The following is a 57,671-nucleotide window of genomic DNA, read 5'->3' as shown; positions in this document are numbered from 1 at the left end:
GGATTTAGAACATTGGAAAAAATCCCCACTAAATAACTGAATGGAAATGAGAATAATAAATTAGAAATAAAAATATGACCGTCAAATTTTCTCAATAGGATTTGATTAGCTATCGTGACAATAATGGCATAGACAAACAAAGTCGTTCCATATGGTGAATGCAAAAATGCTGAAATATTGACCGCTGACGACATCCAAACAGCACTGCCCATATTGCTATCAATCATTACTGCATTCGAAAAAGCATCCAAAACAATCGCAAATATCAAATATCCTAAACGAACTTTAAATTTACCCACTTAGCTATCCTTCTTCTTAAAAGAGGCAATACCAACAGATGTTAGTATTGCCTCTTTTTATTGACAAACTTTACTAGTCGAGTTTAGAACTAGTCAAAAAGATTGTCAATTTTACTTATTTTTTGGATGATTCATTTCATCCATACTAATTAAGTGATATTTATGTTCATGATTTGGATCATATGCTTCAATCTGAGCCATCATACCAGTATCTTCGTGTTCTAGGATGTGGCAGTGATACATGTAAACACCAAATTTAGTGAATTGAACAGCAATTCTAACTGTTTCACCAGCATTGACACCAACAGTATCCTTCCAACCGTGTTCGTTAGGATAAGGTTCTTTGCCATTACGGCTGAGAACTAAGAATTGGCAACCATGCATATGGAATGGGTGAATCATACCGCCGTCCATATCATTAGTATTAACAACATCCCAAAGGACAGTGTCGCCAACTTTTTGCTTGCGGTCAATTCTTTGCATATCAAAGAGTTTGCCATCCAAACGTACTTGGTCGTCCATTCCTGACATAACAGTTCTCGTTACAGGAAGTCCTGGAGTTACCTTTGGTGCATCGATAGTTGTTAAGTGTTCTGGCAATTTCGTATCATCTTTGGCAAATTCACCAATCTTAAATTTCATAATTGGCATATCATCTGTCATCAAAGTAACGACATCGCCGGGCTTCTTGTCACCAAAATCAACGATAACTTCAGCACGTTCAGCACAAGTCAACATCAATTTAGTGAACTTAACTGGTTCAGGCAAAGTCCCACCATCAGAAGCGATTTGCGTAAATTCATGATTATCGTCAAAGTGCAATCTCCATTCACGACGGTCAGAACCATTCAACATTCTTAAACGAACTCTTTGGGTCGTAACATTGAAGACACCATTGATCGTACCATTAACTAAGGCATACTTACCTAAAGTACCATCGACATCGTAATCAGCTTTGTAATCTAATTGATTGTCGTGATAACTTCTATCTTGCAAAATAACTGGTATATCGTCGACACCATAATTTCTTGGGAATGGAAGTTTAGCTTCTTCATCATCTGTTACAACTACTGCAGCAGCTAATCCATTCCAAACTTGACGAGCTGTATTTGGACATGGATGTGGATGGAGCCAATCAGTTTGAGCTGGTTGATCCAAAGTAAAGTCAATATCACGACTGCCATCTGGATAAACTGGAGCGTGTGGTCCACCATCAACAACTGGTCCAGTAACATTTAAACCGTGCCAATGGAAAGTAGTAACTTCTGATAATTTATTAACGAGGTGAATGTGATAGTGTACACCTTGCTTAAAAACAATTGTTTGACCAAGCAATGAAGCGTTATAGCCCCAAGTCTTAGTTTTCTTGCCAGGAAGGATCTGTGTCTCCCCTTCTTGAGCTGTAATTGTGTAGTAGACGTCATTTCCATCTACTTTATCCGGCTTGATGACTGCAGGAATATTCAATGGTTGATCTTTTACATCAGCCTTCTCTAGTGGAATATAACCACCGTCGTGCAAGTCAAAAATTGGTTCATCGAAAAAGTAATCATTGTAAACTTTTGAATCTGACATTTATAATCGCCACCCTATTTAGTCTTTGATCGAAACGTGCAAATACAATTTACTAAAGCCTCTACAAACATGCCGATTGCCATCATATACATCGCAATCATATTTTTATCAGCGAAAACAAAGTACAATAATATCGCATAAAAAATCAGCATGAAAACAGAGAATGCCTTAGAACCACTTGCCATGTTATCACCACCAAAATTTATTACATTTCTATTCTAATACAGTTATACGCTTAATAAAAATCGTTTCGGAGTACTTAACTTAATATTTATAGACTACTAATTGACCATCAATATAATTAGCCATGTAAATATCTGAAGCTTCCAGACCACGTTTTTGCAATTCATTTTCGATCCAGTCGTTATCTTTACCGATAGCTTCTAGTTCATCATGATCAATCTGACCATCCAAAATCACTGGATATTTGAGGTTATCTTCATTTTTCATAATTATCGTCAATTGACCATTACGCTCAAAAACGGCTCGTTTCACGTTTCTAATATCCATGATTCCAGCCTGACGCAATTTAAATGACAAATCATTAGCTGATAAACCATTTTTCAAAGCTAAATTAACGTCAATCTTACCGTTCTTCACAATAACCTTGGGATCACCTTGAATGACCTTTCTGAATAAATTATTGTGGTTAGTTAAGAATTTGGCCACGAAAACTACCAAAGTCCAAATCAATAAAACCAATGTAAATTGCAAAATCGTAATACTGGAATTGTAAATCATCCCACCAACGATTCCACCTAAAACATAGTTTTGAAGTTGGTCAATCGCACTAGTTGGTGCAATGTTGCCACGACCAAATAAATTAATCTGCAAAACCATGAATAGAAATCCAATAATAAATTTAAGAGTTAAATCACCATATTGTAAGACCATTGTTTCACCTATTTCTTAATCAGATTTATTTTTTGCGAGCTGATGATGCTGGCTTTCGTTAATGTATAACTACTCAAATTATTGTCAAAACTGACTCGATAAATATTTTTACCTGCTTTGATCAGCATACCTTCAGTCAAACTAGAATTATTTGAATAAAGTTTCTTTTTAGAGACTTTCTTTTCTTTGGCGACTGATGTCATCAAATCTAACGTCTGACTAGTCTTGTTGCTAATATCTAGCTGTTGCTCATAATTGTTGTAGTTGATACCAATGAATAAGAAAATACCAAATGCAAAAATAATTAATAAATCACGATATTTATTATCAGAGCGGTTTCTAAAGTACAAAAAAGCAGTTACAAAAATCGCTACGGCTAAGATAATAATTCCTATAATAAATAGGAAATTTGGCTCGTTATTGTGATCAACCAAATATTGATACGAATAAAAATTCATCTTTATCCCCTCGTCTACTTTTTATACGATTAGTATAGCAAATTGCTAAATCATGGCGAATAATCTTTGCTTGCACGAGTAATAAAATTATTGCATAATACTAATTCGTTAATATTTTTTATTGGAGGTGATTATTATCAATCAACCATCAAACGTTTGCACTTGGTTGAGCATGAAGCATTTCGAAAATGACATTCAAACTAAGCTGGAAAAAATCTTGATTAAATATGATTTATCACCTGCAGAATTTAGCTTTTTACACTATCTTTACGACCAATACGATTCTAAAGCTAGCTTGTTGGAAATTAAAGACTCCTTACATCTCAGTTCAGCTGCTGTTTCTAGAATGGCCGTTAGACTGGAAAATAAACCTTGTAAGCCTATCATCCGTTATCACAGCAATGACAACCATAAAGAAGTCTGCTTACAAATTACCCAATCGGGGATCAATCATTTTAAAGAAACGGCTAAAATCGTCGACGAAGCGCTAAAAGAATCTTTTGCCAGTAAAGATTTTGAAGCGTTACGCGATATGATTTTAGCTACTAATTTACATTAAACAGGCATAATAAGCCTGTTTTTTTTAATAAATTTTCCTCAATGTAGCAAAACGACAATAGATGTCGTCTTGATTTGATATATTTTTCTTGTAAACAACTACATGGAGGGATTAGATATGAAGAAACATTATGGACCAATTGTTTTAGGGATTATTGCACTAACACTCGCTGCACCAGTAAGTAACGCTACTACGGTTTTGGCTGAAGAAGTGATTGGATCAGAAGGTACTACTGAAGGAAATCAAAGCCAAGATTCACAAGAAGAAACTGACCAACCAACTGATGAAGAGATCATTAGCACTCTAAAAAGTAACCTAGAAGAAAATCTAGAAAAACTTAAGGAAAAGAGTTCTTCAAATTCACTAGTTGCAGCTCAAAAAACTACACTATCCGATGCTTATAAAGACATATCTGCTAAAGCAGAAAAAGATTCAACTATTGACGGATTAGGGTCATTAATTGATCAAACAAATAAATATATTGCTGAAGATGCTAAAATTCCATACACTTACGCAACCCCAAAAGACGTTACAATAAATGGAAAAGCCGATACTTTGGCTTCAAGAAAAATACTTTTTGCCGATCCTAAGACTGCTAAATTAACAATAAGTGATGACGATGCAGAATACTTATCATTTTCAAACAAGGAAGGTAAAACGACTGATACAATTCCATTAAGTCTGGATGAGAACGGTGAACTTTCAATTGATTCAGATTACTTAGATGCTAATGGAAAATTAAACTTAGCTTCGAGTTTAACCACGGAAGATTTAAATAATACCATACAAAATCTCAAAGATCGTTTTGCCACATTTAATGACGACGATAAAGCTGCTTTGGATAATTTCTATGATACTCTCACAAAAAATCTAGATGGTCTAACTGAAGATTCTACTTATACTGATCTTTTGACCGCAAAAAACAATTTAAGTAATGAAATTTCTAAGAGTACTACTGTAATTCACTACGGTGCCGACAGAATGATTTTGAATGTTCCCTTATTAAAAAATCATTCAATTGCAATCAGAACCACTGGAAGCTCTTTCTTGAATGTAACATTTAATAAAGATGCTACTAAAGTGGCTGCAGCACAAGTTGTTGATGAAAAAGGAAATCCTGTAAAAGTAGACAGTAAATATCAAGTTGGTTTAGGAACATTAGATAATCAAACCCAAACAGATCCTGTTACATTGAACAATGAAGTAAAAACCAAAACTAATCACAACTCATCCTCAAGTAAAACAGAAAAACCAGCAACAAAACCAACTCATATCAAATCAATTTCTAACCACCAAACTACTTTCTACGCACTACCTAACACAATCGCAACTTTATTCGATGAAAATGGTAATGAACTAAAGAACCGTGCTTTAGGCGGAGACTCATCATGGTACGCTGACAAGTTAATGAACCTTGATGGTGTAAATTACTTACGTGTAGCTACTAACGAATGGACTAAGTTAGCTGATGGACTAGAAGTTACACCACTTGATCAAAACGTCTTTACAAAGAATGACGCTAGATTATACCAAGCTAATGGCCAAAAAGTTACTAATCGCGCTTTAGCTAAGAATACAGCTTGGAGAACTGATAAATCAGCTACTATCAACGGTCAAACAATGTACCGTGTAGCTACTAACGAATGGGTCAGCGCTAATGATTTAATCTAATCTCTGATATCAAAAAGACCGGAAATCATATGACTTCTGGTCTTTTTTTGCGTTTTAAAGTTTAGCGTCCTTTTCAACTTGTTTTAATGATGAAGCTCGACGAATCAATTTTTCAATCAAAAACATTGCTGGTGTTTGGGTGGTAACATTATCACTTTCAATCATTTGTTGGGTTGCAAAATAAGTCAGCGTATATTGACTCATCTTGGCAATGGTCGACGTAACATTATTAGTGATAGCCACGACTGGAACCTTATGTTTAATAAAATTGTCGATGTATTTAATGATGATATGATTTTCTCCAGAAACTGAACAGACGATTAAACACAACTCGTCAGCGGCAGTTTCATCGAAATCAACGATTGGATTGTCGATGGGATTTTGAATCAAAAGCGATAAATTAACGAAACTAGAATAGTTGACCGCCCCAAACTCAGCTAATATCTTAGAAGTTCCCTGACCAATCCAAAGTACATGCTTGCGCGTTAAAAGCATTTTTGCAACTTCATCAATTTTTTTACGTCCATCTGGCGTATCGGTTTCCATGATTGAACGAACAATTTCCCCACTGTCCAAGTCAGTCGGATATTCTTGATTCAAATTTTTGTTGGCGACGTACAATTTCAAACGTGTCTTAAATTCTGACCAACCAGCACAATCAAATTTTTGACAAAAGCGCTGAATACTAGCTGTACTACAATATGTTATTTTAGCCAAATCACGAATCCGCATGTAAACAACTGTGTTCATGTTTTTGACTATTATGCGATAAATTATCATGTCTGTTTCCGTCAATTCTGGCGTATGATCTAAAAAGAGCATTCCCTTACCCACTTTGTAAACGTTTTATTTAATTCTACATTACATGAAATTAGCTTATCAAGAGCATTTTAACTCATCCGTGATAAATATGACATTATTGTCACTACCTGTATCAATTTAGGAAAAAGAAAAAGGATGAACAATGTCATCCTTCTATAGAACACTAATTAATCATCAAGCAACTTGTTTGCTTTGTTAATTTCCATAGCTGTACTCATATAAACAAATGGTGCATAAATGAGGGCGGCGACCGCAATATTAAGTGCTGCAATAACCCCTCCTTGCCAACTTGCGGTAGCGATGATTCCTCCAATAATTGGTGGCGTTACCCAAGGCGGCATACTTGTTGCAGCTGGCATAAAGCCACTAGCCGTAGCAAAATAAGCAATACTTACACAAACCATTGGTGCGAGAATATATGGTACGAATAGAATTGGATTCAATACTAATGGAAGTCCGAATGCCAATGGTTCGTTAATATTGAATAAACCTGGAGCTGTTGCCAAAGATGCAACTGACATATAAGGTTTATTTCTTCTACCAACGATAAAAATAGCGATAATCAAACCGATTGTTACACCAGTACCACCGATATTAACAAATGAATCCATAAATGGTTTATTAACGATATAAGGGATTTCCTTACCCGCCTTCAATGCAGCAACATTAGCTTGAATAGCTGGAGCATTGATAGTTTGCATGAAAGGTTCGATCATGTTAGCACCGTGAAGACCAAAGAACCATAAGAATGGTGTAATAAAGGAAATCAATAGTGCTGTTGGATATGAATTTGCCATACCCATAAATGGTTCTTGAACAGCCTTGTAGAAAGCTGTAACAACGTTTTCGATACCCATAGCATTTAGAAGCATTGTAATAAAAGCAAAAACAGTGATTGTGATGATAGCTGGAAGTAAGGCAGCGAATGACTTAGCAACTGCTGGTGGAACGCCGTCAGGCATTTTAATTGTAAATTTATCTACATCAGATAAACGTCTAAATAATTCCGTAGAAAGCAATCCAACCAACAAAGCTATGAACAATCCGGCTGAATCCATTCCTTGTGCACCACCAACAGCAAAGAAAGAACCTAATGATACGATACCAGCGGAAATTCCATCAACACCGTAAGATTTAGCCAAGTTGTGAGCAACCAAGAACGAAATAAAGATAGATAGAATAGCGAACGAACCGTTCCAAATGTTTCCACCTAATAGGGTCCAAACGTATGAATCCCCCATCTTTTGGCTGAAGACCCCATTCATAAACTCTTGGAACCCGGGAATAGGTAAATTGTTGATAAGTACGGCAAAGGCACCAACGATCATTAACGGCATTGTATACGCGAATGCATCACGAATCGCAACTAAATGACGTTGATTACCGACTTTTGAAGCAACTGGTAAAAAGTGTTTCTCCATAAAAGCAATAAAACTTTTCATCTCTTAACCCCCTCGTTTTTGTATATATAATTTATATCATTATTATGAAAGGGCTTTCAATGATACCTGTGACACTTTATTGCCAAGGAAATTGCAGACTAATATTTTGGTTAAATTTCTCTTGTTCCATCAATTTTTCCAACCGCTCTGATTGACGTTTATGATATCCACTGCAGACATACTCTGCTTCATCGCTATCAGGTACAATGCTTGGCAAAACAATATTCTTATCCGTTACTACAAAAGTCGAAAAACAAGTCAAACCGAGAAATCTCTTTCCTGTTTTCAAGTGTTCGCCGATTATTTTAGTAAAGACTTCAATTGAACGACTGCCCACACCAGATACGTAGGATTCAGTACACATCGAATCTTGCAAACCGAATGGCAAAATAAAATTAACTTGATCAATTGATGCTGTAACGGTCTCGATTCTAGCAATCCGTGACGCTGCAATCGATGAGTTATCGTCAATCGTCATCAAAGTCTTGCCACCAAAAACAGTATTGTGTTCGTTTAAATCAGATGAAAAAACACGATGATTACTAATTGATAAAGTATCGCTACATTTTAGGTTTTGCATGGTTTCCTCCTTATAAAAATAGAGCCACAATGTTTTTCCAACATTTATGACTCTATTTTTGTTCACTTATCACTTGATAATGATCCCTCCCGGGATCGAACCGGGGACCTACTGCTTAGGAGGCAGTTGCTCTATCCAACTGGGCCAAGGGACCATAAACACACTTTTTATTTTAACGCAAAAAGTGTGTAGATTCTAACTTAGTTTGATTCTTCCTTTTTATGGAACTTACGCTTACCTTTATTCTTTTGATCACGTAAGCGTTTCTTAGGCTTTGAAACAGCTTTTGATTTATTTTTGTCGTTATAACGTTTCTTTTTATCGAAAGTTGGTTTCTTAGTAAGCTTACCATCATGGTCAATGTAGACTTTTTTAAGCGTTACATCAACAATGTCTTGGAGATTTCTCATATCGTGACTGTTACCAAAAGTAATCACATTACCGCTCTTACCCATTCTTCCAGTACGACCAGCACGGTGAACGTACTCACTGTTATCACGAGGAACCATGTAATTGACGATCGTATTAACGTCAGCGATATCCATTCCACGAGCGGCCACATCGGTTGTCAATAACAAGTTCACTCGTTTGTTAGAGAACAATTGAATGGCTGTCTTTCTTTGTTGTGAAGACATCTTACTATCTAGCGTCACAAAATTAGTTTTGTCATGATTCATATCACTGATAGCTTTGTGCAATGATCGAGAATTGTTGAAGAAAACAATTCCTAAAAACTTCTTGTCATGAGCCAGTTCACGTAACATCGCATTCTTGATGAATTCACTATTAGCATCAACGAAATAATGTTTGATACCAGCCGTATAACTAGTGTCGTTTCTTTGATCGATGACTAAGAAATCTTGTCCAAACCACTTGTGCATGTCTTGGAAAATATCGTTACCAGTGGCTGAGAAGAAAGTCATTTGTACGTCAGCTGGCATTTGTGAAATAGTCTTTCTAACGCTCTCCAATTTGCTTTCATTCAACATTTCGTCAGCTTCATCGACGATGACCGTATTTAAATTACCAAGTTTAACCTTTCTGGCTTCAGTTAATTCATTCAAACGACCCAAAGTAGCGACGATGATTTCTGGTTTTTCTTTCAATTTCTTCAATTGACGAGTTAGATTAGCCCCACCAGTCAATGCTTGAACCTTGCAATCAACTAGTTTAGCCAGTGGTTGGATTACATCTCTAACTTGCATAGCTAGTTCTTGTGAAGGCTCCAAAATCAACACTTGTAATCCATCTTTAGGCACAAGTGTCTCAATCATTGGCATAACAAACCCTAATGTTTTACCAGATCCGGTTGGTGCCATGGCGACTAAATCCTTACCTTCTTTAAAAGGCATGTAAACTGCATCTTGAATCTTAGTCAAAGTTTCAAAATGATTTTGCTTAAAATAAGCTTGATATAATTTTGGTATTTCCAATTTAGTTTTCCTCATCTGCTTCAAAAACAAGCCCTGCGCTCGTTCTTGCTTGTTCTAGAACTCTGTTTACTATTCTAGCGTATCCTAACAGTTTATCATAAGTAGCCGTATCTTTTTCCAACATAATTCTGGCAAATTCTCTGGCTTCAGAATCCATTGGGTTTTGACTCTTAACAGTTGGTATGTCAGTAACGTTCTTATTGTCATCAGCCCAATCAAGATGATGGATATCTCCACCGTTATCCAAAACTAAAGTATCGCGTCCAAAATAAATTTCGGATGACATATAAGAATTCTTCGTCTTGCCGATAATGATATTGACGTCAAAATTTGGATATTTCAAAGTCAAACTCCCACTGCCATCGATACCGGAACTGAGAAATTCAGCGCTATATTCGACCTTTTCTGGTTGGCCAAATAAGACAACTGCATCATAAATTGTGTAAACGCCTAAATCATACAAGGCACCACCGGAGAATTTAGTTGTAAAGATATTGGGATTCTTGCCTGCCAAATAGGCGTCATAACGGCTCGAATACTTCATATATGAAAATGTAGCCCCACTGAGCTCATCACGATGTTTATTGACGATCTCCTCAATCTTCTTAAAGATTGGTTCGTGAATGTGTCTAGCAGCTTCAAATATAAATACGCCTTTTTCTTGAGCAAGTTTTTCTAGGACACTGAACTCTTGAATGTTGGAAGTACTTGGCTTTTCCACAATCACGTTCTTATTATTTTCGATAGCCAACTTCGCCTGACTGAAGTGCAAAGCATTTGGAGATGCAATGTAAACTGTATCAAAATCCTTCTTAAAAAAGTCATTCAGGTCAGTACTCATATCGATATTTTGTTTTTTTAAATCAGCAATGAAACTCTGAGCCTTTTCAATTGTTCTTGAGTATACATGCGTTAACTCGAAAGTCTTCGTTTCATCCACTGCCTTAATAAATTGTTCTGTGATCCAATTTGTTCCTATTATTCCTAAACTAATCATAAAATCACCTCTAGATTCAATTTTACTTATATGTAAGCGTAATTACCATAAAAAAAGTTTCGTAGTATTAACAATATGGTATATAATTTTACTTTAACCATTTGAGGGGAGTACATTTTTCACTTATGAACGACGAAACAGATAAATTTAGCCTCAAGAGGGATCTAGGTTTCTTTCCAGCATTATCTACCGTTATGGGTTTGGTTATCGGTGGTGGAGTTTTCTTCAAAATTTCTAGCGTTACAACGGCTACTGGCTCTTCAAGTTTGACGATTTTAGTCTGGCTATTAGCTGGTTTCATTACGATCAACGCTGGTTTGACGGTTGCGGAACTTGCCTCTGCTTTACCCGTTGCTGGTGGTATTTATAAATATATTGAATATATCTATGGTAAAGTTCCAGCATTTCTTTTAGCTTGGGCTCAATCAGTTATTTACTATCCTGCAGGGATTTCTGCATTATCAATCATCTTTGCTACACAAGTTATGAATCTTTTGAACCTTCCTAGTAATTGGCAAATTCCAATCGCTATTACCTTGGCAGTTTTCTTATATTTAGTTAATTTACTCGGTGCCAAAGTCGGTGGGAGCATTCAATCAATTTCTTTAATTGCCAAATTAGTTCCGATTGCTTTAATCATCATTGTTGGTCTATTTACACCATCAACGCATGCCGTGTCACTCTTTCCAATCAATTCAGGAACACATGCTAACTTCTGGTCATCATTAGGTGGTGGACTGTTAGCAACGATGTTTGCCTTTGACGGTTGGATGAACGTTGGTAATTTGGCCGGTGAAATGAAGCGACCAGAAAAAGACTTATCCAGATCAATTATCGTTGGTCTATTCTTAATTACTTTGATCTACGTTTCAATTAGTTTTGTTTTTATCAAATTCTTGCCTTTCCACCTCATCCCTGGAAATCAAAATGCCGCTTCTGAAGCTGCTATTAGAATTTTCGGTGATATTGGTGGAAAAATCGTTACGATTGGAATTTTAATTTCCGTTTTCGGTTCTGTTAATGGCTACACTATGACCGGTCCTCGTGTTAGTTACGTTTTGGGAGCTGACGATGAAATTATCTTTCCAAAGTTCTTTGGTAAATTGACTAAAAACTCTCGTGTACCGGCAAATGCAGGTTTGATTCAGACTATCATTGCTATTGCGATGATTTTCATGGGTAGTTTTGATTATTTGACCGATATGTTAGTTTTTGTCATGTGGATTTTCTCTATGATGATGTTCGTCGGGGTATTCATTTTACGTCGCAACGAACCAGAATTGGAACGTCCTTATAAAATTAACTTCTATCCAATCCCGCCATTGATTGCCTTAGCTGGTGGAGCTTACATCATTATCTCTACCTTGCTTAGACAACCAGGATTAGCTTTCATGGGAATTGGAATTACCTTGTTAGGTTTACCGGTTTATTACATTCACTATTTCAACAAGAAGCGAGCTTAATCCAAAAATACGCCAGTATTGTCAAATCGACAATGCTAGCGTATTTTTTAGTTACCAATATTTATATCATCTTTTCTAACAAATTCATTAGTCGAAACACGATAATAAGGAGTACTATCACGTTCTAAATAAGCAATACGATCAACCTTCCAACTACTATTAGCAGCTAAAGCTCGATTAGTTATATTATTAAATTCATCATTTTTCATATAAACCAAATTCTGTTTTGTTTTTACAACCGTATCTAAGGGTTGGTAAACATATACATTTTGGTCTTTAACCCACTTGTTTGTAGCTACTCGATAGTATTTTTCTCCATTTATCGTAACCATTTCATCACTTTGCCAATCAGAAAAAGCACTTAATGCTTGATCAGTTACCTTAGAAATATTGGTACCACTAATCTTATACAGTGATACATAGCCTTTACAAATTGCAGTTGATACTAGTTGATTCTTCTTAGTAATAGTTGGTTCAACTTTATGCACTGAAGAACTTGAATGAGATGGAATACTTGGTTCTGGTTTAGTTGGAGTTGATGATGAACCAGAATCATCAGTTCCCTTTACATAATCATATAAACTTTTTTCATCATTGACATTTCCATCAGGATCTTTCAAAGTTATCTTTCCAGATTCATCAATAGATGCTGTGACAGAACCCTTTTTATAACCATCAACAACTGGAACATCAACTTTAATATCTTTAGATGGAATATCTCCTTCAACACGAACTATTTTATCACCTAAGTTTGTATGTAATAGCACATCTTGTGAACTGGTTTTAGGATTATCTTTCCTTTGGTAATAATAATCTAATGTGACGTAACCATTAGAATACATTCCAAAGAGATGATTTTGACTATATATCTTTGTCAGAAACGTATCACTGTCAATATTCCCATAATCATAAATCTTATTATCTTTTAAAGAAAGACGAGCAGCAACATCCTTTTCGGAAATAACACCGCCCAATGTGAAGTCCTTAATATAGTATCCCGCATATGTATCATAGAGTTCAGCATCTTTAGGAATTTCATTTGAACTTTCATTGTATCCAGTAAAAGTCGTAGCATTTGATGGCACCGTATATTTTCTAGATGAATAAACAATATCATTCAAATAAATTGTCCGGTAAAAACCTACATTAGGTATTGAAAGATGGATATTCCGATAAAAAATATAATTATGTGGATTATTCTTATCATCACTCGTCGAAAGACTAAGATTACTCCCGTCTAAATTAATTGGACTGCCCTTATACAGGTTATAATCCCCACTATATGCATCATAATTTAAATTTGAAAATTTTTCTGGCTTCTCTGGAACATCAATCGTAAATTTATTATTTTCCAACGTTCCAGTTGCCGTCGCTGTTCCAATTAAATCATCATTATTACTGGCATAATAGTAAAAGCCCATAGATATTTTGGAAAATTGAACGGGCATTATGGATTCAGAGTTTCCCGTTTTACTAAACGAAAAAATTTCATTATCTTTATCAGTTAAATATAATTGCTTCTTTTCACTATTCCATTTTAAATAATATGAATTTGTAGGAAAAACTTCAGATCCATCTGAAAGTTTATAATGTCCATCGACAGGCTCATAAGATCCATTTGAATACAACTTATCCATTGACACTTCTTGACCATCAGCAAGATTATCTTTTTGATATGATCTTAGTTCACATTCTATTCGTTCATTTTGTATAACCTTGCCCTTATAAGATATATTTAAATATAACTTAGCTGGAATTTGTCCACTATCATCATTAGATTCTGACCCAGCTTCAGGTTCATCTGCGCTATTAATATCAGCATATACAGTTCTTGTAGAACCTAAAGTAAAAAATAAAGTAACTGACAGCAAAACCATCAACCACATATAAAAAGATCTATGAAAAACTTTTTCTCTCATTTTCATCCCTCCAATATGAAAGCCTTTTATTCATGTCAATAGTAATCTTATTTTTTTATTTTTTCTATATTTAAATAATTTAAATTATATATTTTCATTAAAAAGATATTAAAATTATTATTTAATATTCCAATTATTTAAATGCTCTTTATAATGGCAGCTTTTTTTGTTTGAGGTTATACTTTTCTTGGAAACATATATGAAAAAAATGAGGCATTTTCATGCAAGTTCAATTTAATAATAAATTCGAAGAAAAGCTAATACATTTAACTTTAAAGATTCAAAAATTACTATTGTATCGAATAATTCAACGGACTTTATTATTGATTTTTCCGTTTGCCTTATTCGGTAGTTTCATTAAAATAATTCAAACCATCGTCTTGGGAAGAGAAGGTTTTTTAACTGATGTCTTCCCTACGATTGGCAACGATTTTATCTACCGACAATTGGAAAATATCGCATCCGGTTTATACAACATGTCACTCGGTTGGGTGTCTGTGATTGCAGTCTTTGGAGCAGCTAAATACAGCGCCAAATATTTCAATCGTGACGATCAACTAGCGGGCATTACTGGCGTCAGTTCTTTTCTGATTGTCGATTACTCATACTCTAAAATCCAGCCGATCTCTTTTCATCCCCAAATCTTAGGAATGAAAGGGCTACTCTTCGCAATCCTCTGGGGTATTTTCATCGGGTGGTTATTCAAGAAATGTAGTAAACGAATTCCTGACACTCAACCAAATAACAATGTCTTGGAAAGAACTTTTATTTCTTTGAAACCAATCATTTTTTCATTATTGATTGCAATGCTGTTCAGTACTTTCATCAATATTACTTATTATTCAGAAGCCCCTGGCAACTTTATCAATTCACTTGCTTCTGAATATACTTCTAACAATGATTGGGCTCAACTGTTCAAAACATTGATCTTTTCAATTTACACTTTGATTATGTCTTTCTTCGGTTGGTCTGGAACTTATTCGGCTCTTGGTGTTGAAAAAATGGATGTCCTTTCAACTGTCAATTTGAATTATGCCTTAGAAAAACACACTGCTTGGAACGCTCCTAATCCTTTTACAAGTTCAACTCTTTATCATGCTTTTGCCACCTTTGGTGGAACGGGTTCAATTCTGGGCTTGATCATCGCTATCTTGATTGTTTCTAAAGATAAAGATTTTCAAACAGTTGCTCGTTGGGCTATGATTCCTAGTATCTTTAATATTGGCAGTGGCGTTATGGCAGGGATTCCTGTCCTATTCAATATCATCTTCTTGATTCCATTCATCTTGGCACCAATTGCTAACATGTTGATGGCAGCTGTTGCCATAGCTTTACATTTAATGCCACCTAGCGTCTATCCTGTGCCCATTGGAACTCCGGGACCACTAATTGCCTTCATTGGCACAAACGGCAGCTGGAGGGCTTTAATGTTCTCTATTCTAGCTGTAGTTATTTCAACATGGATCTATATCCCCTTCGTCAAAATGGCCGCTAAGGTCAAAATATTGGATAATCTCGGTCTTGAAGAAGGTGTTAAGTAATGCGCCGTGAATTCAAAAGAAATAAAAATGTTAAATATCTTATCTTTTTAATCTTAATTTTTATTATATTAGGTGTTCCCTCTTATATTTGGACGAGAAAAAATGTCACTACTTTGGCTGGACGATACAATTCACCAATGTCACCAATTATTATGATTCCCGGTTCTAGTGCCACAGCCAATCGTTTCGATGACTTAGTCAAGACAATCAACAATCAATATGGTGAACATCATTCTCTATTGAAGATGACGGTTCACACAAATGGCAAGATTACTTATACTGGTAAAATTCGGGCAAATGATAATCAACCATTCATCGTCGTCGGTTTTGAAAATAATAATGATGGCTATTCCAATATCAAGAAACAAGCTGCTTGGTTCAATATTGCTTTTAACAAACTGAAGCAAAGATATCGTTTCAATACCTTTAACGCCTTTGGACATTCTAATGGTGGTCTAATTTGGACCTACTTCTTTGAAGATTATTTCGATGATTCCTCAATTAGTGTCAACCATATGCTGACAGTCGGAACCCCTTATAACTTTGAAGAAAAGAATACTGCTAACCGGACTCAAATGCTCCACGAATTAATCAAGAATCGTGACAAAATCCCAACTGATTTGACTTATTATTCAATCGCCGGAACCCAGTTGTATACCGATGACGGCATCGTTCCACTAGGTAGTGTCGATGCTGGTAAATACATCTACGAAGGTCATATCAAGCGTTATACCTTAATTACCTTAACCGGTTCAAAAGCTCAACACTCCGATATGATCGATAGCGAACAATTCATCAATATCTTCCATCAATACATCGTGGGTAACGGCATCAATCAAGCACCAAATAAAAAAGTGCCCAAACCCTGATTAGAAACCAATCAAAGTTTTGACACCCCAAATCAACAATACAGTTGCAAAAATCAAACTAAATATCAAAGCAATCAAGGACAAAATAACTGGACTTGATTGTTTTTTTATACTGTCAAAATACTGTTTGGAAACAAAGATTTGCCATATTGCTATTAAAATTGCCCCAACCGCAAAAATTATTTTCATCGATGTCTACCCTATTTCTACATACTGTCTTTTGTCTTTATTTTATCTAATTCTTGTTGCAATTTCTTGTTTTTTAATTCACTAAAGTAAAAGCATACAAAAAATTCCTTCAAAAAAATAAATCTTTGAAGGAATTTTTTATAACTATTTCAATTTAAGTTGAGTAACACTTTCAATATGGTTCGTCATTGGGAACATATCAACTGGTGTCACATCGCCAATCTCATAAGTATCGCTTAACAATGACAAATCACGAGCCAAAGTAGCTGGGTTACAACTGATATAAACGATTTTTTCTGGTTTGATATTCTTCAATGAATCAATCAAAGAACTAGCCAACCCTTTACGTGGAGGATCGACCATCAAAACATCAACTGAGATGTCATTCTTAGCCCACTCATCCAACACATCTTCAGTCTTACCAACTACGAAGTCAGCGTTTGTGATGTTGTTGAGTTTAGCATTTTGGTCAGCATCTTTAACAGCATCTTCGATAACTTCAATACCAGTAACGTGTTTAGCCTTGTCTGCAAGCGACAAACCGATTGTACCGATACCAGAATAAGCATCGACAACATTTTCTTTACCAGTTAATTCAGCCTTATCGATAGCCATTTGATACAAGTTTTGGGTTTGAACAGGGTTAACTTGGTAGAAAGAACGTGGTGAGATTCGATAAGTATGTCCTAGAATCTTGTCATCAATGTACTTCTTACCGCCGAGCAAAGTCATCTTTTGACCAAAAATCACGTTAGTGTTCTTTGAATTAATGTTTAGGAACAATGACTTAACTTCAGGATTGTCCAAAATTTCTTTCGTGATGTCTTTGTAATGAGAAATGTCCGGCGTACGCGAAACCAAGACAACCATCATTTCACCAGTAAAGTAAGCACGACGTACCATGATAGTTCTGATTTGTCCCTTTTGGTTCTTTTCATCGTAGCCGCGAACGTTGTATTTACGCAAAATATCACGCACACGTAAGATTTCAGCATCAATTTTAGGATCTTGGATCAAGAAGTTTTCCATTGGTACTAAATCATGTGAGCGACGACGATAAAAACCAGTTGTCAATTTACCATTAATTTGACGTACAGGCACTTGAGCCTTGTTACGATAGTTGAATGGTGATTCCATTCCAACAGTTTTGTTAACGACAACGTCCTTCAAACCAATCTTGTCAAAATCAGTTACGACTTGGTTACGTTTGAATTCAAGCTGCTTGTCATATTTCAAATGACTCAAAGGAGCAATCCCAGTTTGAGCATAAACGGCGTCGATATCGTGAACACGATCTGGAGATTCCTTTAAGACTTCCAAAGTTCTTGCAAAACCGAAGTTCTTATTCACACGAGTAATAACAGCCTTAACAGTTTCATTTGGCAAAGCATTATCAACAAAGAGTGTAAAATCGTCAACCTTGGCAACACCTTTCCCTTCGTATGACAAGTCCTCGATATTCAGTTTTATTTCTTGATTCTTTTTTAAATTTGGTTTTTCCATTTTTCACCTATACATAGAAAAAAGAAGTGTCCAAAAATGAGATTTTTTCTTAATCTTGGTTAGTTGAAGTATTCCGGACTAGATAGTTGTTCTATTCTTTATTTCCTAATTATTTGATATAAAAGAAACGAAACATTATCTAGTCGGTAGTGACAACAATTTAAATACTAACCTAACTAAGAAAGAATCAATATGATCCACTTCTAAATTCTTTTTTTATTTATCTTCTTTTTCATCATCATCAAGATTTTTTTCTTCTTCGATGATCTTTTCACCAGCATCTTTTTCACTAAGAGTTGATGTATCAATTGCTTTGAGCGGAATAGAATCCACATCCGCATAAATATTCAAATGATTATGCAAATTAGTGAACACCATTGGCGCATCCCCACCATATTCACCATCAAGGTTAACCATCAGACGATTGCCATCGTTGGCATGAACCGAGATTTTCTTCGTCTTAGTATAAATAACCTTTGGATTGTAAACATGGCGACCACCATTAAGAACTAAGGCAATCAAATGAACTAGATCACGCAAATTAGTTTCCTTAACAATGATTAATGAGAATGTTCCATCGCCAATTACTGAGTCTGGGGCGATTTGTTCCATCCCACCGATTGAATTAGTCAATCCAATTAAAAACATCGTCGCTTTTCCATCAAATACGCCATCATCGTATTCAATGTGCATATCAACTGGACTAACTCGTGGTAGTAATTCGGCACCTTTAACTAGATAAGCCAAGTATCCCAAAATTGATTTATAAGCTGAAGGAACCTCATAAGTCAATTCGGTCATCGACCCACCACCGGCAATATTGATAAAGTACTTTTCACCAGCTTGACCAATGTCGACTGGTAATTTTTGTCCTTTAAGAATAATTTTAGCTGCTTCAACTACATCATCACGGGGAATTTTCAAAGCTCGGGCGTAATCATTAGTTGTTCCGGCCGGAATAATTGCTAATTCTGGACGTTTGTCTAAATCGGCAATTCCGTTAACAACTTCATTGATCGTACCATCCCCACCAGCAGCAACTATTAACTCAAAACCCTCTTTAGCTACTCGTCTGGCTTCATTTTGAGCTGAGTTTTTTTTCGGTGTCGTTCGATAGGCACTAGCCTCATAACCAGCTTTTTCAATAATATTCAAAATGTCTCCAACATTACTGTTCATGGTCTCATGACCTGAAGTTGGATTATAAATCAGTCTAGCACGCATATCTTTCCCTCACTAACGACTATTTAACTCTGCCATCAAAATCTTGTTAACGACTTTAGGGTTAGCTTGTCCGTGTGTTTGTTTCATGATTTGACCAACCAAGTAACCGACAGCACGATCTTTACCGTTCTTAAAGTCATCGATTGATTGTTGATTGTTGTCCAAGATTTCCAAAATCATTGGTTTCAAGACAGCAGGATCAGATTCTTGAACAAGACCTTTAGATTTAACCCATTCTTCTGGTTCTGTTCCATTACTGATTGTTTCCTTGAAGACTTTCTTAGCAATCTTAGAAGAAATAGTTCCATCAGAAATCAAATTGATCATCTTAGCTAAGTGTTCTGGTGTCAACTTAGTATCTAACAAACCAACCTTCTTTTCATTCAAGTAACCATTAACTTCACCCATCAACCAGTTAGAAACTAATTTTGGATTAGCTTTGTAAGAAACGGCTTCATCAAAAAAGTCAGACATTTCCTTAGTATCTGTCAAAACGCCGGCATCATATTCAGGAATTCCTAATTCATTAATATAACGAGCACGTCTTTTGGCAGCTGATTCTGGCAATTCAGCTTTGATTTCAGCAACCCATTCTGGTGAAATTTCGTAATCTGGCAAGTCAGGTTCTGGGAAATAACGATAATCATCAGCACCAGACTTAACACGCATTAAGAATGTTTCGCCAGTCTTTTCATCAAAACGTCTAGTTTCTTGACCGATGTGTCCACCTTGTTTCAAGATGTTAGCTTGACGTTTTTCTTCATAAGCTAGACCTAACTTAACGTGGTTGAATGAGTTCAAGTTCTTCAATTCGACTTTTGTACCATAAGTATCTGAGCCGACTGGGCGAATTGAGATGTTAGTATCAACACGCATTGAACCTTCTTCCATCTTAACATCAGATGCACCAGTAAATTGGATGATCTTACGAAGGTTTTCTAGATATTGATAAGCTTCTTCAGGAGAATGCATATCAGGTTTTGAAACAATTTCAATCAAAGGAGTACCTTGACGGTTCAAATCAACGTATGAATAGCCGTTGTTACCGTGGGTATTCTTACCGGCATCTTCTTCGACGTGAAGTTCTTCAACACCGATTTTTTTCTTTTGTCCATCAACTTCAATTTCAACATACCCATCATGACCCAATGGCTTGTCTTGTTGAGTAATTTGATAAGCTTTTGGATTATCTGGATAGAAGTAGTTCTTACGGTCAAAGTGTGTATGGTGCTCAATTTCGGCGTTCAATGCCAAAGCTACCATGACACCTAGACGATAACCGTTTTTATTTACAGTTGGTAATGTTCCTGGAAAACCAAAGTCAATCACATTGGTATTAACGTTAGATTCAGCACCATAAGCAACTGGTGAAGGACTGTACATCTTGGACTTAGTCTTTAATTCAACGTGAACTTCTAGTCCGATAGTTGTTTCAAAATTCATTAGTCTTCCCCCTTAAGTGCAGTTGGTATTTGTTCATAGAATTTATTTTCTTCTTGTAATGCATAAGCTGCATTGAAGACGTCTTGTTCAGCAAATGGCTTACCGATAATTTGTAGACCAACTGGCATACCGTCGGCTAAACCTGCAGGTACTGAAGCAGCTGGCAATCCGGCTAGGTTAGCTGGAATAGTCAAAATATCGTTCATGTACATTGCCAATGGATCGTCAACTTTTTCACCAATCTTGAAAGCAGGTGTAGTTGTTGAAGGTCCCATAATTAAATCATAGTCTTTTAAGACATTTGACATTTCATTGATGAAGATAGTTCTTACTTGAGCGGCTTTCTTGAAGTAAGCATCGTAAGCACCGGCAGACAATGCAAATGTACCAAGCATGATACGACGTTTTACTTCATCACCGAATCCTTCAGATCTTGAGTTTACAAACAAGTCTTTGATGTTCTTAACATCCTTAGCACGGTAACCATATCTAACACCATCATATCTTTGAAGGTTAGATGAAGCTTCACTGGAAGCTAGAATGTAATAAACTTCAACGGCATGCTTCAATGATGGCAAGCTAACTTCTTCAACAGTAGCACCCATCTTCTTGTAAGCTTCGAGGGCTTTATTCACATTGTCCAAAATATCTTTGTGTGTTCCTTCGTGATAGAACTCTTTAGGAACGGCAATTTTAACGCCTGTCATATCCTTGTTCAAGTTAGCACGATAGTCAGGAACTTCTTTTTCTGAACTAGTTGAATCATGATCATCATGACCAGCAATTACAGAAAGAACTTCAGCTGAATCTTCGACACGTTTTGACATTACACCAACTTGGTCAAGACTTGAAGCAAAGGCAATAACGCCCCAACGAGAAACACGACCGTATGTTGGTTTGATACCAAAAATTCCGTTAAAGGCAGCAGGTTGTCTGATTGAACCACCAGTATCTGTACCTAAAGCAGCTACTACATCACCACTTGCAACAGCAGCAGCAGAACCACCTGAAGAACCACCAGGAACACGACTGTAGTCCCAAGGATTCTTAGTTGTTCCAAAATGTGATGTTTCAGTAGATGAACCCATAGCAAATTCATCAAGGTTAGTTTTACCAATATCAATTGCACCAGCATTTTCTAGTTTTTCTAGAACTGTAGCGCTGTAAACTGGCATAAAGTTGTACAAGATTTTACTTGCAGCAGTAGTTTTGATGCCATTTGTAACGATATTATCCTTGATTGCGATTGGAATACCACTTAAACGTCCGTTGATACCCTTTTCGTCAATTTTCTTAGCATCATCAACAGCCTTATCGTTAACAGTGATAAAGGCGTTTAGTTTGTCTTCTTTAGCATTGATATTATCTAAAGTTTGTTGTGTTAAATCTTGAGCAGTCAACTCTTTGTCAGCAAGTTTTTGGTGCAATGAATTGATTGTTTCCTTCATGTAATCCACTATTCGTCGTCCTCCTTGTCAACAATTGTTGGTACCTTGATAAGGTTATTATCAGTTTCAGGAACATTTTCAAGCATTTGTTCTCTAGTTTGAGTATGAATTCCCTTATCTTCACGGAAGACTGTACTTGTGTCACCCATATTGTATGTAGGTTCAATTCCAGTTGTATCAACGCTTGATAGTTTGCTTTCCATGTTGACGATCTTATCTAATTGATCGACAAAACTATCAACTTCGTCAGGTTGGAATTTCAAATTAGCCAATGTGGCAACGTGTAAAATTTCATCTTTTGAAATCATAAGTTTCTCCTTTTTTAATCTGCATCATAAACATGTGAATAGAATTTACCATTAGTTCTAGTTACAACGGCTTGTTGCTCGTCAACGGTTTGAATATTAATATCCAAATCAGCACCAGATGGTAAGTATTTAGTTGCACTCTGTTGAACGAATTGAGTAAAGCTAGTGATTTGAGCTAAACCGTCAAATTGGGTATTAATCGTAACATCCAATGATTTGAGGTCAGTACCATCGTAATGAGCCTGAGCTGTAACACCAGAAAGATTAGGGAAGTAATCTTGGATGTGTGTCTTAAAGTTAGAAAAGGCATCGGAATCACTACTGCTAATTGCTGTATCACCATTAACAACTGGCAACATTTGACTCTTATAGTCTAAATCACTCCAGTTACCTAATTCGCCACTCTTACTGAAGGAATATTGGAAATAATTTCCTCCAACTAAAGTATCCTCAGGGGCCACTGAATATAATCCCACAACAATAGGAATATTACCCACTTTATCTTCTTTACGCAAGCGTTGAACGATTTCTTTAGCAATTCGTTGACCTTGTTCTTTTTGTTCAGCTTCTGTAATAGTGGTCTTGTAAGTAGCACCATATTGCTTCTTTTGGTAATAATCGATCTTGTTCATCGCAACTCCGATTGAAATACCAGCCAATTTATATTTACCATCTTGTTTTTGAAGATAATCTTCTTCAAGCAATTGTTGTAAATACATTGGTGTTCGCTTAGTAGGAGCAGTTGAACCATTAGAAGCTGGATTCAATCCAGTTGGATTCTTCTTACTTTTACGAGCTAACCACTTATTAACGGTGCTGGCAGAAAGCACTTGGCCTTCTTGGAAAACATATGAATTAGTTGAAAATTGTTTTTTAGACAATTTCATCAAACCACTTTCAAAGCTTCTACTGTTGAACTGATTACTATTATCAGCTGCAGTCAAACCTGAAATTGGACTAGTTTTGTACTTTCCATTACTTAATAAAACATCGTAACTACTTGAATCAGACGAAGATGTTGTCTGAACTGTACTCTTTGAAGAATCACCGCCACCTGATGAAAGGGTGGAATCTTGTAGATTTCCACAGGCAGCTAAAAAGATTGAACACATCAGTAGTAACGCTGTAGTTTTTAAGAATTTTTTCAAATCTGTTCTCCTACTCTCCATCATCCAAATATTCAGATAATGTTGTTTCATCAATAATTTGCGTTCCCAATTGTTGAGCCTTAGTCAATTTACTACCGGCCTTTTCACCAGCAATCAAAATATCAGTTTTCTTAGTAACTGAACTCGTGACTTTAGCACCCAAATTTTCAAGCTTTTCAGACAATTGTGAACGTTTATAATTTTGTAAAGTTCCGGTTATAACAATTATTTTATCAGTAAAATGGCTATTTGTTTCATTAGAATTTGAACTACCGATAAAATTCATGTTAATACTTACCGATTTTAGTTCATTTATCAACTTTTTAACATCATCATTGGCAAAATAAGTCACAATACTGTCAGCAATAATTTCACCCATCGTATTTACTTCTAAAATTTCTTCTTTAGAAGCTGACATTAAGTTGTCCAAACTACCGAAATTCTCAGCCAAAATTCGACCAGCTTTGGCACCAACGTGTCTGATTCCGAGACCAAAGATCAATCGTTCGACAGAATTACTCTTGGAATTATCAATCGCCGTCAACAAGTTGTTAATTGATTTCTCTTTGAAACCATCCAATGTAGCTAAATCATCGGCAGTCAACTTGTAAATATCAGCAACATCTTTGACTAACTCTTTCGTGTAGAGTTGCTCGATAATTTTAGGTCCTAGACCGTCAATATTCATCGCATTTCGAGAAGCAAAGTGCGTCAACTGTTCTTTGACTTGAGCTGGACATTTAGGATTAATACAACGTAATGCCACCTCATCTTCTAAGTGAATCAATTCTGAACCACAATAAGGACAATTAGTTGGAATGACTGCTGGAGTCGAATCAGCTGGACGTTTCTTCAAAACTACTTGTGAAACCTCAGGTATGATATCACCGGCTTTGTGCAAAAGTACAGTATCTCCGATTCGAACATCCTTTTGGCGAATCATATCTTCATTATGCAAGGTTGCTCTAGAAACAGTCGTTCCTGCTAATTGTACCGGATCCATTACTGCTGTAGGTGTCAAAACTCCCGTCCGACCAATCGTCCAAGTAATATCACGAACGATTGTTTCTGATTGTTCTGGTGGGAATTTATAAGCAATCTCCCAGCGTGGTACTTTGACGGTATTTCCAAGCTGTTGTTGCAAAGCTAAATCGTCGACTTTTAAAACAACCCCATCAATACCGTAATCCAAGTCATCACGTACTTCGCCGTAATGTTCGATAAAGTCTTGCACACCTTTTAAACCAGTCGTTACTTGAGCAGTTGGATTAACATTAAATCCTAGTTCTTTCAATGTTTCCAAAGCTTGATGTTGTGTTGTAACGTTCATTCCATCAAAAGTTACGATCGTATACATGAACGTATCGAGTTTTCTTGAAGCAGTGATTTTAGGATCCAATTGGCGCAAACTACCGGCAGCCGCATTTCTAGGATTGGCAAAAACTTGTTGACCTTCATTCTCACGTTCTTGATTTAAACGTAAAAATTCTTTTTTCGACATAAAACATTCGCCACGAACTTCAATTGAAAGTGGTCGACTGAGCTTTTGCGGGATATCTTCGATAGTTTTGACATTTTCAGTCACATTTTCACCGATTGTTCCATTACCACGAGTTGAACCTTGAACTAAGATACCATTTTCATAAATTAATGACAGTGATAAACCATCAATTTTTAATTCAACATTATAATCAACCTCATGTCCAACGTTTTTTTCAATTCGGTCATTAAATTCTGCCAATTCTTCCTCAGAAAAGACATCCCCCATTGAAAGCATTGGAATATCGTGGGTTACTTTATTGAAATCAGGTAAAGTCACATCACCAACTTGTTGCGAAGGTGAATCTGGAGTTACTAATTCCGGATACATTTGTTCTATTTCTAATAAACGATTGTATAACTTATCGTAGACATTATCTTCTACGACCGGCGCATCTTTAGTGTAATAAGCATCACGCCAACTATTTAGTTGGGGACGGATTTTGTCTAATTCTTGACTAGCTTGTTCTTTAGTTAAATCAGCCATGCTTTCACCTCTTAGTCAGTAACTTTTTTAATTGGAGCATATTCTGCTAATAGACGTTTAACGCCTTCGCTCTTGAATGCCACATCTAATTCAGCATTGTTGCCAGAACCGTTAACTTTGACAACTGTTCCTTGACCCCACTTCTTATGTTCAACTTTATCGCCAACGTTCCAAGTGAGTTTTTCAGCACCTGAAGCTCCCTTAGATTTCAAAGTTGGTGATTGATAAGTTGGAGTTGTGGCCATCCGACGACGGTTTTTGCTGAATGGATATTTCTCTTTCTTAGCTCCAGCAAGATTGCCCGCAACTGGATTGACAGGTTCAATAGCATCTTCTTGAATTTCATTGACGAATCTTGAAGTTGGATTGCTTTGCATGCGACCATACAGCATTCTACTAATAGCGTTAGTGATGTATAAGCGTTTTTCAGCACGAGTAATTCCCACATAAGCTAAACGACGTTCTTCTTCTAGATCGTCTTCTTTCAATAATGAACGTCCTAATGGGAAAATTCCTTCTTCCATACCGACTAAGAAGACTACTGGAAATTCCAATCCCTTAGCAGCATGCAAAGTCATCAAAGTTACCTCTTGTTGGTCTTCTTCAACTTCATCTTGATCACTAACTAATGACAATTCAGTCAAGAAAGTTGTTAAACGAGTTTCATCAACATCAACATCTGGTTCATAACTTTGGTCAAATTGAGTCGTAACAGTCAAAAGTTCCTCGATATTTTCTACTCGAGCTTGAGATTCAAGATTATTTTGTTTCTTCAATTCTTCAACATAACCAGAATCTTCTAATAAATGATCCATCAAAACTGTCATTGATTGGTCTTCAGATAACTTAGTTAAATCATCAATTACTTTAGCAAATTCACCGATAGTCTTACGTGGTTTAGCCGCTAATGGTGATAATTCAATGTTTTCAGCTGCTTCTAATAATGACCAATTGTGTTCGTCAGCAAAAGTTTGTAATTTTTCGATAGTACCTGGTCCAATCCCACGTTTAGGACTGTTGATAACACGTTGAAAACTCATCGAATCATCGTGGTTAGCAATCAAACGCAAGTAAGCTAGGATATCTTTGATTTCTTTACGATCGTAGAACTTATGTCCACCAATAATCTTGTAAGGAATATTAGCCTTCATAAGCTTATCTTCAAAATTACGTGATTGAGCATTAGTTCTGTACAAAACAGCGAAATCACCGTAATTATAGCCTTGCAACAATAAATCTTTAATCTGGTCAATTACGTACAAAGCTTCGTCAGTATCGCTTTGACCACGATAAAACTTAATCTTGTCACCTTCAGAGTTATCAGTCCACAATTCCTTAGGCTTACGATTGGAATTATTATTGATAACTTCATTGGCAGCTTTCAAAATCACCTTAGTTGAACGATAGTTTTGTTCCAATTTAATTGTTGTAGCTTCAGGGTAATCTTTTTCAAAGTTCATGATGTTTTGGATGTTAGCACCACGCCAACCGTAAATACTCTGGTCAGCATCACCAACTACACAAACATTACGATATTTTGCACCTAATTGTTTTACTAATTTGTATTGAGCTTCATTAGTATCCTGATATTCATCAACGTGGATGTATTGGAATTTCTCTTGATATTTCTCTAATACATCGGGATTTTGGTCAAATAGTTCACTCGTTTGCATAATCAAATCATCAAAATCAAGTGAGTTATTGCGATCCATTTCCTTGGCATAAGCATCGTAAACTGTCGCAACCGTTTGTTCATAAGGAGTAGCAGCAACTTTGGCATATTCAGCTGGAGTCTGCAATTCATTCTTAGCATTGCTGATAGTTCCCAAAAGAGCTCTAGGATCATAACGCTTAGGGTCAAGATTCATCTTTACCAAAATTTGTTTCATCAAAGTTCTTTGTTCACTAGGGTCAGCAATCGTAAATGTTTTGGGCTTACCCATTTTGTCGATATCTCTTCTTAAAATTCTTACACAAAGAGAGTGGAAAGTTGAAACCCAAACATCGCTTGCTGATTCATCAAGTAGTTTGCCAATTCTTTCCTTCATTTCCTTAGCGGCTTTATTAGTAAAAGTAATCGCCAAGACGTGCCAAGGCATGACATTTTTTTCTTCAATCAAATAGGCCACACGATGAGTCAAAACACGTGTCTTACCTGAACCAGCACCTGCCATGATCAAAAGTGGTCCTTCTGTTGCCTTAACTGCTTTTTGTTGTTCTGGGTTAAGACCTTTTAGCATTGTATTGTCCAATTTATAACTCCCTCAAATCTTTGTGTAAAAAAATTAGTTGTACTTAAAAATAGCTGTTTATATTGTAGCAAATTTTTATCAATAGAGCGAAAATCTATGGTTCAATTTAGAACGTATGTTTTAGTTTTTGAAGCGATTTCTTACTAGGTATTTCTGAATTTGTTTGGTTTTTATTTTGTGTGGAAAAATTTATTATTTAGTTTTTGGTGTAGGATGCCGTCGTCCGCAAAAGCCCTGTGATTGGCTGGAACGCTGGCGACGCAACTTGAAGCCTTTGCTAAGACCAAGTGCGGGCAAAGGCTTCAAGATTGGTCTTATTCTAAGCGATAAATCGCTAAGAATAATTTGCCGGCTGAGCCATCACAGGGCTTTTGCTCCCGACTAGATTTAAATTTCTATTTAAATTGAATTAGACACATACTTTTTAATAACAACTCTATTTCCTTTTCCGACAAAAAAGAAGACATTACTAGAAATGCAGCAATATACTACAATTCCAATAACATCCTCTATTAATTTTCTAAAGTAATTTATATAAAGATAGAAACCACTATTTAGTCCGGAATAGCAAAGGCTCCAAGTCGTGCCCACTACGTTCCAGCCAAATTTTCTTTGCTATGGAGGACGGAACCTTAACTCAAATTCCTATTCCAATCCAACACGCTTAAAGATTTCATCAACATTTCTCAAATGCCAGTGATAATCAAAAGCATCATCAAGATCAGCATCAGACAATTTGTCAGTTACACGTGTATCATTTTCAAGCATCGTTCTGAAGTCCTTCTTTTCATCCCAAGCTTTAGCAGTCATTGGTTGAACAATGTCATAAGCTTGTTCACGAGAATAGCCAGCTTCAACTAACTTCAACAAGACACGTTGTGAGTAAATCAAACCGTGTGTGATGTTCATATCTTCAAGCATCTTATCTGGGAAGACTGTTAAATCTTTTGTGATCTTAGTAAATCTTCTCAGAATGTAATCTAGCAATTCAGTTGTATCAGGAATAATGACACGTTCAGCTGAAGAATGTGAAATATCACGTTCATGCCACAATGGCACATCTTCTAGAGCTGTAAAGGCATGTCCTCTAATTACTCGAGCCAACCCTGTAACATTTTCTGAACCAATTGGATTACGTTTGTGCGGCATAGCACTTGAACCCTTTTGTCCAGCAGCAAAGAATTCTTCAGCTTCCCTAACTTCAGTTCTTTGCAAGTGACGAACTTCTAGAGCAAAACGTTCAATTGATGTGGCAATCAAGGCCATTGTTTGGATGTATTCAGCGTGAAGATCTCTTGGAAGAACTTGAGTTGAAATTTCTTGAGCACGAATACCCAATTTATCACAAACAAATTTTTCAACACTAGTTGGTACATTAGCGTAACTACCAACTGCACCACTGATCTTACCAGCTTCAACACCCTTAGCAGCATGGTCGAATCTTTCGATATCACGCTTAATTTCTGAGTACCAGTTAGCTAATACCAAACCAAAAGTAGTAGGTTCAGCGTGAACACCATGAGTTCTACCAATCATTGGTGTATCTTTGTACTTCAAAGCTTTTTGTTTAACTACTTCGAGAAATTCATTCAAATCTTCACGAATAATATCATTAGCTTGTTTCATCAAGTAACCATAGGCTGTATCAACAACATCAGTTGAAGTTAAGCCGAAGTGGACCCATTTTCTTTCTGGTCCTAAGTAACGTGAAACATCTCTAGTAAAAGCAACTACGTCGTGCTTAGTTTGTTTTTCGATTTCAGCAATTTCTGAAACATCAAACTTAGCATTTTGAGCAATCAATTTTGCATCTTCTGCAGGGATTTCTCCAAGCTTGCTCCAACCTTCTACGGCTGCAATTTCTACTTCGAGCCAAGCTTGAAATCTATTTTGATCCGTCCAAATTGGTTTCATTTGTTCAGTTACATATCTATCAATCATGAATTATTCTACTCTCCAAATATTAGTTGTTAAGATATCATTCTTTAATTCTTCGACATCGTCAGAAAAAATTGAAATATAACCGACATCCCTATCGGCTTGATTCTTAGCTTTAAAACCTGTGTAATAGTTAAATTTCCATTGTGCTTTCTCCTGAAGTAGATCCAAACTCTGTGGCAAGTTACCTTCAATAATCTTCAAGGTAGCTGCATTGACCATTGGAAAAATTTCAGGAATGGGCCAATCACAAATCGCTCTGATATGTAATTCAAATTGAGAAATGCCTGTTGCTTCTTGATAAACATTAGCTGAATAATTGATTCCTGGGAAAATTCGTTTGACGTACAAAACCCCGGATTGAGATAGGATGAAACCTATGCCAAAGACTCCCACATAATCAACATTTTCCGCTACCATCAAAGCAACTCGCTGCATTTCTGCTTCCACATCGGGATTATTCTTCTTATAAATGAAAGAACTCATCAAATGCGTACCATCATATATTTCTCGAATCATCGGAAAAGTATGGATTTTTTTATCTTTACTCTTGCTGACCATAATAGAATACTCAGCTTTAGTATCGATCCAAGCTTCCAAAATATAAGTTCCATCTTGGAGTAATTTTTGCACTTGCTCGACATCTTCAGCGTTGTACAAAATATGGCGTTTTAAGATAGTTTGATTCTTTTGAATCGGTTTTAGTGCACATGGAAAACCAATCTCTTCGACGGCTTTTTTTATATCATTGACCGTAACGATTGAAAAGAACGGTGGAACGTTAATATTCAAGTCGTTCAAAAAGGTTCTCTCGATATACCGATCTTGGGCAATGCCTAACAAATCAGCTCCTTGAACCACATTGAAGTCTTCTGACAATTTTTTCAAAAGCGTACTATCGAAATTTTCATCCATGTACAATAGAAGGTCACTTCTACGGCCCAATTCACTTAGATTTTCAAGGTTCTCTAAAGTTCCAACCAAAAAACTGTCCGCAGCTTGTGTCGCAATATCTTTTTCCTCAGCTGTTAAAAGCATGGTTCTAAAGCCCATTCTTTTAGCTTCCAATTCAAATATATAAGTTTCACTGCCGCCGCCGATTATTCCTAAAGTCTTACCGGGCGCAATAAAAGTCATAATTCCACCTTCCTATTACTAATCCTCTTCGTCTTGGAAGACTACTTGGCCATTTTCAAAAGCCTTGATACGTGCTAATGAATAAATCGGAATTCCAGATTTATCAATCAATTGTCTTCCCTTTTGGAAAGATTTTTCAATTACAATACCGATTCCAGCTAAAGTAGCACCAGCATCCTCAATAATGGTATCCAATCCATTGACAGCTTGTCCGTTAGCCAAAAAGTCATCAATAATCAAAACAGTATCATCTTTTGATAAATAACGTTTGTCGATACTGATGTGATTAGAAGTCTTTTTCGTAAATGAATAAACTTCTGATGTATACAAGTCATCAGTTAAAGTAACTGATTTGTGCTTTCTAGCAAAAACAACTGGCACCTCAAATTTCAATCCAGTCATAACTGCGGGTGCGATACCTGAAGATTCCACTGTCAAAATCTTATTGATACCAGCATCCTTAAAATGGTTGTAAAATTCTTCGCCCATTTTTTCCATTAACATTGGGTCAACTTGATGGTTTAAAAAACTATCAACTTTAAGCACATCTTTGCCTAAAACTCGACCATCTTTTCTGATTCTTTCTTCTAGTTCCTTCATTACGTTCTCCCCTATTTAATAGAATAATTAGAGTCTATCATACTTTGATTTTCACTTGATACCTTGATCGTATTTTTTTAGATTATATTTCTGTATAATCCGAATAATTTTACTTGTGTAACCAGGATCAGTCGCATATCCATCAGTTTGTAACGCAACTGCCGCATCGATATAATTCTTCGATTGAAGAACTTGCCTATATTGTTGCGGATTCCACGAGGTACCATTTACTAACAATTTTGTATGATCCTTCATTGACTCACGAAAATCCGAATAAACCCGAAAACGCCCGTTGATGGTTGTCCATTGACCATTAGTATATTCCTTCGTCTGTAAAACCTTAGTATTATCAGGATTTTCACCCTTAATACCAAAATAATTATTATACTGACTAGCTAATGTACTAGTACCCCAATCACTCTCTAATATTGCTTGAGCAATCGTTATACTAGGCAAAACACCATATTCTTCACCTAATTCGACTGCATATGGAGCCACCTTTTTAACGAAAGAATTGTGCTCTTGCTGGACCATTTCAACCTTTGTTTCGTTTTGATACTGGACATATCTTCTGTATCCAAAAAAGCTGATTACAAAAACAGCGACGATGGCTAACAAAATAAAAGTTGTATTATTATTTTTTTTGCTTCGTTTGCGCCGATAACTCTTGTGCGCTGTATATCTTCTCTTTTGTGGCAATTGATCTATCCCTTTTAAGTTTATTAACTCTAATTATAGCCGATAACTTTGAACTTTTTATGATTTGAAAAAGAATTTTAAAAATGTCTTAGACTATCAAGTTTTAAGCCTTGCCGTTTTGTATACAAAACCCATAGTATCAAGGCTACAACTTCTAAAATAGCGCAGAATAAGAAAATGCTTTTATAACCTAGACCTGTAGCAATCACAGCCGCAAGCATTGGACCAAGAACATTCCCAAACGACTGTGCGGATTGATTATAACTGAAAACTCGTCCAAAGATTTGTTTTGGTACATTTCGTACAGTTAAAACTTGAATTGCTGGAATCAAGGCTGCATCAGAAATCCCCAAAATAAATCGAAAAATGATCAATTCCCAAACATTTTGTACCAAACTGGTCATTATCAAACTGAATATTGCCAAGAGTAAAAATAAAATCATACTTTTTAACGCTCCCAGTCTGTCAATTAATCGACCAACTAGTCCTGCCATAAGAATTGTTGCTAATCCAGGAGCAGCTGAGACGATACCAGTGATAAGAACTAAATTAGAACCATGAGAATCAAGCTCTCGGACTAATAAACTTATCATTGGTGTAATTGCATTGGTCGTAGCTTGAATGGCTAAGAGCGAATAAAATAAGGCTAAAAAGAATGACCAACCAATTTTCTTCATTAATGGTAAAGCTGGCTGCAATTTTTCTTTCGTGATGGGCACAAAATTTTCTTTAACACCGAATAATGTTGTTACAAAAACCAATCCCATTAAAAAACTCGTTAGAAAAAAAGCCCCTCGATAACCAACCGCTGTTGCCAAAAAACTACCAATCAAAGGTCCTATCAAGGTCCCTGTGATACTACCAGTCACCAATTTACTCATTACTCGACCTTGAATACCCTTTGGTGCAGAAACCGACATTAAAGCATTCGCATTGTTGATATATCCCGAAAAAGCTCCTTGTAACGCTCGAAAGAATAATAAAAACCAAACATTAGGCGACAGTCCTACCATAAAAATTGTTATCGTCATCACCCCGGAAGCTCTCAAACACATCAATTTCCGACCCTTTAAATCAGCTAGACGACCCCAAAGTGGCGAAACGAATGCCTTCATTAAATAAGTCAGAGAAAAAGCTGCTGCTCCTAAAAAATTCAGCTGTGTTTGGGTAAAATCACCTAATGTATCAATGAATAAGACAACAAAAGGCAATGTCATCGCATTGCCCATATCAGTAATAAAGCTACCAAACCATAAAATTTTAAAATTTCTTTGCCAAGCTTTTTGCATATTGACCCCCACAATGTTGAGTCTTAAGCATAAACTCTTAATGTTTAGTTACTGTAAAGTTTATGTAAATTATCGTGAGAGTAAAAAAAGGCATTAAAAAAAGCCAACTCTTACGAGTTGACTTTTTGCTCAAAGTTTATTAATTAGTCCTTAACAACGTTTGAAGCTTGTGGGCCACGATCTGAATCTTCGATATCGAATGTTACAGATTGACCTTCTTCAAGTGTCTTGTAACCGTCACCTTGGATTGCTGAGAAGTGAACAAATACGTCACTACCATCTTCGCGTGTAATAAAACCATAGCCTTTTTCTGCGTTAAACCATTTAACTGTTCCGTGTTCCATCAGACTATTCCTCCTGATAACTAAAATATTTTTTGTGCATTATTTCGTGGTACATCATGGAAGAAAGTCTAAAATACGAAACATTCAAACCATTCGAACCATTCACCATTCAAAAATACAACTATTATATTAACATGTTTGACCAATTATTACAATGAACTTAGAGTAAAGTTTCGTTTACAAATACTTAAATTTCAACATCTTTGACATAAGGAATTGAATTCTGAGCACCTTGAGTTTGAACTGTAATAGAAGATGCTTTACTAGCAAATTTCATCGCTTCCTCGATATTACTTAAATCTGAATCCAACTTAGAAGCTAGATATCCGATAAATGTATCACCGGCAGCTGTTGTATCAACAGTGTTAACTTTATAGGCATTAACGAAACCACTCTTTTCAGATTGTGAATAAAATGATCCATTAGCACCGACGGTTATTATAACATTCTTTACACCCATTGCGTGCATTTTTTTTGCAGCTTGAACCATTGAAGGCTCATCAACAACCTCAATTCCTGTAATTGCTTGAGCTTCTGTTTCGTTAGGAACGATGATATCAGTAAGCTTCAACAACTCTTCTGGAATATTTTGCTTAGCTGGAGCAGGATTTAAAATAGTTAAAACATTATTTTCTTTAGCAATCTTAAAAGCTTCAGTTGATGCTTCTAGGGGTGTTTCAAATTCAGTGATCAAGCAGTCAGCTGATTTGATTGTTTCAGAAGCATTTCTAATATCTTCGACCGTAATTGTCTGGTTAGCTCCACCATAAATTAAAATACTATTCTGACCATTGTCATCTAATAAAATATAAGCTTTACCAGTACCTGCTACATCGTCTTCAGTAACATTTTGAATATTTAAGCCATCTGACTTAAAAGTATCGATCATAAAGTCAGCCGCATGATCTTTTCCAATTTTTGAAATAAATGACGTTTCTGCTCCGGCACGAACAGCCGCAATTGCTTGATTAGCACCTTTTCCGCCACCAGCAATGGAACGACCGTGCATTGCCATTGTTTCACCAGGTAAAGGTAAACGAGCAATATTTAAAATAGTATCGATATTAATTGAACCTAATACAACAATTTTCTTCATATTTTAAAACCTCTCTAAAAAACAACGCCACTTTCAAGTAAGATATTTGAATATGGTGTTTCCTCTCCTGTTCGAATGAACGCTTTAGTATTACTCAAGTCCTTCTTCATTTCTTCATGAGGAATAAACTCAATTGGTGTATCACCGATAACTTTTTTCACAGCAGCCAGTTGTTCTGGATTTTGAACTTTGATTTCTTCAGCCAAATAGACTTTTTGCACTTCTAATTCACTCAAGACATTTTCGAGCACTTGCATGAAACTAGGCAGGCCTGCTTCAACTGCTAAATCAATTTTTTCAGTATCTGCTGGAACTGGCATTCCGGCATCACCAATTCCCAGCGTGTCAAAATGGCCCATTTGAGCGATGACACGTGAAATATTAGAGTTGATAACTCTTGTTTTTTTCATGAAATTTTCACCTTTTCTGTAATCGTTTGCAAAATCAATCTTAACATGCACAATTATCTACGTAAATATTTTATCAATATGACATATCTAGTAGCAAGTATAGATTTTTTGTTGCTAGAAAACCGAAATGAATATATCCTAGTAAAAGATACTTCGAGAGGACACAATATGACAAGAACAGCTAAACTAAGTTTTTATTTCATCATTTTCATTATCTTCGGCCTGATTGGTCTGTGGATGCCACTACTTGGCGATGACTTGCATTGGGGTACTTACTTCGGTAGCAACTATTTTCCTCAAGGCATCTTCCTGAAATACGATGGACGTTATTTAGGAGATTTACTAGTTATTTCCATTACTAAAATCAAACCACTGTCATTTATTGCTTATGGAACTTTCATGACTTTGATCGTCTTTTTGGTTCAAAAAATCAGAGATCAAATAAAAACTCCTAAATCTTTAGGATTAGTTTCTTCATCTTTAATGACAATTGCCATCTTAATAACTCCAAAAGTTATTTTTAAACAAATTCTAGGTTGGCATGCAGGATTCGCTAACTACGTTCCATCAGTTGTCTTTCCATTATTCATGCTTTACTTAGTCTTAAAAAATTACGACAAAGAAATTCATTATTATCGAACTATAGTCATTTTGATTTTTCTAGCTTCAATTTTTGCTCAATTTTTTGCCGAACACGTAACGCTTTTAAACTGTTTTAATAGTGTGCTAGTTTGGATTTTCTTAAGAAAACATTTCGGAACTGAATTCAAAAAAATTCTCAATTGGATTCTTTTAGGAAATATTATTGGTGCCTTTTTCATGTTTATCAATGGTGCCTATTTAAAAATTTTATTTGGAAAAGATTCTTATCGTTCAGTTTCTGGTTCAGCCAAATCCGACACGATGTTTAATTACTTAAAAACACAATTTACACCTAAAACTCTGATTACTGTCGGAGTTCTACTATTATTATTCAGTATCATCGTTATCTTATACTCTTACAAAATAAGAAATATCAAATTAAGAATTGCCAACCTTTTTCTACTATTATCCGGTTTCGTTGTTATCGCACCATTTTTGGTCGTTTCACCCTTTGGTTCCAGATGTATGTTTGCAACCTATGCACTCTTTTCTACTATAATAGTAATCAATATTGATTTACTGACTGATGCTTATGAAAAATACATTTTCCCAGTCTTTGCCTTGATTGCTTTAGTATTGGGCGCACGAATGGATTTAATTGCCAGAAACTACGGTAAAACTTTTGATATGCAAATTGAATATTCAGAATATCAAAATACTATTGATAGTAAGAACCAGTACTATTTACAATACCAAGATACTCACTATATTTGGCTAACAACTTTGATTCAAGATGATCCTAATTTTGCCGAGTTGTACGTCAAAAACAATAATAGAAATAAAATTCCTATCAATTATTACGATTGGGTCGATGTTCAAGATCAACTCCAAAATAAACATTTTGCCAATCGCGATGAGTATATGAAAGCTTTCAACAAGGGTATTTTAGAAAAAGTTAAATTAATTCAACAAAAACAACAAAAGAAATAACAAAAAAGCCTCTACAAATTAATGTAGGGGCTATTTCTTTAAGCTAAAACATATTCATTTGTAGCAACACGATAATATTCTCGACCATTGATAGTAGCAAGTTGATCAGTCTTCCAAGATGTTCCAGAAGCTAGAGTTTTACCAATCAATTTACCTGTATGATCATAAAGTGGAATTTCTCCCTTAGCTGTATAAGTAGAAGTAATTGGTTGATAAGTTGTTAATGAACTAGCTGGAATCCATTCATCAGTGGCGACACGATACATCTTTTCACCGTTGATTGTGGCATAGCTATCGGTTCTCCAACTAGTATTTGCTGACAAAGTCGTTCCAATACTTTCACCTTTAGAATTATAAATTGGTGTTGAAGTCGTGAGAGCAACTGAAGTAGTTGTTGGTACTGCAGTATAAGGAATACCACTCTTTACAGGTACGAATTCATTTGTAGCTACTTGATAGTAATCATTGCCGTCAATTGTCACTATCTTACTGTATTTCCAACCTGAACTTGGAGATACAACTCTACCAATTTCTTTACCAGAGCCATCAACCAAATCAACGATACTGTTATAGGTTCTGACCGTTCCGGGTTTAGAAAACTCAGTATCAGTAAACGAACTGGCTTCAACCCATTGTCCGTAACCTACTTGGTAAAATTTCTGACCGTTAATAGTTGTTGTTGCTTTAACTCCTAAGCTAGCTAAGAGTTCATTTTCTCCAGTTTGAGGACCAGACAAAGAATCAACAGTTACTGGAATTCTTGATTGTACCTCATCATCAGAAGTTGGTGGAGTAGTTGGTGTTGATGGAGTCGTTGTTGAACCAGAACTAGTTGTTCCAGTATAAGTTGACTTAGGAATAGCTTTGTATGTCAAAGTTATTGTTTGTGGATCTTGTGTATATTTACCTTGCAATGCTGGTGTTGGAGTTTCCAAAGTATAGCCATCAATTGCAGTATCACCACTCAAATCAAAGCTGTCACCAATCGTTGTTCCAGTAACAGTTTTAGTTAATGGTTGACCATTAGCATTCAAAATTGGTGTGCCATCACTATTAGTATATTTGATTTCAACACTAGGACCAGTTTGCCATACGACTGGTTGAGCATGGATCATATTGTTGATCCACTGAGTAGTACCATATTGTTTGACTAGTACCCCGCCAAGATTGTAAGTAGGATTATATTTAGGATCAAATCCAGAATCACCGTAAACTAATTCATCATATGAACCAGTAGGATTTTGAATTACATAAGTGTCGTTTCCTTTGGCAGTCAAGTCACCGTAAGCTGGACTAGCAGTATTCATAGTGAAACCGTAATTTGAAGAAACATCTTCACCATCAAGTCCTTTGACCGGAGTTGAAGTAAATTGCATTGGTTGACCGACGACACCATAAACGGTAGTTGGATCATAAACACCGCCAGTTGTATTGATGCTAAAACTAGTATTTCTATTGATACCGCCTAGTGGTGAAAAGTCACTGATAGTATTGCCATTCATAACTAAACTACCGCCAGTTGAATCATTAGAAAATTGAATGACCCAAGGTGCCAAAGTCTTCAATTCATCATTAGTAATACCATTGAAACCATCGTCTCCGGCAAAATAAGCACTGCCAATTGGTGTTTCCAATTTAGCGATTTGACTGACATTAATTTCCTTCTTGGAATTGTCACTATAATTACCAATCAATTCTAGTTGATTGAGTTTGATACCATACATAGGTTCCAAACTTGGATTAGCATTGGCATCTGAACCTAATCTACCAGTAAAACTAATCGTATCGTGTGGTAATAGTTGTAAGTATTGCATCCCATCCAAACTTTCAATTGGCGTATATTCAGATTGTGTCAAATTGGCTGTAGCAGGATTTTGAGCCAAATATTGTGATTCATCCAATGTCAAAGTAACTGTCAACGGTTGATAATTCTTGATATCTCCGACTGTGATTGGATCAGTAGCCTTCAATCCTAGAGCCTGTCTGACCATCCCAGCCAAAGTAGCATCTGAAAAATCAACTACAGTACTATCGGTCAAATTAGCTGGTAACTTATAGCCTCCAGTATCAGCTGTAATATTAGTTTGACCGCCGGGTAATGCCGTTGGAACACTTACTGGCAAACTTGAAGCTGGTAAAGTTGCTCCTGCAGTACTACCAGAAGTAGTTTGGCTTGTCGTACCTGTCCCGGTAGTAGCTGCTGAAGAATTTCCAGTTGTTGAACCCGTTGTCGAGGTTGTTGGCGTGCTTGTACCACTTGTAGTTGTATCAGTTGGTGCAGTTGTACCAGTAGTATTTGCTGTTGAAGTATTCGTTGTTGAAGTCGTTGGCGTTGTTGCTGGTGCTGATGTAGTAGTAGACGTTGTTTCTGGTGCAGTGGTTGAACTGGATGTTGTCGAAGTCCCACTTGCCGTATTTGAAGTTGTTGAGCTTGGGACTGTTGAACTTGAAGTTGTTGAACCTGTCGTTGAAGTCGTTGGTGCGGTTGTCACACTGGTCGTTATTGTTGGCGATACTGTCTCCGTCGTAGCAGTTGTTGGCGTAGCCGTTGAACTAGCAGAAGTATTCGTTGTTGCAGCTTCCACAGTTTGTCCTGATAAAGACGTTAATACTAACGCTGAAATAATAGTCGTTCCTAGTTTCATGCATTTCTTATTAGTTAACATATCAATCACTCTTTTCTTAATCCTCAAAACCGATGTTAGAACGTTATTTTTATATATACCAATATAAAGTTGCTACAAAAAATTAAATAATTAATAGTTATTTTTAAAAGGCCTACAGCCATCTGAATCTCCCAGCAAAAGATGTATACCATTTGTAAAAAAAAAGAACCCATGATCAATACTATTTTCTAGTACTGACCACGAGTTCTTCTTTTCTTATTTAAATAACGTCACTAGCTGGAATCCATTCATCAGTAGCAACACGATACATCTTTTCACCATTGATCGTGGCATATCCGTCTGTATACCAATTTGATCCGCTTGATAATGTTTGGCCTAAACTCTTACCTTGAGAGTCATAAAGTGTTGCTCTAGTTTGGGTCTTTACCGTTCCTTTAGTTGAAAAGAACTTAACCCCATTTTGAACGGGTAAGAATTCATCGGTAGCTACTTGATAATATTGAGCACCATTGATAGTTACAATCTTGCTATATTTCCATTCTGTATTAGGCATTAACTTTTCTGAAACTGGCTGACCATAAGAATTTACCAAATCAGTTGAACTATCAAAGGTTCTGATCACGCCACTAGTTGGTGAAGCAACATTATTGTAGTCACTAGCTAAGACCCATTGACCATATCCAACTAAGTAGAATAATTGTCCGTTAATATGAGTAGTTGCACGAACCCCCATATCAATTAATTGATCATCTGTTGGAGAATCGGCTGATAAATCTTTGACTTGAATAGAAACTCGATCAGGTGATGTTGTAGTTGATGTAGTTGGTTGTGTTGATGTTGAAGGAGTAGTTGATGAACCTTGATCAGTTTGTGAATTGCCAGATGCATAAGGTTGTGAACTGGCAGCTTGATAGCTCAAATCGATTGTTTGAGGATTCTGAGTATAATTTCCCTTCAACAAGCTTGCTGGACTAGTCAAAGTATATCCAGTTACTTGGCTATCGCTAGTCAAATCATATGGATCACCGATTAAATTACCCTCAATAGTTTTGGTCATTGGAGTACCATCGGCGTTTAAAATTGGTTGTCCAGCGGGATCCATGTAATCAATTGTAACAGTAGGATGTGCTTGCCAAATTAGTGGCTGGTCTTCCATTGTTACAGTTTCAAAAAGTGTCGTTCCTTTAGTCTCATAAGTTAAAGAATCAGGCGTATAATCAGCAAAACCAATTTGACCATAATCCAATTCCTTTGCGTTTGGATCGGCATCAGTCAAAGTATAACTGTCGTTTCCGTTATTAGTGAGGTTGTCATCTTTCAAATCAGTTGTTGGTACTGAACTAGAATAATGATAACTATTTGCTATATCTTTTCCATCCAAGTCTAAAACCTTAGGTGCAGTAAATGTAATTGGTTGTCCCGTTACTGCATAAATTGGTGTTGAATCATTAATTGTATTCGATACTGCAATGACAGATACACTTTGACCAGATTCGACGCCTTGCAATGGTGTAAAGTCTGAAATACTTGAATAACCTAATTCGATTGTGTGATAACTTTGACCATTATTAGCAAATTTAACAATCGTTGGAGCAACTTGTGCCAATTCTTGATTATTTAAACCATCAGTTGGCGATGTAGTTGAACCACCGCTCAATTCAAATAACGTTGCATTGGCAAGATCAAGTCCAGCAACTTGGCTGACATCAATCTCTTTAGCATCTGGGTCACTAAAATTACCATCAAGTGTTAGCTCGCTAAAATTAATGCCGTCCAATGGTCTCAAGTCAGTATTAGCATTAGCATCTGAAGCTAATTTAGCTTGAAAAATAACACTTGTTTTAGTTGGTAATAATTGCAAATATTGCATTCCATCAAGGCTTTCAACCGGTGTATCTTGTTGGTCAGTCATTGAAGCTCCCGGTGTTGGTCCTGAACCATCGGCTGGATGATCCATTTCGTAGCTAGTCATCATAATTCCAAGTGTTGGGTTGACATAGCCCTTAATATCGCCAACTGTAATTGGATCATTAGTAGGAATATTCAAAGCTGACTTAACTGCTGCACCTAATAATGGATCGGCAAAGTTTACCACCGTACTATCAGTAACATTGCTAGATATTGCATATGGATTAGTACCAGTTGTTGATGTTGTCGGTGTTGTCGGTGTTGTCGAAGTACCTGTTGTGCCCGTCCCTGTGGTTGTCGTGGTACTTATTGGTGTTGTAGTTCCAGTTACAGTTGAACCACTAGCTGAACTAGTACTTAAACCAGTACTTGAACCAGTACTTGGAATAGTTATTGTGCTAGTCGTAGTAGTGGATGTCGTTGGAGCTGTGGTACTTGTAGAACTTGTAGTACTTGCTGATGTTGTTGGTGCTGTACTGCTGCCAGTCGTCGTTGGAGTTGGACTTGTCGTTGAAGTACCACTAGTCGTTGTAGATGGTGCTGTTGTAGCCGGACTTGTTGTCGATGTTGATGTCGTTGGAGTAGTAGCTGTGCCTGTAGTTGAACTACTGCTTGTCATAGTACTTGTAGAAGTAGCCGGGCTAGTTGTTGAAGTGCTACCAGTTGTCGAACTAGTTGGTGTCGTTACCGGACTAGTGACACTTGGACTTGACGAACTAGTCGCTGTAGTTGAACTAGTTGTCGTATCGCCTGTAGTAGCAGCTTTAGCCGTTTGCGATGTCGTGACTCCTCCCAAAATCAACGCTGAAAATAACGTAACTCCTAAATATACACATTTCTTATTCAATAACACATCAATCACGCTTCTTTCTTCAGCGCTCATAATAAATAATTCGAACTAATTTGCCAGAATAATAATTTTGCTTATTTTTTTATAATTTAAAGAACCCTACTATCTCAAGCATTTTGAGCTTTTAGCTGTATACTATTCGTAAAAAGTGAAAATTTACAAAAAAAGCCATGATATTTACATTATCTTGTTCATTTGTCGGGAAAAATTCATTAAATGAATTGATAATATTATCTTAATAAAGTTTTATTCCACTTTTGGAAAAAACCTCTTACAAAAATTGAATCAAAATTACGAGTAAGTGATAGTACTATATTACTTGTAATAAGGAAAGACCTCATATATATCGTTAAGACAATTCAAGTACATTTGGCAATGTACACGAAATTGATATGTATACAAAAAAGGATGTCCATGGTCGGCATACCACGAACATCCAAGTTAATAATTCACACACAGTTATAAAAATAAAATTAAATAGTAGCCTTGAAAGTTTGTTCAACTACATCGTACATGGCAACGTACTGATCAGGAGCAACACGTAAGAAAGGCATACCGTTAGACGTATTGATAACAGTATCTGTAGCCCATTTGGTTCCAGATGCTAAAGATACGTCGCTTTTTTGTACCAAATTATGATCGTAAACATTAACAGCTTTATCTTTGCCGTCGAGTGATTGAACTTTGATAACCATTCGACGGTTTTTGTATGCAAAACTATCCTTTGAGCTTAAAAATTGGTTAGGTGCAACTTGGAAATAACTAGTTCCATTAATATCTTGAGTCTTAGCAACTTGCCAAGTACTGTCCTTTTGAAGAGCAACATTAGTAGCATTTCCATTTTGATCATAAACAGGTGCTTCTTCGCTACTTACTTGAGCAAAACTTCCCTTACTTACTGATTCGGCATTAACATCAGTAGTTGTTGCTAAAGAACCCCCAACACCTAAAAGTGCACACACTAAAAATAATAAAGATTTTTTCATTTTCCTTGACCTCACTATAATTCAAATAATTTAACCCTCTGTGCACTTATTTTTTGGCAGAAAAAAAGCGCACACAAAATTGGTTTTATGTAATACAATAAAAAAATTAATATTTCACACAGTCAGCTATATAACATTGGCATAATTATAAGCAACTTTATAGTACAAGGTTTGGACAACTATTACAAGAAATATCGTTCAAAAATCCTTATTTTTTTTATCAAATTTTCAATATATCGTATATCATAAAAATAAGAAAACGTTATAAACGTTGATAATATTGACTTCTGTAGACCTATATGTCATGAAAATAAAAAAAGACTATCTTAATCAAGATAATCTTTTTTTGGTTATTTATAGTTTTGCTGAAAATTCTTGTTGCATGACATACCACATACCCACATATTCGTCTGTTGCTACTCGTACAAATGGCATTCCGTCAGGTGTGAAAATCACTCTATCCGAATACCAAGAAGTACCTGGTGCTAATGCTACATCCGATAATTGAACAAAATTGTGATCATACAAAGGTACATCTCCATCAGTTGACGAAACCTTGATAACCTCCGGTCTATTACTGTAAGTATAGCTATCTTTGGAACTTAAATACTCATTAGTAGCTATTTGGTAATAGTCCGTATTTTTAATACTAATTGTTTTCCCAAGATACCATGTACTATTCTTTGGAACTTTTCTCCCAAGATTATCTCCATTGGAATTATATAGATCCGCTGAAGATGAATCCACATCTACAAAATTTCCGCTATCAACGGATTCAGCCTTGACACTAGTCGGTGAAAATGAAAAACCTAAGCCAAGTAAAATTGTTAAAAACATTACAGCGAGTTTTTTCATTTTTTATACTTCCTTAGTCTCCTTAGACTAACTAAACTGTAATATGTTTAAACAAATATTACAATAATTGAGCTTACACATTTATTTATAAAAAAAATCATCAGACTAAATAATCTGATGATTTTTAAATTTATTTATGATCTATCTTCCTTAACAAATCAGTATTTTTATTAACCTTCGCTAAGTAATAAGCCAAGTTATTGAAAGTTTCGTAATCAGCTTTTTTGCTTTTATCATTTTTAATCGACAAAGCAGCAAAGTAATTTAATTCATCCAAGAAATATGAAACATGTTTTTCATTTGCAAATTTTAAACCACGTTGACTGAAGTCAAATGATGTTTGATAGGATTTCATTTTTGCAAAAGAACCCGCTAATGTCTTGCAAATAAAGAGAATTTCTAATTCATTGGCATTTTTGAATTCGACATCTTCCTCACAAGCATTAGAAATCATTTGGAAATAGTATTGTGCGCGGTCATCATGTTCTTGGCCTAAATAATCTAGTCCTTTGAACAAATAAGCTAACAAAGTATAAATATCATCATTAGCCGATTTAGTATACTGTAAAACTTTATCAAGAGTAAACAATGAAGAATCAAAGTTTCCCTTCCAATAATCCAACACACCAGTGATCAATTCGTATTGCTTCATGTCATTATCGCTCAATTTTCCCTCAAGTGATGACAACTTTTCTTCTACATCTGAAGTATCCTTCAACAATGTATCTTTCTCTAATGCATCCAAGGCGCTATCCTCTTTGGCAGAAGATTTACTTGAAAAATCACTAAAAACATCGTTTAATGTTAAATCTAATTTCAAGCAAATCTTAATAAGGATATTGACCGTGGGCGCAATATTATGTTTCTCGATTTTGCTAATTGTATTTTGAGTACAAATATCATCAGCTAACTCAATTTGAGTTAAATTCATTTCTCGTCTTTTATTGTAAATAATTGATCCAAGAAACAATGGCAACACACTCCCATCTATCGTTATGACATTTATCAATAATACTATACCACCGGATAAAAAAATATATATAGTTATCGTTAATAAATAATCTAATATTAATATATATTTTTATGAAAATTTGCATATGCACAAAAATATTTGTGCTCGATTTCTTGTATTATCAACTATTGCAAAAAAAAAGCAGTCGAACAAATTAATGTCCAACTACTCTAGTGATGCGGGTAAGAAGATTCGAACTTCCACGGAGATAATTCTCCACAAGATCCTTAGTCTTGCGCGTCTGCCAATTCCGCCATACCCGCATGCAGGTTCTACTATACACATAAATAAAAAAATTATCAAGATGAAATAGTAATATCTTTGATATATTTTAGTTTTCCATGGCATTTTCCGCAGACATATTTTCGAGTGTTTATCTTTTTTACACGATGATAAATATGATGACAATCATTACATTCATAAACATGATAATTCTTTCTATGAACGGAACTTTTAATTGGTGAAAAACGACTACCGCCAACTTGTTGCAAGAGAATCTTAAAAGTTCGATCCTTATGTTGTGCTGGTAAACCGTCATTATACAAATGATAGTGACACAATTCATGCTTTATGACACCAATTAATTCTTCTTGACCAAAGTCTTGATATATTTTGGGATTAATATCAATATTTTTATCTCGTAAGTGAAAGCGACCACCAGTAGTTTTTAATCGACTATTAAAATACGCTTGATGAATAAAAGGCTTCCCGAAATATTCTTGGGAAACCTTTTTTACTAGTGCAGTTAATTCTAAATCGTTCATCTTAAGCTAAGTTAGTCAACCTTTGAATCAATTTAGAAAATTTATCCATATATTCATCTTGCTTCTTTTCTGCTTCATCAAATTTGTGACGGTCGATTGTCTTATTGTCACCGATACTTTCAGTCATATCAGCACAACCAGCAACATAATTCTTGAAAGCCGAAACCAAATTAATATGTGTTCCCATCAATCTGGCTGGAGCTTTACCCTTTTCCAATTTAGCTAAAGTTGCTTGATAATTCTTCGTACCAGTAGCGAAATCTTTTTGAATCTTTGTATACTCTACATCATCCAGCTTATTAACTTTACTACGATCTAAAGCATCACGTAATTTTTCAAATTCTGGATTAAGTTTATCTTGTTCATCTTGAATTGATTGAACAGTACTGTTGATTAAATTGCCATATTGCATAGCTTTCTTTTGTGCGGCATTCATAGTAATTACCTCTTGTTTTCTTTTTGTGTTTTTTCAGTGTAAATATCTTTTTCAATAGTAAATCTTGGACGTTGCTTAACTTCACTGAAGATTTTTCCAACGTATTCACCGATCACACTAATACTAATCAATTGTACACCACCAAGTGCCCAAATAGATATCATTAGTGATGACCAGCCATCAACAACGTTACCATTTATTTTTTGAATAAAACTATAAATTAATAAAACTAAACTGATCAAAACAATAAAAAATCCTAAGCCCATGATCATCTTTATGGGAACAATTGAAAATGAAGTGATTCCATCCATCGCAAATTTAATCATCTTGCGTAATGGATATTTGGATTCACCAGCAAATCTTTCCTTACGAGCATAATAAACTTTAGCTGACTTGAAACCAACTAAAGGCACGATTCCACGTAAAAACAAATTTCTTTCACGATAACTCAACAAAACTTGGCAAGCCCTTTGGCTCATCAAACGATAATCAGCAGAATCAGGAACTAAGTGGACTCCCAAGAAGCCCATGAATTTATAGAACATCTCGGCGGTATTACGTTTAAAAGCAGTATCAGTATCACGATTATTTCTAACTCCATAAACTACTTCCGCACCATTGAGATACTCGTCGACCATCTTAGGAATAGCATTAACGTCATCTTGTAAATCAGCATCTATCGTTATAACGGCATCTGAATCTTTGGAAGCTCGTGTTACGCCAGCTAATAAAGCCCCTTGATGACCAAAATTACGGCTCAATTTTACACCAGAGACTAGCTTGGATTCTTTAGAAAAATTATCGATCATACTCCAAGTCTTGTCTTTACTACCATCATCAACGTACACAATTTTACTGTTAGCAGAAATCTTACGTGACTCGATCAAACCATTAACGATTGCTGACAATTCTTTCGTCGTTTCTGGCAAAACTTCTTCTTCGTTGTAGCAAGGGACTACAATACTTAATTTGAATAAATCAGACATTCATTTTCCCCCATTTTAATTTAAACCAATCGTAAATCCAATATAGGCCAATTCCGCCTAAGATTGCGATAACAGGTAGAAACTCTAGTCGATACCTACCTTGTACTTCAATTAATAATTGTACAACGGCGTACGCCATTAGTGGTAACAATAATATAAATATCTCTTTATGAGTGTTTTTCAACAATTTGATTGAACCAAACCATGACAAGATTATCAAGACTAGTGAGCCTAGATAGCCTAATAATTTAATAAAGTTGCTTGTCTTCAATGAATGCCTAGTTTCAATACCTGTAAAGTCAATGGTGATTGCACGCTCTGCCCACAATTTGGAATTTTTATTCCAAAGCAATTTAAGCCAACCATGAGTAGAATTTAGATTATCGATATTTTCACGAATAACTTGATGTTCTTTAGCACTCATCTTGGCTCGACTATCCTTGAGATTAAAACGATCGACCATTTGTTGATCATAGGCGCCATTAGAATTAGCATCCAAGCCGACCACAAATTTCCATTCAGAATCTCGATTAGTTAATCCATAAGAATTGAGTCCGGAGCTTTTAATTGCTAAACTGGCTCCAGAAAAAATCACTTGATAAATTAACAAAGTTATTACTACTTTGACAATTTTTGACCAGTTGAGTTGATTATTATCAATCAACAAATAAATCAATGCATAAACAACGATACCCGCTATAACGACTGGACCAATTGGCCGAATAATACTACCAACACCGAGAGTCAAACCAGCCAGTGCATAAGACCAATAACGATCCTTTAGAATCAAATAAAATGTCACTAAGAATAGCAGCATCCCAAGATATTGATTATCTGCCTGACTATTTAAGGCAAACCAGTCCAAATCAATCATCAAAATAAAGATTGACAAGCGAGCTAATTTAACCTTTTTTGTGATTTTGATAGCTAATAAATAGACCATCAATAAAATCAAAACTTGATACACAACGTTTAACAATTGAATTGCTATCACGTGATGTCCAAAGATTTTGACCACCGTCATAACGTAGACTAAAAAGCCTGTTTGATAGGCCCATTTAGCGAAATAATCATTATCATAACTAAATATTTTTTCACCATTCAAAGCCTTTGGAGCTGTTCTCCAAAAAGCCTTAAAATCACTAACTTGTGTCTGTGGAACCAGCTTTAACCAAATTAGGGCAACGATAGCAAAGACTAGCAACAAACTAATTAAAATCAATCGATTGAGATTTTTGTCATCATCGCGAATTCGGTAAAGTAAATAACCAACTCCACCGACAAAAATAATTGCACAAAGAAAAACCAGTATCGCTAATACTGGTTCTATTTTTAAATAATTTAATGTATAAAATTTGCCTGCTTGAATCAAAACGACCGACGTAAAAATCACTAAACAGACAATTACTAATTTGCTAATAATATTTTGAAATTTATTTAGCATGATACCCCTTATACTTGATGAATTAATTTACTGTGTTTCTCCACAAAGTCACCAAGTTTATCTAAGCAAGCATTGATACTATCCATACTTGCAGCGTAACTCAGACGTAAATGACCTTCGCCACCGATACCAAAGAAACTACCTGGTAGGATTGCCAAATGTTCTTCTTCCAATAATTCGTTGGCAAATTTAACATCATCTTGCTCAAGACCTTCTGGGATTTTAATGAACAGGTAGAAAGCACCATCAGGATCAGGACACTCAAAACCTAATTCTTTAAGCCCCTTATGCAAAACATCACGACGAGCTTGATATTCTTTGCGCATTGAGATTGGATCGTCATAACCATTCTTATAAGCTTCTAAGGCAGCATATTGTGTGATAGACGTAATTGAAGTTGTAGCCAACTCATGAATCTTATTGATTTGGGCAATCACTTCGGCGGGTCCACAGACGACACCAAAACGCCAACCAGTCATCGCATGAGATTTAGATAAACCATTCAACAAAATTGTTTGTTCTGGCAAAATTGTTCCAAACGATACATGCTTAAAATTATAAGTCAATTCACTATAAATTTCGTCACTAACGACAAAAATATCATGCTTTTTTAAAACTTCCGCTAAAGCTTCCAACTCGTCTTTAGTATAGCTAACACCAGTTGGATTGCTTGGGTAGTTCAATAATAAAATTTTAATTCTAGGATTAGTTCTCAAAACCTCAATTAACATTTCTGGAGTCATCTTGAAACCAGTCTTTGAAGTATCTAAATAAACTGGAGAAGCTCCGTTAAAATTAGCGTCTGGGCCATAGATTGTAAATGAAGGTGATGGAATCAAAACCTCATCCCCAGTTTGCAAAATTGCATTAAAAACTGAGAAAACACCTTCTGTAACACCAGCGGTAGCCAAAATTTGGCTCTCTGGATCATAATTCAAATCGTACTTGTCATGTAGATAAGTAGCTACTGCATGTAAAAGCTCATGGTCTCCTTCAGGAACTGTATAGTGAGTTTTGTTCTCATCGATTGCCGCAATAGCAGCTTTCTTAATATGATCTGGAGTTGGAAAATTAGGTTCACCAACGGTCATATTAACAGCTCCAGGTATACTCTTAGCTTTGGCATTAAACTTAAAAATATCTTGTTGTTTAATTGCCACAACTGATGGTTTCATAAGGGAGATTAAATCACTTTTCACTGTTAAACACCTCTTCTTAAAGATTACCCTTTAATTCTAACATATGATTTTCATTAGATAGAACTGATTGAGACATAAGTTTACCATTGTCTATCAACGAGTTAAGCGTATTCATTAACATTACCAATTTGAAAAAAAAGCCCAACCAATTTCAAAAATTGGCTAGACTAATTAATTACACATCAAAAACTGTATAAGGTAAACGACGCTTGTGAGCTGTCTTCTTATACCAATTTTCAATAATTTCAGCATGTTTTGGATCGATATCTTTACCTTCAAGATAATCGTCAATATCTTTATAAGAAACTCCCAGAGCTTTTTCGTCAGGTAGACTTGGACGGTCTTCCTCCAAATCAGCAGTTGGAATTTTTTCATAAAGATTCTTAGGAGCATTCAGTTTCTCTAACATTGCTTTACCTTGGCGCTTATCAAGACGGAATAACGGCGTTACATCAGCAGCACCATCACCATATTTCGTATAAAAGCCAGTGATATTTTCAGCTGCATGATCAGTTCCGACAACGACACCTTTATTATCTCCAGCAATCGCATATTGAGCAATCATTCTCGTTCTAGCTTTGATATTGCCTTTATTAAAGTCAGAAATAGTTAGACCGTTATCTTCAACGGCTTTTACCATTGCATCAACACTGTCTTTGATATTTACACGGACAACTTTATCAGCTTGCATCCATTCGATAGCTTGCATGGCATCTGACTCATCAGCTTGTTCTCCATAAGGCAAACGAACAGCAATGAATTGATAATCGTCATCGCCTGTTTCTTGACGAAGTTCTGTCATAGCGATTTCTGATAATTTACCGGCTAGCGTGGAATCTTGTCCACCAGAAATACCCAACACTAAAGTTTTCAAAAAACTATGTTGTTTTAAGTAAGTCTTCAAAAAATCAACTGAGCGTCTAATTTCAGCTTCAGGATCGATTTCTGGTTTAGCATGTTCAAATTCAATAATTTCTTTTTGCAATGGTCTCATTTTTAGTCACCTAATCTAATATTGTTTACATCATTTCTAATCTTCTCGATATACTTCATCTTATGACTGTATAGTTTTGAAGATAAGTCGACTGGATAAACTTGTGGGTTCAAGATACGTTTGTACTCATCCCAAAGTGAATCTAAGTTGGCTGCACAGTAGTCTTTAATCTCCTTAACAGTTGGCAAGTCATAAACTAACTTTCCATTAACGAAGATATCATGGAGCAATGGCTTAGCTTGGAAATCTTCAACTGTCTTGTTGATATATGTGTATTGTGGGTGGAACATGTAAAGCGAGTTGTGTTCACGAGGATCTTCATTCCAGAAAGTTACGTAATCTCCTTCTGATTTGTCGTTCTTCTCGTTGTTAGTAATACGCCAAACTTGTTTCTTACCTGGTGTAGAAATCTTAGCAGCGTTACTAGAAAGTTTCAAAGTATCCATCATATTACCTTTGGCATCTTCGATACTTACTAACTTATAGACAGCACCTAAAGCTGGTTGATCAAAGGCTGTGATCACTTTAGTACCGATACCCCAGACGTCAATTTTGGCATCTTGCATCTTCAAGTTCAAAACAGTCTTTTCGTCCAAATCATTTGAGGCATAAATCTTAGCATTAGGGAATCCAGCTTCATCAAGTTGTTTTCTGACACGCTTAGAAATATATGCCATATCACCGGAATCGATTCGAACACCTAAGAAGTTGATCTTGTCACCCATCTCACGGGCAACTTTGATAGCACTAGGAACCCCACTCTTCAAAGTATCGTAAGTATCAACTAAGAAGACACAATTCTTGTGAGTTGTAGCGTAAGCTTTGAAAGCATCGTATTCATTACGATAAGTTTGTACCAAAGCATGGGCATGTGTTCCAGAAATTGGAATACCAAATAATTTACCAGCCAAAACGTTACTTGTAGCGTCAAAACCAGCAATGTATGCGGCACGTGTTCCCCAAATAGCAGCATCGACTTCTTGTGCACGACGAGAACCGAATTCCATAACAGGATCATCGCCACAGACAGTCTTGATACGGGCGGCTTTAGTAGCAATAAGTGTTTGGAAATTAACCATATTCAAAACGCCAGTTTCAATCAATTGACATTGTGCTAGTGGTCCTTCAACTTGGAAAATTGGCTCTTCATTGAAAACCAAGTCCCCTTCCAAAGCTGAACGTACTGTACAACTGAATTGCATATCTTTTAACCAGCGTAAGAATTCTTCATCATATTCCCCATATTCACGCAAGTAATCGATATCTGAATCTGAAAAACTTAAGTTCTTAAGATAATTAACCACATGTTCTAGACCTGCAAAAACAGCAAAGCCATTGTCGAAAGGCAATTTACGGAAATAAACTTCAAAAACAGCCCGACGATTATGCAGCCCCTTCTTCCAGTATGTATACATCATATTGAGTTCATAATAATCAGTATGCAAAGTTAAATCTTCATTTTGAAATTGAGTCATCATATCTCCCTTAATAATTTGATTATCAAAATTTATTTTACATTAATTGGCATCCAAAGTCGCTTGATAGCCGTCATTTACTTTTTGAGCTAATTTTTCAATTGAATAATTGTCACGCGCATCTTGGTACAAAGTTAATCCTTTACGATCAAGGTTATTATCTTTCCATAATGAATGAGCATCATTTAAAGCACTGATTAATTCTTGTTCATTATCAGACTCTACCAACCATCCATTTTCATTATCGATAATTTTACTTGTAGCACCAACATTTGTCGCGATAACTGGTTTACCGTATGCTGCCGATTCCAAATACACTGCTGGCATACTTTCCGACTTAGAAGTCAATATTGAAACATCGCATTCTTGATAATAATCACCAGTATTTTCTCTAAAACCAACAAAATCGACTTTATCATTAATCCCTAGATTCTTTACTAATTCTCGTAATTCATCCATCAATGGACCATCACCCACTAAAGTCAATCTGAAATTAAAGTCCACTTTACTTAATGCGTTCAATAATAACCTATGATTCTTAACATCAACCAATCTTGCTACCTCTAATAAACTAAAAGTAGATTGTCGATTAAAAGATGGGTTGATGCCTGTGAAGTCAATAGCATTAAATACTTCAAAAGTTTTATCATCTGGAATTTTCAATGATTCAAAGTATTCTTTTAAATCAGGATTGACGTAAAAAAGCAAATCAGCCTTCTTCAGAGCATGCAGATTTAATTTGAGCATAACTGAACCTCTAAGACCGGAAAAGTCGATACGAGGGTCAGAATGGACCGTGATAACCCATTTAGCATTAACTTTATTTCGAATTAAAGAAAAGATATAATTGGCACGTGGTCCATGAGTATGAACAATATCAAAATTATTATTATTTATATATTTAATCAATGGTTTCAAAATAGATAAATCAAAACGCTGTTTTTGTTCAATCACTGACACACTTAATCCATTTTCCTTAGCCATCTTTGAAACAGGGCCCCTTTGAAAAGTCAGCAGAGTACTCTCAACTCCTATATTTTTTTGACCTTTCATTAGACTGATAATATAAGTTCTTGCTCCACCGTCTTCATTACCGGCATTAATATGTAAAACGCGCATTTTGACACCTCTCAAATTAATCTTTCTCGTGTATAATAATACATTAAAGGAGAACGCCATGCACAAAAATAGAGTAAATATTTTAGGTACAGAATTTGACAACTTTACCGCTAAACAATTCCACAAATATTTGGATGACGATTTAGACCTTAAAGCTAACAGATTCATCGTAACACCTAATCCTGAAATTGTTCTATCGGCCAGAAAAGATAGCAATTTTTCAAAAATCATCAATAATGCTGATTATGTCATCCCTGATGGTATCGGAATCATTAAAGGAGCTAAGAGTCTAGGCACTCCTCTCCATGAAAGAATCACCGGTTTTGATACTTTAGAATACTTAATTTCAGCTGTTAATCGCAAACAATTAAAACTTTACATGCTGGGTGCTAAGCCAGAAGTCATTGAAGCTAGCGCTAAAAAAATCAAAAAACAATATCCTCAAGTTAACTTAGTCGGTTATCATGATGGATATTTCAAAGATGACACGCCAATTGTTGAAGAAATTGCTGCTAAGAAGCCTAATGTTGTTTTAGTAGCTTTAGGATCGCCAAAACAAGAATTCTTCATCAACAAGTATCGTGATCAAGCAGACGCAATTTGGATCGGTGTCGGTGGCAGTTTCGACGTCTTCTCAGAAACTAAGAAACGCGCTCCTAAGGTTTTCCAAAAGCTTAATCTCGAGTGGTTCTATCGTTTAATAACTGAACCAACTAGAATTGGTCGTATGATGGCAATTCCTAAGTATATGAATATGATTAATAAAGAGAAGAAAAACAAGAAATAACAAAATTTTTCTTTTTAATTAGTTTTAAATTGTCGTCATCCGTTCAGCACTGGATTGTGACTTTTATTTTTATATAAATTACTTCAGAAAATAAATAGAAGATGCTATCGGAATTGCAATTAGATATTGAAATCTAGTCGGTAGCAAAAGCATACTTACGCTCACAAAAAAATCCCGTTAGAAAATCTAATTTCTAACAGGATTTTTTTATTATTCTTCTACATCAATTGTATAAGGATCTTCACCAGATCTTAAAAAGATTCGTGCATTCAACATTGCGTAACTCAAAATAGTTACGAAATATATACTTACTGAAGGTGCTTCGATAACGTGTCCTGTCATCAAAGCCATTCCAAATCCTAAAGCGACACTGGAAACCAGCATTGCCCACTTAAATGACCACATGTACTTGAATTTTCTAAGGAAAACTCCAATTAGGTAAATCAAGCAATAAGCTAGTGGTGCTAAGTAAACGATGATTCCAATAAAACCAAATTGGAAGAAGATATCGACATAATCCATTTCAACCAACTTAGCTTGCTTGGCTTTCTTGAAATTTGTCGCATAACCCATTCCAAAGGCCTTTTGTGCTGGTGTTGCTTTGGAGAAGTTGTGAGCGGCGTTTTCAAAGTAAACTGTCCGACCACTGAATAAGTATGAAACAGTCTTATTAGTTTCGACATACTTCTTTTGATCTTTAGTGATACCTTTTTTTGTCTTAGCTTGTTTCTTCTTGTACTTAATCATGTCACTGTGCAATTCAGCTGTTCTAGAAACGGCCATTGCTGGATAAGCAGCAAAAATTCCACCTAGCGTTACAGCTAGCATAACGATGATTCCTGCCATGTACTTGCGACGACTGCTGTCTTGGAAGAATTGAATTACTGAAGCCAAGATAGCCATACAAATACCAAACACGATAGCTAATAAAGAACCTTTTGTTCCAATTAATAGTGCTGAGTAAATTGCAATAACAATCGTTAGCCAATAGTAAATTTTTGACCAAGTATTAATTTTCTTAAGTGCGTACCAAACCATAATTGGGAAAGAAATTGAAACAATCGCACTCAATTCATTGGCTGCGAAGAACCAACCGCTCTCTCCTAATTTGTAGTACGAGTATGAACTGAAACTAGTATTAGTAAAGTGAGCCACAATCATGATGATACTGATAATGTTGACCGCAATAAAGATAACCTTGGGGAAGAAACGGTTGATGATTCGATCTTCAGCTAATTCCTCAAAAGCATAAAAATACCCGAGCAACATAATTGGATAATACAAACTTTTTGCTAAAGTCGTAATTTCCAAAGATGGAATAAATAGTGTTTTAGTTTTGTAATTGATTACCAAACTAATAGCTGAAACTACCGCTAATAATACGAAGTAACCAATTATTCGAAACCCGTGTTTATTATCTCGATTCAAAATCAAGAACAATAATATGTAGAATACTGTTATCGCCATGACGACCATTCTAATCAATACCCCGAAGGTAATATTGATGTTAAAACGCATCATCGTACCAGTAACAGCATCTAATACTGGTTGAAAGATAATGTACAGCATCAAGAAGATACTATACTTTTTTATAAAGCTTTGCATAAGTGACTCCCAGTTTAAAAATTTAAAACATGTGTAGGTTATATCTTACCTTAAATCTAATTCTAAAGAAATTGATTATCTATCTTTCTAGATAAAATTCAAAACGATCTCCAGCGTATTGTGAACGAACGTATTCAAATGGTCTACCATCATCCAAAGTTGTCACTTGGCGAACACGTAAGATTGCTGAACCACGCTTAACGTTCAAGAAATTAGCGATTTTTTCTGAAGCTAAAATAGCAGAAACAGTTTGCGTAGCATTACCTAATTTTAACCCAGCTTTGTCCTCAAGTGCTTTATAAAGTGAAGACGTTATGTCTTTTTTATTCAAACTATTGACGATGTTTATCGGTATAGTCGCAACTTCAAAACAAATTGGTTGTTGATCAGCATAACGAATTCTTTCCATTCGTAAAATTTGATCGCCATCTTTTAATTTTAATTTTTCTAATTCACTGATTGATGGATCGGCCACATGATAAGAAACCGTCTTACTTGAAGGCTTCTTACCTTGGCTTTCGGTGATTTCGGTAAAACTAGTCGTTCCTGACATCTTTTCTTGAACCTTGCTGCTGGCAACATAAGTTCCTGATCCAACTTGTCGTTGCAAAATTCCCTCATCGACTAAAGTTTGGATTGCTTGACGAAGTGTCATCCGACTAACATCAAAGTCTTGTGAAAGCTGTCTTTCTGACGGGATACGTTCCCCAACAGCCCACTTGCCAGATTCGATTTCTTTTCTAATTTCATTGTGAATTTGTATATATACTGGTACCTTCATTTATTTGGCACTCCCTTTAAGCATTACTTCTGTTAATTATACAGTATTTTTGTAAAAAATTAAGAATTGGTCTAAAAACAATTATAACAAATACAATAATAGGTCTATATCAATTGACATAAAAAACTAATCAGTATATTCTAAAACGCAAGTGACTACACGATTTAACAGCGTTGCTTCCGATACGGCTGTCTAAAAACAAATAAGGAGATTTTTTATCACATGGATAATTATTCCAATAATTCAAATAGTAGTTTCACTGAACGTTTTTCTGCCGCTTTAAGAGATTTGCCAAATGCGCTTGGACAAGTATTCAACTTGCAACGAAATGTGCATGAATTAAGAACCCTCAAGAAAACAACTAAGATTATGATGACCATTATGCTTTTAGCAACCTGGGCTTCATTTATTTTGGGAAAAGATTTTGGTTTCTCAGGTTGGATCGGTGTCATCACTGGTACTTCCGTTGTTTTGAATCTAATCCTAGTTGATCAAGGTCGTTTGACTAATTACAGTTGGGGCGTCTTAGGTTGTGTGGTTTGGTTAATCATTGCCATCAACAACCGCTTAATTGGCGATATCGCTTCGCAGTCATTTTATTTAATTATGCAATTCGTAGGTCTTTCAGTTTGGCATCGTGAGATCAACCAAGCTGACCAAGAAGAAGTTGCTTCTCGTAAATTAACCTGGCGTGA

At 35.8% G+C, this 57,671-nt stretch carries 51 protein-coding genes and 2 tRNA genes (2 of these 53 running past the window's edge); 8 read left to right on the top strand and 45 right to left on the bottom strand.

The genetic code is table 11. From position 1 onward, the window contains the following. The 5 genes from FFM65_RS06180 to FFM65_RS06165 all read right to left on the bottom strand — a co-directional run. A protein-coding gene (locus tag FFM65_RS06180) for a DUF6198 family protein (protein WP_119318137.1) crosses the window boundary here: on the bottom strand, positions 1-299 show its 5' portion. It extends 349 nt beyond the left edge of the window; the window shows 299 of its 648 coding nt (coding positions 1-299); the start codon lies at positions 297-299; its stop codon lies off the left edge, out of view. A gap of 111 nt (positions 300-410) precedes the next feature. Next, complete coding sequence (locus FFM65_RS06175) at positions 411-1,874, bottom strand: multicopper oxidase family protein (protein ID WP_119318136.1); 1,464 nt, start codon at positions 1,872-1,874, stop codon at positions 411-413. 14 nt (positions 1,875-1,888) lie between these two features. Next, a complete protein-coding gene (locus FFM65_RS12155) occupies positions 1,889-2,059 on the bottom strand; it encodes a nitroreductase family protein (RefSeq protein WP_162897941.1) in 171 nt (56 codons plus the stop codon). Between the two features lie 79 nt (positions 2,060-2,138). After that, entirely contained in the window at positions 2,139-2,768 is a 630-nt protein-coding gene (locus FFM65_RS06170; protein ID WP_119318135.1) for a DUF421 domain-containing protein, read from the bottom strand. Between the two features lie 8 nt (positions 2,769-2,776). Continuing rightward, positions 2,777-3,226, bottom strand: a complete 450-nt coding sequence (locus FFM65_RS06165; protein ID WP_119318134.1) for a DUF3290 family protein — start codon at positions 3,224-3,226, stop codon at positions 2,777-2,779. 121 nt (positions 3,227-3,347) lie between these two features. On the opposite strand from FFM65_RS06165, the gene FFM65_RS06160 reads away from it, so the two are divergent. Continuing rightward, a complete protein-coding gene (locus tag FFM65_RS06160; protein ID WP_218022555.1) occupies positions 3,348-3,785 on the top strand; it encodes a helix-turn-helix domain-containing protein in 438 nt (145 codons plus the stop codon). A gap of 117 nt (positions 3,786-3,902) precedes the next feature. Further along, on the top strand, positions 3,903-5,456 hold the full coding sequence (locus tag FFM65_RS12320; protein WP_245954237.1) for an SLAP domain-containing protein: 1,554 nt from the start codon (positions 3,903-3,905) through the stop codon (positions 5,454-5,456). A 54-nt stretch (positions 5,457-5,510) separates the two neighbouring features. Here the strand turns inward: FFM65_RS12320 and FFM65_RS06150 are convergent, their stop codons facing one another. The 6 genes from FFM65_RS06150 to FFM65_RS06125 all read right to left on the bottom strand — a co-directional run bounded on the left by FFM65_RS06150 (position 5,511) and on the right by FFM65_RS06125 (position 10,730). Further along, positions 5,511-6,278 carry a MurR/RpiR family transcriptional regulator gene (locus FFM65_RS06150; protein WP_119318131.1) on the bottom strand — a complete coding sequence of 256 codons (768 nt, stop codon included), beginning with the start codon at positions 6,276-6,278 and terminating at the stop codon, positions 5,511-5,513. Positions 6,279-6,445: 167 nt separating this feature from the next. Then, the gene (locus FFM65_RS06145; RefSeq protein ID WP_119318130.1) at positions 6,446-7,720 is read right to left on the bottom strand and encodes a PTS sugar transporter subunit IIC; all 1,275 of its coding nucleotides are present in this window, start codon (positions 7,718-7,720) and stop codon (positions 6,446-6,448) included. 76 nt (positions 7,721-7,796) lie between these two features. Beyond that, a complete protein-coding gene (locus FFM65_RS06140) occupies positions 7,797-8,300 on the bottom strand; it encodes an acyl-CoA thioesterase (protein WP_119318129.1) in 504 nt (167 codons plus the stop codon). Positions 8,301-8,380: 80 nt separating this feature from the next. Beyond that, a tRNA-Arg gene (locus FFM65_RS06135) sits at positions 8,381-8,454 on the bottom strand. Between the two features lie 46 nt (positions 8,455-8,500). Continuing rightward, complete coding sequence (locus FFM65_RS06130; RefSeq protein ID WP_119318128.1) at positions 8,501-9,733, bottom strand: DEAD/DEAH box helicase; 1,233 nt, start codon at positions 9,731-9,733, stop codon at positions 8,501-8,503. A 1-nt stretch (position 9,734) separates the two neighbouring features. Beyond that, on the bottom strand, positions 9,735-10,730 hold the full coding sequence (locus FFM65_RS06125; protein WP_119318127.1) for a Gfo/Idh/MocA family protein: 996 nt from the start codon (positions 10,728-10,730) through the stop codon (positions 9,735-9,737). Between the two features lie 125 nt (positions 10,731-10,855). Here FFM65_RS06125 and FFM65_RS06120 point away from each other — a divergent pair, with 125 nt between their 5' ends. Then, positions 10,856-12,193: an APC family permease gene (locus FFM65_RS06120; protein ID WP_119318126.1), complete on the top strand. Its 1,338-nt coding sequence runs from the start codon at positions 10,856-10,858 to the stop codon at positions 12,191-12,193. Positions 12,194-12,240: 47 nt separating this feature from the next. Here FFM65_RS06120 and FFM65_RS06115 read toward each other — a convergent pair whose 3' ends face one another. After that, positions 12,241-14,079 carry an SLAP domain-containing protein gene (locus FFM65_RS06115; RefSeq protein WP_137610102.1) on the bottom strand — a complete coding sequence of 613 codons (1,839 nt, stop codon included), beginning with the start codon at positions 14,077-14,079 and terminating at the stop codon, positions 12,241-12,243. A 254-nt stretch (positions 14,080-14,333) separates the two neighbouring features. Between FFM65_RS06115 and FFM65_RS06110 the strand changes: the two genes are divergently transcribed. Together FFM65_RS06110 and FFM65_RS06105 are read left to right on the top strand one after the other, a co-directional pair. Further along, positions 14,334-15,653 (top strand): PTS transporter subunit EIIC, encoded by a 1,320-nt coding sequence (locus tag FFM65_RS06110; RefSeq protein WP_119318124.1) that lies wholly within the window; start codon positions 14,334-14,336, stop codon positions 15,651-15,653. After that, positions 15,653-16,522 (top strand): alpha/beta hydrolase, encoded by an 870-nt coding sequence (locus FFM65_RS06105; RefSeq protein WP_119318123.1) that lies wholly within the window; start codon positions 15,653-15,655, stop codon positions 16,520-16,522. The genes FFM65_RS06110 and FFM65_RS06105 overlap by 1 nt, the downstream gene beginning before the upstream one ends. On the opposite strand, the gene FFM65_RS06100 is transcribed toward FFM65_RS06105, so the two are convergent. From FFM65_RS06100 to rbsD, 17 genes are all read right to left on the bottom strand, one after another. Then, positions 16,523-16,711 (bottom strand): hypothetical protein, encoded by a 189-nt coding sequence (locus FFM65_RS06100; RefSeq protein ID WP_119318122.1) that lies wholly within the window; start codon positions 16,709-16,711, stop codon positions 16,523-16,525. A gap of 144 nt (positions 16,712-16,855) precedes the next feature. After that, positions 16,856-18,214, bottom strand: coding sequence for a 23S rRNA (uracil(1939)-C(5))-methyltransferase RlmD (gene rlmD / locus FFM65_RS06095; protein ID WP_119318121.1), 1,359 nt, complete (start codon positions 18,212-18,214; stop codon positions 16,856-16,858). A gap of 216 nt (positions 18,215-18,430) precedes the next feature. Next, a complete protein-coding gene (locus tag FFM65_RS06090; RefSeq protein ID WP_119318120.1) occupies positions 18,431-19,438 on the bottom strand; it encodes a diacylglycerol kinase in 1,008 nt (335 codons plus the stop codon). Positions 19,439-19,450: 12 nt separating this feature from the next. After that, positions 19,451-20,881 carry an Asp-tRNA(Asn)/Glu-tRNA(Gln) amidotransferase subunit GatB gene (gene gatB, locus FFM65_RS06085; RefSeq protein ID WP_119318119.1) on the bottom strand — a complete coding sequence of 477 codons (1,431 nt, stop codon included), beginning with the start codon at positions 20,879-20,881 and terminating at the stop codon, positions 19,451-19,453. Beyond that, entirely contained in the window at positions 20,881-22,338 is a 1,458-nt protein-coding gene (gatA, locus tag FFM65_RS06080) for an Asp-tRNA(Asn)/Glu-tRNA(Gln) amidotransferase subunit GatA (RefSeq protein WP_119318118.1), read from the bottom strand. The genes gatB and gatA overlap by 1 nt, the downstream gene beginning before the upstream one ends. Next, entirely contained in the window at positions 22,338-22,637 is a 300-nt protein-coding gene (gene gatC, locus FFM65_RS06075; protein WP_057812970.1) for an Asp-tRNA(Asn)/Glu-tRNA(Gln) amidotransferase subunit GatC, read from the bottom strand. Before gatC ends, gatA begins: the two co-directional genes overlap by 1 nt. A 14-nt stretch (positions 22,638-22,651) precedes the next feature. After that, entirely contained in the window at positions 22,652-23,785 is a 1,134-nt protein-coding gene (locus FFM65_RS06070; RefSeq protein ID WP_119318117.1) for a CamS family sex pheromone protein, read from the bottom strand. A 10-nt stretch (positions 23,786-23,795) separates the two neighbouring features. Further along, a complete protein-coding gene (ligA, locus tag FFM65_RS06065; RefSeq protein WP_119318116.1) occupies positions 23,796-25,811 on the bottom strand; it encodes an NAD-dependent DNA ligase LigA in 2,016 nt (671 codons plus the stop codon). A gap of 11 nt (positions 25,812-25,822) precedes the next feature. Then, positions 25,823-28,051 (bottom strand): DNA helicase PcrA, encoded by a 2,229-nt coding sequence (gene pcrA, locus FFM65_RS06060; RefSeq protein ID WP_119318199.1) that lies wholly within the window; start codon positions 28,049-28,051, stop codon positions 25,823-25,825. Positions 28,052-28,708: 657 nt separating this feature from the next. After that, positions 28,709-30,004 (bottom strand): adenylosuccinate lyase, encoded by a 1,296-nt coding sequence (gene purB / locus FFM65_RS06055; RefSeq protein ID WP_119318115.1) that lies wholly within the window; start codon positions 30,002-30,004, stop codon positions 28,709-28,711. A 3-nt stretch (positions 30,005-30,007) separates the two neighbouring features. Then, positions 30,008-31,138 carry an ATP-grasp domain-containing protein gene (locus FFM65_RS06050; RefSeq protein WP_059074111.1) on the bottom strand — a complete coding sequence of 377 codons (1,131 nt, stop codon included), beginning with the start codon at positions 31,136-31,138 and terminating at the stop codon, positions 30,008-30,010. Positions 31,139-31,156: 18 nt separating this feature from the next. After that, a complete protein-coding gene (locus FFM65_RS06045) occupies positions 31,157-31,738 on the bottom strand; it encodes a xanthine phosphoribosyltransferase (RefSeq protein ID WP_119318114.1) in 582 nt (193 codons plus the stop codon). Between the two features lie 51 nt (positions 31,739-31,789). Then, positions 31,790-32,437 (bottom strand): glycoside hydrolase family 73 protein, encoded by a 648-nt coding sequence (locus FFM65_RS06040; RefSeq protein WP_119318113.1) that lies wholly within the window; start codon positions 32,435-32,437, stop codon positions 31,790-31,792. A 77-nt stretch (positions 32,438-32,514) separates the two neighbouring features. Beyond that, positions 32,515-33,726, bottom strand: a complete 1,212-nt coding sequence (locus tag FFM65_RS06035) for an MFS transporter (protein ID WP_119318112.1) — start codon at positions 33,724-33,726, stop codon at positions 32,515-32,517. A gap of 143 nt (positions 33,727-33,869) precedes the next feature. After that, positions 33,870-34,070 carry a cold-shock protein gene (locus tag FFM65_RS06030; protein ID WP_057812991.1) on the bottom strand — a complete coding sequence of 67 codons (201 nt, stop codon included), beginning with the start codon at positions 34,068-34,070 and terminating at the stop codon, positions 33,870-33,872. Positions 34,071-34,257: 187 nt separating this feature from the next. Continuing rightward, positions 34,258-35,166: a ribokinase gene (gene rbsK, locus FFM65_RS06025; protein ID WP_119318111.1), complete on the bottom strand. Its 909-nt coding sequence runs from the start codon at positions 35,164-35,166 to the stop codon at positions 34,258-34,260. A gap of 14 nt (positions 35,167-35,180) precedes the next feature. Further along, positions 35,181-35,576, bottom strand: a complete 396-nt coding sequence (rbsD, locus tag FFM65_RS06020; protein WP_119318110.1) for a D-ribose pyranase — start codon at positions 35,574-35,576, stop codon at positions 35,181-35,183. Positions 35,577-35,744: 168 nt separating this feature from the next. On the opposite strand from rbsD, the gene FFM65_RS06015 reads away from it, so the two are divergent. Beyond that, on the top strand, positions 35,745-37,148 hold the full coding sequence (locus FFM65_RS06015; RefSeq protein WP_119318109.1) for a cation-translocating P-type ATPase: 1,404 nt from the start codon (positions 35,745-35,747) through the stop codon (positions 37,146-37,148). A 38-nt stretch (positions 37,149-37,186) separates the two neighbouring features. Here FFM65_RS06015 and FFM65_RS06010 read toward each other — a convergent pair whose 3' ends face one another. From FFM65_RS06010 to FFM65_RS05945, 14 genes are all read right to left on the bottom strand, one after another. Further along, a complete protein-coding gene (locus tag FFM65_RS06010) occupies positions 37,187-39,814 on the bottom strand; it encodes an SLAP domain-containing protein (RefSeq protein WP_137610101.1) in 2,628 nt (875 codons plus the stop codon). Positions 39,815-40,034: 220 nt separating this feature from the next. Beyond that, a complete protein-coding gene (locus tag FFM65_RS06005; protein ID WP_119318106.1) occupies positions 40,035-42,566 on the bottom strand; it encodes an SLAP domain-containing protein in 2,532 nt (843 codons plus the stop codon). 440 nt (positions 42,567-43,006) lie between these two features. After that, positions 43,007-43,519: an SLAP domain-containing protein gene (locus FFM65_RS06000; protein ID WP_119318105.1), complete on the bottom strand. Its 513-nt coding sequence runs from the start codon at positions 43,517-43,519 to the stop codon at positions 43,007-43,009. A gap of 354 nt (positions 43,520-43,873) precedes the next feature. Then, positions 43,874-44,374 (bottom strand): SLAP domain-containing protein, encoded by a 501-nt coding sequence (locus FFM65_RS05995; RefSeq protein WP_119318104.1) that lies wholly within the window; start codon positions 44,372-44,374, stop codon positions 43,874-43,876. A gap of 130 nt (positions 44,375-44,504) precedes the next feature. Next, on the bottom strand, positions 44,505-45,353 hold the full coding sequence (locus tag FFM65_RS05990; RefSeq protein ID WP_255311488.1) for a helix-turn-helix domain-containing protein: 849 nt from the start codon (positions 45,351-45,353) through the stop codon (positions 44,505-44,507). A gap of 210 nt (positions 45,354-45,563) precedes the next feature. Continuing rightward, positions 45,564-45,649 (bottom strand) — tRNA-Leu (locus FFM65_RS05985). Between the two features lie 36 nt (positions 45,650-45,685). Then, on the bottom strand, positions 45,686-46,150 hold the full coding sequence (locus FFM65_RS05980) for a SprT family protein (RefSeq protein ID WP_119318102.1): 465 nt from the start codon (positions 46,148-46,150) through the stop codon (positions 45,686-45,688). A gap of 1 nt (position 46,151) precedes the next feature. Continuing rightward, positions 46,152-46,586, bottom strand: a complete 435-nt coding sequence (locus tag FFM65_RS05975) for a hypothetical protein (protein WP_119318101.1) — start codon at positions 46,584-46,586, stop codon at positions 46,152-46,154. Between the two features lie 5 nt (positions 46,587-46,591). Continuing rightward, positions 46,592-47,572: a glycosyltransferase family 2 protein gene (locus tag FFM65_RS05970; RefSeq protein WP_119318100.1), complete on the bottom strand. Its 981-nt coding sequence runs from the start codon at positions 47,570-47,572 to the stop codon at positions 46,592-46,594. Next, positions 47,565-49,016 carry a glycosyltransferase family protein gene (locus FFM65_RS05965; RefSeq protein WP_119318099.1) on the bottom strand — a complete coding sequence of 484 codons (1,452 nt, stop codon included), beginning with the start codon at positions 49,014-49,016 and terminating at the stop codon, positions 47,565-47,567. Before FFM65_RS05965 ends, FFM65_RS05970 begins: the two co-directional genes overlap by 8 nt. 8 nt (positions 49,017-49,024) lie before the next feature. After that, the gene (locus tag FFM65_RS05960; protein WP_162897946.1) at positions 49,025-50,191 is read right to left on the bottom strand and encodes an aminotransferase class I/II-fold pyridoxal phosphate-dependent enzyme; all 1,167 of its coding nucleotides are present in this window, start codon (positions 50,189-50,191) and stop codon (positions 49,025-49,027) included. 199 nt (positions 50,192-50,390) lie between these two features. After that, positions 50,391-51,209: an NAD(+) synthase gene (gene nadE / locus FFM65_RS05955; protein ID WP_119318097.1), complete on the bottom strand. Its 819-nt coding sequence runs from the start codon at positions 51,207-51,209 to the stop codon at positions 50,391-50,393. A 2-nt stretch (positions 51,210-51,211) separates the two neighbouring features. Beyond that, positions 51,212-52,687: a nicotinate phosphoribosyltransferase gene (locus tag FFM65_RS05950; protein WP_119318096.1), complete on the bottom strand. Its 1,476-nt coding sequence runs from the start codon at positions 52,685-52,687 to the stop codon at positions 51,212-51,214. 39 nt (positions 52,688-52,726) lie between these two features. Beyond that, positions 52,727-53,803, bottom strand: coding sequence for a glycosyltransferase (locus FFM65_RS05945; protein WP_119318095.1), 1,077 nt, complete (start codon positions 53,801-53,803; stop codon positions 52,727-52,729). 58 nt (positions 53,804-53,861) lie between these two features. On the opposite strand from FFM65_RS05945, the gene FFM65_RS05940 reads away from it, so the two are divergent. Then, complete coding sequence (locus tag FFM65_RS05940; protein WP_119318094.1) at positions 53,862-54,590, top strand: WecB/TagA/CpsF family glycosyltransferase; 729 nt, start codon at positions 53,862-53,864, stop codon at positions 54,588-54,590. A 210-nt stretch (positions 54,591-54,800) separates the two neighbouring features. Here the strand turns inward: FFM65_RS05940 and FFM65_RS05935 are convergent, their stop codons facing one another. After that, entirely contained in the window at positions 54,801-56,195 is a 1,395-nt protein-coding gene (locus FFM65_RS05935) for an O-antigen ligase family protein (RefSeq protein ID WP_119318093.1), read from the bottom strand. A 79-nt stretch (positions 56,196-56,274) separates the two neighbouring features. Next, positions 56,275-56,976, bottom strand: coding sequence for a GntR family transcriptional regulator (locus FFM65_RS05930; RefSeq protein ID WP_059074092.1), 702 nt, complete (start codon positions 56,974-56,976; stop codon positions 56,275-56,277). Positions 56,977-57,198: 222 nt separating this feature from the next. Between FFM65_RS05930 and pnuC the strand changes: the two genes are divergently transcribed. Next, a protein-coding gene (gene pnuC, locus FFM65_RS05925; RefSeq protein ID WP_119318092.1) for a nicotinamide riboside transporter PnuC crosses the window boundary here: on the top strand, positions 57,199-57,671 show its 5' portion. 316 nt of this gene lie beyond the right edge of the window; 473 of the gene's 789 nt are visible here — the first part of the coding sequence; the start codon lies at positions 57,199-57,201; the stop codon falls past the right edge of the window.

Source organism: Companilactobacillus formosensis, from assembly GCF_005405305.1.
GTDB lineage: Bacteria > Bacillota > Bacilli > Lactobacillales > Lactobacillaceae > Companilactobacillus > Companilactobacillus formosensis.
Note: the sequence above shows the minus strand (reverse complement) of the source record. Positions and strands in the feature narration are given on the sequence as shown.

Excerpts from the sequence above, each read along its gene's own strand:
- FFM65_RS06110 (WP_119318124.1), top strand. The coding sequence starts at position 14,334 with ATGCAAGTTCAATTTAATAATAAATTCGAAGAAAAGCTAATACATTTA.
- rlmD (WP_119318121.1), bottom strand. The coding sequence starts at position 18,214 with ATGGAAAAACCAAATTTAAAAAAGAATCAAGAAATAAAACTGAATATC.
- FFM65_RS06010 (WP_137610101.1), bottom strand. The coding sequence starts at position 39,814 with ATGTTAACTAATAAGAAATGCATGAAACTAGGAACGACTATTATTTCA.
- FFM65_RS05950 (WP_119318096.1), bottom strand. The coding sequence starts at position 52,687 with ATGATGACTCAATTTCAAAATGAAGATTTAACTTTGCATACTGATTAT.
- FFM65_RS05940 (WP_119318094.1), top strand. The coding sequence starts at position 53,862 with ATGCACAAAAATAGAGTAAATATTTTAGGTACAGAATTTGACAACTTT.
- FFM65_RS06090 (WP_119318120.1), bottom strand. The coding sequence starts at position 19,438 with ATGCGTGCTAGACTGATTTATAATCCAACTTCAGGTCATGAGACCATG.
- FFM65_RS06120 (WP_119318126.1), top strand. The coding sequence starts at position 10,856 with ATGAACGACGAAACAGATAAATTTAGCCTCAAGAGGGATCTAGGTTTC.
- gatB (WP_119318119.1), bottom strand. The coding sequence starts at position 20,881 with ATGAATTTTGAAACAACTATCGGACTAGAAGTTCACGTTGAATTAAAG.
- rbsK (WP_119318111.1), bottom strand. The coding sequence starts at position 35,166 with ATGAAGAAAATTGTTGTATTAGGTTCAATTAATATCGATACTATTTTA.
- FFM65_RS06000 (WP_119318105.1), bottom strand. The coding sequence starts at position 43,519 with ATGAAAAAATCTTTATTATTTTTAGTGTGTGCACTTTTAGGTGTTGGG.
- FFM65_RS06165 (WP_119318134.1), bottom strand. The coding sequence starts at position 3,226 with ATGAATTTTTATTCGTATCAATATTTGGTTGATCACAATAACGAGCCA.
- FFM65_RS06140 (WP_119318129.1), bottom strand. The coding sequence starts at position 8,300 with ATGCAAAACCTAAAATGTAGCGATACTTTATCAATTAGTAATCATCGT.
- rbsD (WP_119318110.1), bottom strand. The coding sequence starts at position 35,576 with ATGAAAAAAACAAGAGTTATCAACTCTAATATTTCACGTGTCATCGCT.
- FFM65_RS06015 (WP_119318109.1), top strand. The coding sequence starts at position 35,745 with ATGACAAGAACAGCTAAACTAAGTTTTTATTTCATCATTTTCATTATC.
- FFM65_RS06145 (WP_119318130.1), bottom strand. The coding sequence starts at position 7,720 with ATGAAAAGTTTTATTGCTTTTATGGAGAAACACTTTTTACCAGTTGCT.
- FFM65_RS05945 (WP_119318095.1), bottom strand. The coding sequence starts at position 53,803 with ATGCGCGTTTTACATATTAATGCCGGTAATGAAGACGGTGGAGCAAGA.
- FFM65_RS05980 (WP_119318102.1), bottom strand. The coding sequence starts at position 46,150 with ATGAACGATTTAGAATTAACTGCACTAGTAAAAAAGGTTTCCCAAGAA.
- FFM65_RS06045 (WP_119318114.1), bottom strand. The coding sequence starts at position 31,738 with ATGAAGGAACTAGAAGAAAGAATCAGAAAAGATGGTCGAGTTTTAGGC.
- FFM65_RS06175 (WP_119318136.1), bottom strand. The coding sequence starts at position 1,874 with ATGTCAGATTCAAAAGTTTACAATGATTACTTTTTCGATGAACCAATT.
- pcrA (WP_119318199.1), bottom strand. The coding sequence starts at position 28,051 with ATGCTAAAAGGTCTTAACCCAGAACAACAAAAAGCAGTTAAGGCAACA.
- FFM65_RS06005 (WP_119318106.1), bottom strand. The coding sequence starts at position 42,566 with ATGAGCGCTGAAGAAAGAAGCGTGATTGATGTGTTATTGAATAAGAAA.
- FFM65_RS06050 (WP_059074111.1), bottom strand. The coding sequence starts at position 31,138 with ATGACTTTTATTGCGCCCGGTAAGACTTTAGGAATAATCGGCGGCGGC.
- FFM65_RS06100 (WP_119318122.1), bottom strand. The coding sequence starts at position 16,711 with ATGAAAATAATTTTTGCGGTTGGGGCAATTTTAATAGCAATATGGCAA.
- FFM65_RS05935 (WP_119318093.1), bottom strand. The coding sequence starts at position 56,195 with ATGCAAAGCTTTATAAAAAAGTATAGTATCTTCTTGATGCTGTACATT.
- purB (WP_119318115.1), bottom strand. The coding sequence starts at position 30,004 with ATGATTGATAGATATGTAACTGAACAAATGAAACCAATTTGGACGGAT.
- FFM65_RS12155 (WP_162897941.1), bottom strand. The coding sequence starts at position 2,059 with ATGGCAAGTGGTTCTAAGGCATTCTCTGTTTTCATGCTGATTTTTTAT.
- FFM65_RS05960 (WP_162897946.1), bottom strand. The coding sequence starts at position 50,191 with ATGAAACCATCAGTTGTGGCAATTAAACAACAAGATATTTTTAAGTTT.
- FFM65_RS05975 (WP_119318101.1), bottom strand. The coding sequence starts at position 46,586 with ATGAATGCCGCACAAAAGAAAGCTATGCAATATGGCAATTTAATCAAC.
- FFM65_RS06170 (WP_119318135.1), bottom strand. The coding sequence starts at position 2,768 with ATGGTCTTACAATATGGTGATTTAACTCTTAAATTTATTATTGGATTT.
- FFM65_RS05930 (WP_059074092.1), bottom strand. The coding sequence starts at position 56,976 with ATGAAGGTACCAGTATATATACAAATTCACAATGAAATTAGAAAAGAA.
- FFM65_RS06105 (WP_119318123.1), top strand. The coding sequence starts at position 15,653 with ATGCGCCGTGAATTCAAAAGAAATAAAAATGTTAAATATCTTATCTTT.
- FFM65_RS06115 (WP_137610102.1), bottom strand. The coding sequence starts at position 14,079 with ATGTGGTTGATGGTTTTGCTGTCAGTTACTTTATTTTTTACTTTAGGT.
- FFM65_RS12320 (WP_245954237.1), top strand. The coding sequence starts at position 3,903 with ATGAAGAAACATTATGGACCAATTGTTTTAGGGATTATTGCACTAACA.
- nadE (WP_119318097.1), bottom strand. The coding sequence starts at position 51,209 with ATGAGACCATTGCAAAAAGAAATTATTGAATTTGAACATGCTAAACCA.
- FFM65_RS05970 (WP_119318100.1), bottom strand. The coding sequence starts at position 47,572 with ATGTCTGATTTATTCAAATTAAGTATTGTAGTCCCTTGCTACAACGAA.
- FFM65_RS06030 (WP_057812991.1), bottom strand. The coding sequence starts at position 34,070 with ATGGAACACGGAACAGTTAAATGGTTTAACGCAGAAAAAGGCTATGGT.
- FFM65_RS05995 (WP_119318104.1), bottom strand. The coding sequence starts at position 44,374 with ATGAAAAAACTCGCTGTAATGTTTTTAACAATTTTACTTGGCTTAGGT.
- FFM65_RS06125 (WP_119318127.1), bottom strand. The coding sequence starts at position 10,730 with ATGATTAGTTTAGGAATAATAGGAACAAATTGGATCACAGAACAATTT.
- FFM65_RS06035 (WP_119318112.1), bottom strand. The coding sequence starts at position 33,726 with ATGCAAAAAGCTTGGCAAAGAAATTTTAAAATTTTATGGTTTGGTAGC.
- FFM65_RS05965 (WP_119318099.1), bottom strand. The coding sequence starts at position 49,016 with ATGCTAAATAAATTTCAAAATATTATTAGCAAATTAGTAATTGTCTGT.
- FFM65_RS06150 (WP_119318131.1), bottom strand. The coding sequence starts at position 6,278 with ATGCTCTTTTTAGATCATACGCCAGAATTGACGGAAACAGACATGATA.
- ligA (WP_119318116.1), bottom strand. The coding sequence starts at position 25,811 with ATGGCTGATTTAACTAAAGAACAAGCTAGTCAAGAATTAGACAAAATC.
- gatC (WP_057812970.1), bottom strand. The coding sequence starts at position 22,637 with ATGATTTCAAAAGATGAAATTTTACACGTTGCCACATTGGCTAATTTG.